Origin of the sequence: Micromonospora craniellae (genome assembly GCF_014764405.1) — a bacterium.
Lineage (GTDB): Bacteria > Actinomycetota > Actinomycetes > Mycobacteriales > Micromonosporaceae > Micromonospora > Micromonospora craniellae.
Genome location: NZ_CP061725.1, coordinates 4,934,210 through 4,991,880 on the forward strand (window position 1 = coordinate 4,934,210; position 57,671 = coordinate 4,991,880).

37 protein-coding genes and 3 pseudogenes (2 of these 40 running past the window's edge) are annotated in these 57,671 nt (G+C 66.5%); 30 read left to right on the plus strand and 10 right to left on the minus strand.

Translation table 11 applies throughout. From position 1 onward, the window contains the following. The 3 genes in view from tnpC (ID554_RS22495) to ID554_RS22505 are tightly spaced (at most 33 nt apart) and all read left to right on the plus strand, a layout consistent with a single transcriptional unit that may run on beyond the window. Positions 1–158 carry the 3' end of an IS66 family transposase gene (gene tnpC / locus ID554_RS22495; RefSeq protein ID WP_191088556.1) on the plus strand. Its footprint begins 1,291 nt before the window's first position, so only the last 158 of its 1,449 coding nucleotides appear in the window; its start codon lies off the left edge, out of view; its stop codon occupies positions 156–158. A 25-nt stretch (positions 159–183) separates the two neighbouring features. Continuing rightward, positions 184–903 carry a hypothetical protein gene (locus ID554_RS22500; RefSeq protein WP_117231449.1) on the plus strand — a complete coding sequence of 240 codons (720 nt, stop codon included), beginning with the start codon at positions 184–186 and terminating at the stop codon, positions 901–903. Positions 904–936: 33 nt separating this feature from the next. Beyond that, entirely contained in the window at positions 937–2,184 is a 1,248-nt protein-coding gene (locus ID554_RS22505) for an IS4 family transposase (protein ID WP_191088605.1), read from the plus strand. Between the two features lie 861 nt (positions 2,185–3,045). Here the strand turns inward: ID554_RS22505 and ID554_RS22510 are convergent. Continuing rightward, on the minus strand, positions 3,046–3,870 hold the full coding sequence (locus ID554_RS22510) for a transposase family protein (RefSeq protein ID WP_191088867.1): 825 nt from the start codon (positions 3,868–3,870) through the stop codon (positions 3,046–3,048). 757 nt (positions 3,871–4,627) lie between these two features. On the opposite strand from ID554_RS22510, the gene ltrA (ID554_RS22515) reads away from it, so the two are divergent. Beyond that, positions 4,628–5,878 (plus strand): group II intron reverse transcriptase/maturase, encoded by a 1,251-nt coding sequence (ltrA, locus tag ID554_RS22515; RefSeq protein ID WP_223884174.1) that lies wholly within the window; start codon positions 4,628–4,630, stop codon positions 5,876–5,878. 157 nt (positions 5,879–6,035) lie between these two features. On the opposite strand, the gene ID554_RS22520 is transcribed toward ltrA (ID554_RS22515), so the two are convergent. Beyond that, entirely contained in the window at positions 6,036–6,515 is a 480-nt protein-coding gene (locus ID554_RS22520; protein WP_117231203.1) for a GNAT family N-acetyltransferase, read from the minus strand. Then, positions 6,512–9,619: an orotidine 5'-phosphate decarboxylase / HUMPS family protein gene (locus ID554_RS22525; protein WP_223884195.1), complete on the minus strand. Its 3,108-nt coding sequence runs from the start codon at positions 9,617–9,619 to the stop codon at positions 6,512–6,514. The genes ID554_RS22520 and ID554_RS22525 overlap by 4 nt, the downstream gene beginning before the upstream one ends. Before the next feature lie 277 nt (positions 9,620–9,896). Between ID554_RS22525 and ID554_RS22530 the strand changes: the two genes are divergently transcribed. The 7 genes from ID554_RS22530 to ID554_RS22560 all read left to right on the plus strand — a co-directional run bounded on the left by ID554_RS22530 (position 9,897) and on the right by ID554_RS22560 (position 15,467). Next, a complete protein-coding gene (locus ID554_RS22530; protein ID WP_223884196.1) occupies positions 9,897–10,247 on the plus strand; it encodes a hypothetical protein in 351 nt (116 codons plus the stop codon). Positions 10,248–10,439: 192 nt separating this feature from the next. Further along, the gene (locus tag ID554_RS22535; RefSeq protein WP_117231204.1) at positions 10,440–11,465 is read left to right on the plus strand and encodes an acetamidase/formamidase family protein; all 1,026 of its coding nucleotides are present in this window, start codon (positions 10,440–10,442) and stop codon (positions 11,463–11,465) included. Next, on the plus strand, positions 11,455–12,315 hold the full coding sequence (locus ID554_RS22540; RefSeq protein ID WP_223884197.1) for an SAM-dependent methyltransferase: 861 nt from the start codon (positions 11,455–11,457) through the stop codon (positions 12,313–12,315). The genes ID554_RS22535 and ID554_RS22540 overlap by 11 nt, the downstream gene beginning before the upstream one ends. Then, a complete protein-coding gene (locus ID554_RS22545; protein ID WP_117231205.1) occupies positions 12,312–12,992 on the plus strand; it encodes a GOLPH3/VPS74 family protein in 681 nt (226 codons plus the stop codon). Before ID554_RS22540 ends, ID554_RS22545 begins: the two co-directional genes overlap by 4 nt. A gap of 101 nt (positions 12,993–13,093) precedes the next feature. Next, a complete protein-coding gene (locus tag ID554_RS22550; RefSeq protein WP_223884198.1) occupies positions 13,094–13,960 on the plus strand; it encodes a class I SAM-dependent methyltransferase in 867 nt (288 codons plus the stop codon). Beyond that, complete coding sequence (locus ID554_RS22555) at positions 13,957–14,898, plus strand: hypothetical protein (RefSeq protein ID WP_147333626.1); 942 nt, start codon at positions 13,957–13,959, stop codon at positions 14,896–14,898. Before ID554_RS22550 ends, ID554_RS22555 begins: the two co-directional genes overlap by 4 nt. Next, positions 14,895–15,467: a hypothetical protein gene (locus ID554_RS22560; protein ID WP_223884199.1), complete on the plus strand. Its 573-nt coding sequence runs from the start codon at positions 14,895–14,897 to the stop codon at positions 15,465–15,467. Before ID554_RS22555 ends, ID554_RS22560 begins: the two co-directional genes overlap by 4 nt. A gap of 175 nt (positions 15,468–15,642) precedes the next feature. On the opposite strand, the pseudogene ID554_RS33185 reads toward ID554_RS22560, so the two are convergent. The 3 genes and pseudogenes from ID554_RS33185 to ID554_RS22575 all read right to left on the minus strand — a co-directional run. Further along, a pseudogene (locus ID554_RS33185) lies at positions 15,643–15,762 on the minus strand (IS5/IS1182 family transposase); the annotation flags it as partial. A 111-nt stretch (positions 15,763–15,873) separates the two neighbouring features. Beyond that, positions 15,874–17,337 (minus strand): group II intron reverse transcriptase/maturase, encoded by a 1,464-nt coding sequence (ltrA, locus tag ID554_RS22570; RefSeq protein WP_199489335.1) that lies wholly within the window; start codon positions 17,335–17,337, stop codon positions 15,874–15,876. Between the two features lie 521 nt (positions 17,338–17,858). Further along, positions 17,859–18,470: an IS5 family transposase gene (locus ID554_RS22575; RefSeq protein ID WP_223884200.1), complete on the minus strand. Its 612-nt coding sequence runs from the start codon at positions 18,468–18,470 to the stop codon at positions 17,859–17,861. 247 nt (positions 18,471–18,717) lie between these two features. On the opposite strand from ID554_RS22575, the gene ID554_RS22580 reads away from it, so the two are divergent. Next, positions 18,718–20,049 (plus strand): IS110 family RNA-guided transposase, encoded by a 1,332-nt coding sequence (locus tag ID554_RS22580; RefSeq protein ID WP_117230875.1) that lies wholly within the window; start codon positions 18,718–18,720, stop codon positions 20,047–20,049. A 338-nt stretch (positions 20,050–20,387) separates the two neighbouring features. After that, positions 20,388–21,719, plus strand: a complete 1,332-nt coding sequence (locus ID554_RS22585) for an IS110 family RNA-guided transposase (RefSeq protein ID WP_117230875.1) — start codon at positions 20,388–20,390, stop codon at positions 21,717–21,719. 91 nt (positions 21,720–21,810) lie between these two features. Here the strand turns inward: ID554_RS22585 and ID554_RS22590 are convergent, their stop codons facing one another. Beyond that, positions 21,811–21,921 (minus strand): transposase, encoded by a 111-nt coding sequence (locus tag ID554_RS22590; RefSeq protein WP_199489298.1) that lies wholly within the window; start codon positions 21,919–21,921, stop codon positions 21,811–21,813. A gap of 74 nt (positions 21,922–21,995) precedes the next feature. Here ID554_RS22590 and ID554_RS22595 point away from each other — a divergent pair, with 74 nt between their 5' ends. After that, positions 21,996–23,219, plus strand: a complete 1,224-nt coding sequence (locus tag ID554_RS22595) for an NUDIX domain-containing protein (protein ID WP_158573852.1) — start codon at positions 21,996–21,998, stop codon at positions 23,217–23,219. Positions 23,220–23,228: 9 nt separating this feature from the next. Continuing rightward, entirely contained in the window at positions 23,229–23,909 is a 681-nt protein-coding gene (locus ID554_RS22600) for a DEAD/DEAH box helicase family protein (RefSeq protein WP_147333592.1), read from the plus strand. Between the two features lie 56 nt (positions 23,910–23,965). On the opposite strand, the pseudogene ID554_RS22605 reads toward ID554_RS22600, so the two are convergent. After that, positions 23,966–24,455: pseudogene (locus ID554_RS22605) on the minus strand (type I restriction enzyme endonuclease domain-containing protein); the annotation flags it as partial. A gap of 167 nt (positions 24,456–24,622) precedes the next feature. Here ID554_RS22605 and ID554_RS22610 point away from each other — a divergent pair. From ID554_RS22610 to ID554_RS22645, 8 genes and pseudogenes are all read left to right on the plus strand, one after another. Further along, a complete protein-coding gene (locus ID554_RS22610; protein ID WP_117230877.1) occupies positions 24,623–25,765 on the plus strand; it encodes a serine/threonine-protein kinase in 1,143 nt (380 codons plus the stop codon). Positions 25,766–25,811: 46 nt separating this feature from the next. Beyond that, positions 25,812–28,766 (plus strand): DEAD/DEAH box helicase, encoded by a 2,955-nt coding sequence (locus tag ID554_RS22615; RefSeq protein WP_223884202.1) that lies wholly within the window; start codon positions 25,812–25,814, stop codon positions 28,764–28,766. After that, positions 28,763–34,273: a hypothetical protein gene (locus ID554_RS22620; protein WP_117230878.1), complete on the plus strand. Its 5,511-nt coding sequence runs from the start codon at positions 28,763–28,765 to the stop codon at positions 34,271–34,273. The genes ID554_RS22615 and ID554_RS22620 overlap by 4 nt, the downstream gene beginning before the upstream one ends. Next, positions 34,270–41,013, plus strand: a complete 6,744-nt coding sequence (locus ID554_RS22625) for a DEAD/DEAH box helicase (RefSeq protein WP_117230879.1) — start codon at positions 34,270–34,272, stop codon at positions 41,011–41,013. The genes ID554_RS22620 and ID554_RS22625 overlap by 4 nt, the downstream gene beginning before the upstream one ends. Next, entirely contained in the window at positions 41,010–43,286 is a 2,277-nt protein-coding gene (locus ID554_RS22630) for a UvrD-helicase domain-containing protein (protein WP_117230880.1), read from the plus strand. The genes ID554_RS22625 and ID554_RS22630 overlap by 4 nt, the downstream gene beginning before the upstream one ends. A gap of 104 nt (positions 43,287–43,390) precedes the next feature. Beyond that, entirely contained in the window at positions 43,391–44,113 is a 723-nt protein-coding gene (locus ID554_RS22635; protein ID WP_263407301.1) for an IS5 family transposase, read from the plus strand. A gap of 64 nt (positions 44,114–44,177) precedes the next feature. After that, entirely contained in the window at positions 44,178–45,887 is a 1,710-nt protein-coding gene (locus tag ID554_RS22640; protein WP_223884689.1) for an IS1182 family transposase, read from the plus strand. A 21-nt stretch (positions 45,888–45,908) separates the two neighbouring features. Then, positions 45,909–46,148 (plus strand): annotated as a pseudogene (locus ID554_RS22645) (IS5 family transposase); the annotation flags it as partial. Between the two features lie 436 nt (positions 46,149–46,584). Here the strand turns inward: ID554_RS22645 and ID554_RS22650 are convergent. After that, the gene (locus ID554_RS22650) at positions 46,585–48,012 is read right to left on the minus strand and encodes an IS1380 family transposase (protein WP_199489339.1); all 1,428 of its coding nucleotides are present in this window, start codon (positions 48,010–48,012) and stop codon (positions 46,585–46,587) included. Between the two features lie 127 nt (positions 48,013–48,139). On the opposite strand from ID554_RS22650, the gene ID554_RS22655 reads away from it, so the two are divergent. The 6 genes from ID554_RS22655 to ID554_RS22680 all read left to right on the plus strand — a co-directional run bounded on the left by ID554_RS22655 (position 48,140) and on the right by ID554_RS22680 (position 55,139). Then, entirely contained in the window at positions 48,140–48,985 is an 846-nt protein-coding gene (locus tag ID554_RS22655) for an AAA domain-containing protein (RefSeq protein ID WP_117231443.1), read from the plus strand. Between the two features lie 38 nt (positions 48,986–49,023). Next, complete coding sequence (locus tag ID554_RS22660) at positions 49,024–50,271, plus strand: IS4 family transposase (protein ID WP_191088608.1); 1,248 nt, start codon at positions 49,024–49,026, stop codon at positions 50,269–50,271. A 206-nt stretch (positions 50,272–50,477) separates the two neighbouring features. Then, complete coding sequence (locus ID554_RS22665; RefSeq protein WP_117231436.1) at positions 50,478–51,704, plus strand: AAA domain-containing protein; 1,227 nt, start codon at positions 50,478–50,480, stop codon at positions 51,702–51,704. Further along, the gene (gene tnpC, locus ID554_RS22670) at positions 51,599–53,017 is read left to right on the plus strand and encodes an IS66 family transposase (RefSeq protein WP_191088609.1); all 1,419 of its coding nucleotides are present in this window, start codon (positions 51,599–51,601) and stop codon (positions 53,015–53,017) included. The genes ID554_RS22665 and tnpC (ID554_RS22670) overlap by 106 nt, the downstream gene beginning before the upstream one ends. 190 nt (positions 53,018–53,207) lie before the next feature. Continuing rightward, positions 53,208–53,438, plus strand: a complete 231-nt coding sequence (locus ID554_RS33190) for an AAA domain-containing protein (RefSeq protein ID WP_396888561.1) — start codon at positions 53,208–53,210, stop codon at positions 53,436–53,438. 90 nt (positions 53,439–53,528) lie between these two features. Beyond that, a complete protein-coding gene (locus ID554_RS22680; protein ID WP_117231399.1) occupies positions 53,529–55,139 on the plus strand; it encodes a hypothetical protein in 1,611 nt (536 codons plus the stop codon). A 125-nt stretch (positions 55,140–55,264) separates the two neighbouring features. Here ID554_RS22680 and ID554_RS22685 read toward each other — a convergent pair whose 3' ends face one another. Next, entirely contained in the window at positions 55,265–56,692 is a 1,428-nt protein-coding gene (locus tag ID554_RS22685) for an IS1380 family transposase (protein ID WP_199489339.1), read from the minus strand. 705 nt (positions 56,693–57,397) lie between these two features. On the opposite strand from ID554_RS22685, the gene gltX reads away from it, so the two are divergent. After that, on the plus strand, positions 57,398–57,671 hold the 5' portion of the coding sequence (gene gltX, locus ID554_RS22690) for a glutamate--tRNA ligase (RefSeq protein ID WP_396888562.1). The gene runs 1,139 nt beyond the window's last position; 274 of the gene's 1,413 nt are visible here — the first part of the coding sequence; the start codon lies at positions 57,398–57,400; its stop codon lies beyond the right edge, outside the window.

The following is a 57,671-nucleotide window of genomic DNA, read 5'->3' on the forward strand; positions in this document are numbered from 1 at the left end:
GGATCAAGGTCTCCGGAAGCATGCGCACCATGACCGGCGCCGAACACTTCGCCGCCATCCGCAGCTACACCGCCACCGCCATCCGCCAAGGCAACAACATGCTCGACGCCCTGATCCAAGCCGTCACCGGAAACCCCTGGATCCCCGCCACCACCTGAGCAAATCGGCGTACACGCATACCCGATGTTCCAGCACCTATCCAGTTACACCACGCTGACGTACAAAGGTGAGCCCTACCCGCTCCTCGACGCCGAATTGCGCGTCAGGGGTCACAGCAACGCGGGCCCTATCGCTTTTGACGTGACAACGCCCAATTGGAGTGCCCCATACGAAGCCATCTTCACCACCGACGGCATAACGTACCATCCGCTCGCCTCGGAAGTTCACGTTGTAGCACCCCGCAGCGAACACCTGCTCAGCCATCTCCTAGCCGATAAAGGGCTCAAGTTCTACTTCGAAGACGAGACAACCATCGAGCACGGCGGCTTTCTGCTTCGCCCTCCCCGTAACACACCACCGTTCCGCACAGAAAAGCTCGTTGTCATGGATTGGATCGGAACGGATATCAAGAAGGAATCGCAGGGCCCGGCTCGTGACCCCGATTCCATTCAGTACAGAGTAATGCGGCAAGTGTGCGAGGAGCGCGATTGGGACGTCGTCATCGATGACGACGGCTCAGGGGAAGCCGCGGACATTGTCGGTCTCGCAGTCGATGACGAGGGCCTGCTCGTGCGGCTCATTCACTGCAAGTACTCGTCCGAGGCATTTCCTGGCGGCCGTGTCGCTGATCTCTATGAGGTATGCGGCCAAGCGCACAAGTCTGTCCAGTGGAAACGAGCCCCTCACCTCATAGACCAATGCCGTTCAGTTAAGGCATCAGTGCTGGTCAGCGCGGTGAGCTGACTAGGGGTCGGCGGGCCGGTACCGTGCCGTGGCGTGACGTCGTCTGGGGTGGAGTCGCTGCGGCCGCAGGGCCGGTTGACCGATCACATCGGGCTCGGGGTGGTGTCGGCCCGGTTCAACCGGGATCTGCTGGAAGAGGTACTCAACCGCAGCGGGCGGCGTGAGAAGCGGGTCCGGCGGCTGCCGGCGCACGTGATGATCCGTTACGTGATCGCGATGGGGTTGTTCTGCGCCGAGTCTTCTGACGAGGTGATGCGCCGGCTGGTGGGTAACCTGCGCAGACTTGGTTCCTGGGACGATGACTGGCAGGTCCCGACGGCGTCGGCGATCACCCAGGCACGTCAGCGGCTGGGCGCCGAGCCGGTGAAGATGTTGTTCGACAGGGCGTGCGTGCCCTTGGCTGGACCGGGCACCAAGGGCGCCTGGCTGGCCCGGCGCCGGCTGATGGCGATCGACGCGACCACCCTCGACGTGGCCGACACCCCGGCCAACGTGGAACGCTTCGACCGGATGGGGTCGGGGCCGAAGGCGTCGGCGTACCCGAAGCTGCACATCGCGGCGTTGGCCGAGTGCGGCAGCCACGCGATCGTCGGGGCGGTACTCGGGTCGTGCCGCACCGGGGAACGTACCCTGATCAAGGATCTGGCCGGGCGGGTCGGGCCGGGCATGCTGGTCCTGGCCGACGCGGGCCTGTACTCCTTCGACCTGTTCAACTCCTTCGCCGCCACCGGCGCGGACCTTGCCTGGCGAGTCGGCGCGAGCGTGTCCATCGGGCATCTGCGGTGGCTCGCGGACGGCTCCTACCAGGCACTGATCTTCAAGGCGGGGTTGTCCGCGCAACGCCGGGCCAGGCTGGTCGAGCAGGCCCGGACCGGCCAGGAGATCCCGGCCGATCTCGCCCGCCTCGTCAGGGTGGTCGAGTACACCGTCCCGGACCGCAACCCCGACGGCGAACTCATCGTGGTGGTCACCACCCTCACCGACCACCACGAGGTCCCCGCGATGGAACTGGCGGGTGCCTACCAGCAGCGCTGGGAAGAAGAGTCCACTCTGAACGAGATCAAGACGGACCTGCGCGGCCGCGGCGAAGTCCTCCGATCGAAGGTCCCTGACCTGGCCGAACAGCAGATGTGGGGACTACTGCTGGCCCACTACGCCATCCGCGCACTGCTGCTGGAAGCCGCCGACCCGGCCGGCTACGACCCCGACCGCATGTCGTTCGTCAAAGGCCTACGCGTCGTACGCCGCCAGGTCACCGACCAGGCGGCCATTACCCCCTGAGCACCTTTCCACCGCCCTCGACGATGCCCTCACCGAGATCCGCCACCAGCCGAACCCGCCCCGACGCGACCGCAGCTGCCCCCGCGTCATCAAACGCGCCCGCCACAACTCCTACCGCGTCAAACGACCCACCGACCGGACCACCCGCCACGACGGGCCCGCCATACCCAGGCTGGCCTGCCCAGACGCCTTAACTTAATGGCATTGCCTCATAGACCACCTCATACGCCGCGAACGGAATCGTCAAGCTAGGCATGGACGGAGCGGATTTCATGTCGGCAACGACATGGCTCTGCGCTCGTTACAGCACCGCGCCCGTCTCCTGCGCGTCCGACTGGAAATCTCGATTGCCCAGCCTGGGCTCTCGGCATCAAAGGTCAGTAACGCCCAGCTTCAACTGCTCGCGTGCACCGAGGTCTACGTCCACGAGACCGCGCTAGCCAGATTCAACGTCTTTTGCAGCCCATAGCTGCGACAAGAGCGCCCGTCTGCTAACAGCAGGCTGACCAGTAGGTCCGGCCTCCTTCATAAACGAAGGAGCCCGTCAGCCGCAGTGCTCAAAGTCGAGGCTAGTGCTGCCGCGCACGCCGTCGCCAGCACCCCTTGGACGGTTACTGCGCCGCCGGAATGTGGTGGTGCTCGGCGGGTCATTGGCCCTCGCCCTATTGAAAGCGGTACGGCGCAGCTGGATGTAAGGAGGCACCGCCACCAGCGCCACCGCTGAATCAGGTCGTATTTGAGAGCGTAATCGAGCCGGCGCGCAAGCCAACTGGCGCCGGAATGCGGTCCGAATTGGCCAATTAGTGTGGGCCGTAGATCGCGCTGGTGGGCCAGGCGATACGGAACCTCACTGAAGTTATCTCAACAAGATTCGGATAGGTATTTGTATTCGAAGTGGGTCAGGTGTAATGCGGCGGCGACGATGTCGCCGATTCGGCGTGGGCTGATGTTCGTGTGGCGGAGCGTCTTCCAGCGTCCGATCAGGATGGCGAAGCCGCGTTCGCCTTGCCATCGCAGGCCGCGGAGCAGTCGGTTGTAGGCGCGGTTGTCGGGCGCGAGGCGGCTGCCGTCGGTGGGCTGCTTGATCGGGGTCTTGATGCCGTGGCCTGTGCTTTCGTAGCCGGAGTCGGCCAGGGCGGGCAGGTCGAGTTCGGCGGCGGACCAGTTCAGGGCGGCGGTGACGCCGAGTTCGCGGGCGCAGCTGGTGTCATGCAGATGCCCGGGCATCGCCGCCGATGTCCAGATCGGTAGCCCGTCCGGGCGCATGACGGCTTGGATGTTCGCGCCGAAGTCGCGGTGCTTTCCCGAATACCAGGCGTCGATGGTCTCGCCCTTGACGGACAGGGTGGTCTCGGTGAGCCGGTCGCAGTCGAACAGTTTGCCGTCGAGGATCACGTGGGACCAGCCGTCGGCGGCGGCCCGACGCAGAGCGGTGTGCAGGTCGGTCGCCTGGGCGGCGAGTACGGCTACGCCCTCGTCGCGGTAGCGGTAGGCGGTGGCCCGGGAGATCCCGAATCCGGCGGCCAGCAGGGTCAGGTCCTCGGCTTTGCGGAACCAGATGAGCACGAGAAGTGCCTGGTGGAAGCAGGTCAGGGCGCGGGTGTCACGCCGGGTTCCGCGGGCTCGGCGTTCGGCGGCCAGCAGCCGGCCGAGGTACTGCACGAGTTCCCTGGGGACATCGATCATGGCACGATAGGCGATCACGCGGAGTCCTCATGGTGTAGGTGATCTTGTGGTGAGAACTACCTACCGAGGACTCCGCGTCCTCTTCCAGCACCGTCCGATCTCAACAGTTTCGCCCGTGTCGCACCAATCAACACATTCGCGTCGCTGAGATCAGCTCTTGTGAACACGAACGTGGAAAGCGAGGCAAAGATTGATGACGGTCTCGTGGACTGCGGTGCTGTATGGGAGATGGAGGTTGTTTGGCCCTCCGGAGCCGGCTTGCGGAAGCAGGCTTCAAACCACCACGAGGGGCGTTGGCTGAAGACCGTCGTCCTGAGCGTCGTTGGAAAAGGCGTGACTGTGATCGCGTCAGGTATGGACCGGGAAGATGAGCGATGAACGTCGAGTTCTCTGCCGTTGACGTGTCGAAACTCAGTCAGACGACATCAGAACCGAGGCCGGAGGTGAGTCTCGGGATGAGCCTGGGGGATATCCGCTTACTGCCCAGGTGGTGTCCGGCATATAGGCAGCATGAGCCCGGTCCAGGCTCTCATACGGAACGTGTGAAGGCGGACCCCGACACTGTCCGTCGGTTTACCGGCGGCGAGAGGGAGGACTCCAAGCGGAGGAGACCGCGAGGAGCAGAGTACCGATGCGGGGCCGCTGGCGGACTCGCCCGTAGTAGCTGTGAACCGCCTGCGTATCGCAGTGGGTCGGGGAGCGAAGGGGCGGGGTCGTTCAGGCTGGTTTGTGCGGTCAACCGTGAGGGAGGAACCGCGTGAGTCAGCCAGGGTTGACAGGCAAGTCGCACGATATCCCAAAGCGGCTGATCTGGGCCGCGTGGTTGAAGGTGAAAGGTAATGGCGGAGCGGCCGGGGCCGACGGAGTGACGATCGAACAGTTCGAAACGAGGTTGGCTGACAACCTCTACCGGCTGTGGAACCGTATGTCGTCGGGCAGCTATTTCCCCGGCCCGGTCCGGGCGGTGGAGATCCCGAAGAAGGGTGGGGTCAGGATTCTGGGCATTCCCAGCGTGGTTGACCGGGTGGCGCAGACCGCGGCGGTGCTGGTGCTGGAGCCGGAGGTGGAGAAAGTGTTCCACGACGACTCCTACGGATATCGTCCCGGCCGGTCACCGGTGGACGCGGTGCGGGCGTGCCGGCAGCGGTGCTTCGAGAGGGACTGGGTCGTCGATCTGGACGTCAAGGCCTTCTTCGACTCGGTGCCGTGGGATTTGATGCTTAAGGCGGTGGCGCGGCATACGACCCAGTCGTGGGTCATGTTGTATGTGGAGCGCTGGCTCAAGGCGCCGATGCTGATGCCCGACGGAACTTTGGCTCATCGGGAAAAGGGAACCCCGCAGGGCGGGCCGATCTCTCCGTTGATCGCTAACGTCTTCCTGCACTACGGCTTCGATACCTGGATGGTCCGGGAGTTTCCCCGGATCGGGTTCGAGCGGTTCGCGGACGATGTGGTGGTCCATTGCGTGACCGAAAGTCAGGCACAGTATGTGCGCCGGGCGATCGGTCGTCGGTTTGCGGATATCGGGTTGCAGTTGCATCCTGATAAGACGCGCATTGTGTACTGCAAGGACGACCGCCGCCGGCTGAACTATGAGCTGGTGACGTTCGCGTTCTGCGGGTACGCGTTTCGTCCCCGTAAGGCCTGGGACAAGATACGGCAACGTCGGCGAACAGGGTTCCTGCCGGCGGTGGCCCCGGGGAAGCTGACCGATATGAGCCGCAAGGTAGCGTCCTGGCGGTTACATCGACACACGACCTGGAACCTGAACGATCTCGCGGAAGAAGTGAACCCAGCCCTACGTGGTTGGCTGAACTACTTCACCGCGTTCTATCCGAGCGCGGTCATCCCGATCGGCAAGCGCGTCGACCGTCATCTGATGCGCTGGGCAAGGTGGAAGTACAAGCGACTCAAACCCAGCCAAGCCCGTACGCGTGCATGGTTACAAGAGGTCCGAAAACGAAAACCCGGCCTGTTCGCGCACTGGACGCTGCGGTACACGACCTGACAACCGAACGGCACGAGCCGGATGAGTCGAGAGGTTCACGTCCGGATCTGTGGGGGACGGCGGGTGAGACTCCCGCCGTCTACCCGGCACTGAACGACGGTCCCGCCGAGCATCCAGCGCGCGGAGTGGTCCGATAACCCCGTGAACGACACTCAGATCATGTTTCGATCCCGCGCTCGTACACCGCGCGGTGTTTTCCGGGGCCCTTGTAGTCGTGGATCACCGATACTCCGTGCTCGACGGCGTCGCCGGGAACGTTGGTGAAGCCCAGGGCGAGCCAGGCCCGGTGCGCGGCCTGGTTGTCGGGTTCCGAGGTGAGGAAGAGGCGCTGGCATCCCCAGAGAGAGCCCTGGCGGTGGACGTCTTCGATGAGCGCTCGTGTGATTCCCGCACGTCGGTGGCTCGGGTGGGTCATTACGTCCTGGAGGTAGATCTCGGACGGGTCGATCTGGCTTCGGAAGGCGATCACGCTGCCGACGACCTGCCCGTCGACGATGGCGACCGGGCAGGTGTTCGCGAACAGTGTGGCGTATAGCCAGTAGTCCGATGGGCCCCGCAGCCTGATGTACGGCTCTCCGAGCGCCAACAGCTTCTCGAGGTCGGGAATCCGGTCGACCGTGAGCGGGGTGATGATCATCGGTGTTGCCCTTCGGTGAGCTTGATCGATGCGGTGAGGTCACGTGCGGCGGTGGTCGGGTCCAGGGAGTCGGTGACTCCGCGGCCGATGACGAGGATGTCCCATGAGTGTCGCCGGCTGGCTTCGACGTCGGTGGGTTCGAAGCCGCCGGATACCGCGATCGGTAGCTTCGTCCACGACCTGATGAGTTGTGCCTGGTCGAGGGGGTGGAAGCCGGCCACGCCCAGGTCGATGTTCGTGGTGATGGCGAAGCCGTCGATGCCAGTGCGTTCCATGTCCTGGACCCAACCCTGAGTCAGCCGCCCCTCGGGCACGTCGATGACGACGGGGACCGCGAGGCGATTGCTCGCTTCGACGGCTGCGGACACACTGGCGGTGCTGGCGGGTCCGATGAGGAGTACGACGTCGGCTCCGGCCTCGGCAGCGAGAACGACCTGGTCGCGCCCCCAGTCTGCGGACATCATCTCGGCCACGACCCACATGCCAGGAGCTTGTTGCTTGATGGCGCTGATGGCCTGGATACCGACGCTCTTGATGAGGGGATCGCCGATCTCGATGAACTGCACACCGGCGGTGGCGGCGGCCTGCGCGACGCGGATGGCGTAGTCGACGTCGCGGACATCGAGTGCGACTTGGAGTGCGCGTCCGTCTCGGAGCCGGCGGAAGGCTTCCTTGCTGATACCTACCGTCGTGTTCGTGCCCGCGCCCTGTCCGCCGAGCAGGCTGGCTTCGGCCCGAACGAGCCAGTCGGTCGAGGCGACGCCCTCGCTGACCAAGGCGGTTTGAACGTCTGCGGGTAGCCGTAGGGCGCCGGTGCGGAGCTCTCGGAGCAGGCCGAACAAGGCACCGCGAGCTGAGTCGTCTTGAAGCGGTCGTCTGCCGGATTTGAGCAGGAGGCGCTGAGCGGCGACTCGGACGTTCCGCGGGCCGCTTCGCCACGCGTCCTTCTTCCTGATCACCAGGTCGGCGGCCGAGTGGTCGTGCCCGGCACGGGCAGCAAGCCCTTGAAGGAGGCGCTCGCGGACGTGCCAGTTCCGGTCTTCGAGGAGAGTGGCGACCAGGTGCTCCGTGCCGGGCGCGGTGGAGCGGCCGACGGCGTCGGCGACGGCGGCGCGGACCTTGTAGTCGCGGTCCGTAACCAACACTTCCAGGATCGTGGTCATCGTGTGTGGTGGGATGGCGCGGCCGGCTTGGATCCCTTCGGCGACGGCTGCGCGGGCTCGCCAGTCGGGGTGGGCGAGGAGCGCCTTCAGCTCCTGGGACCGGCCGTCGTCGGTGGCGACGAAAACGTACAAGTGTCGGGCGAGGAACACCGCGTCTTCTACCGTGTCGAGTTGCGCGAGTCGGACGAAGTCGTGGATGGCCGCGATGGGTAGCTGCGTTTCGACGCACGCCACGATGTCGTCCCAGACTGCCGGGCCGAAGCGGCGCAGTACCCGCAGCATCCATCGCGGATACTCCGCGCCGAGGGCTGTGGTGGCTGCGCTGGCGTGCAGGAGGGCCCTGGCAAGTGGCAGGCCGTTGTCGTGCAGGCACCGGGAGGCGCAGACACGCAGCACCTCTGCCGTGGCGAAGGCCGGGGTATCGCCGGTGAGCTCGAGCATCAACGGCAGCGTTTCGGTGATGCTGACCGACGGTGACTGGGCGACGGCGGCCAGCAGCTCCGGCGACGTGGCATCCAAGCCCTGAAGGGCGAATTCCAGGACGCCTCGCAGGTCGGCTGATGTGCTGGTGCGAGCGGCTAGGTCGTTGAGGAGCTCGATGGTGGTGGTCGAGCGGCCGTGGGCCTCGATGAGCTGGGCGAGCCACCGCGCGAAAAGGTACTCACGAATGACGTCGTGATGGAACGCCAGAGCACCGGTCGGTCCGGATCGTACGAGCCCCGCGACCGATGACGCGGTGAGGTGATCGTCATGTACCGGACCGGCATCGAGCGCCGGGTGCAGGGGGTGGGGCCAGGCCGCGGCGAGCTGCCGTCGAGCGAGAGCCGTCAGGTCCGCGGTAGTGCGTTCGACATCAAGTCCCGCCGCTTTCAAGATCGAGGCGACGCAGAATTCCACGAGACGGTAGGCGTTGGTGTGCCCGAGTGGCTCGGTCGACTTGGCGGCACGGATGAGGCTCATGTACAGCGGCAGGCGGACCAAGTTGCGAATCTTCGCCGGCAGCGCGTCGAACGAAGGCTCGCTCTCGGACCGCTGGGCGTTCCATACCTGCCGGGCGGTGCCAGCGTCCCATCGCTCCAGCCGCAGCGATCCGCCGACGCCGCGGTCCTGACCGGGCATGACCGCCGCCGCCAGAACGGGGTAGGGCGCGAGCTCGATCTCCGGCGGCGTGCGCAGTACGAGGAGGAATCTCAGGTTCACTGACAGCACCTGCCGCAGCGTGCCGTCGAGTTGGCGGCAGACCTTGTCCACGACGGCGCGGGGCTGTGGACTGTCGATGACGACGAACAGCGGCCTGGACAGGCTCTGGCTCTCATCTTCCAGGGTCAGCAGGGGGTCCTCCCCGGCCGGCAGGGAGCCGTAGCGGAGGATCTCGCGCGCCAGGTCGATGTCCTCAGTCCATGAGTCCACCGTCAGCAGCTGTACATCGACTCCGGAAGCCTGTGCCGCCAGATGGCGGGTGAAGCTGGTCTTGCCACCGCCAGGCGGGCCGGTGAGCAGGTAGACGCGGGCGGTCGAGGCGAGAAAGTCCGCGACCAGACGCTGGACGTCAGCCGGCGGCACGTAGACGAGGTCGTCGGGCTGCTGGCCACCGAGCGCGGCGAGAATGGCGGTGGTCCGTTCACTGGAACGGGCACCGAGGTCCTGTCTTGTCTGCTGAGAGCCGTCGGCGGCAGCCCGCGATTGGCTTGGCACGGCAGCGGCTGACGCCTTGAGGACCTGGGTGAATCGCTGCTTGACCTCGGTCGGCGATCGCGCGAGGTCGACGTCGAGCATCTGCTGGGTCTCGTAGCGCATCCGGCTCGTGGCACCGCGCTTCTCCCAGTTGGAGACGGCCGCTGGATTGACCCCCAGGTGTTCGGCGAAACCGCGCACGCTCATCCGTAGCGCCAGGCGAAATGCCTTGGCCTCGCGGCCGGTCCACCGCCGTACCGTCTCCACTGGTATCCCCCAGGGCCGTGCACTCAGCGTCATTGTCGCAGTCGGCAGCGTAGTAGACCACGGCCGGCACAGACGAGCTGAAACTAGGACAACACTAGGACGTTCACGCGTCGTCAGGGCCGGATCGGACCCGCAGGCTGGTTGCACAGACAACCACGGCGGTGGATCGGCGATCCGGACCCACGCCACCGCTGTGACCAGCCCTCGCATTACGGGCAGCGCTGATGGGTGGAGGTGCATGTGGCCATTGACGTGCGCAGCAACAACGTGCACGCCCGTGCTGGGCGTGCTGGCTCCGGCTCCGGAGGTGAGCGGACGGCGGCTGGGCCTGCCCACCTCGACGGCGTACACCCTCGATGGTCTGCTGTGCTGCCGCAGTTGCGGCATCTCCCTGCAGCCCGGCGTGATGCTCGGTCGGCGTGCCTACCGTGGGCCCTGCGGTTGCCGGTTGACGGCCGTGGACGCCGAGGACATCGAGCAGCTCGTCCTGAAAGCGGTGGCCGGGTCGGCACCGGGCCTGGTGGCGGACGCCTCGCCTGAGGAACTCAGGCGAATCTTCCGCCGTTTGTTCGTCACCGTCCGGGTCGGCGGCTGCGCGCAGGACCTGTCCATCACCTGGCGCACCTGACGCCGAACCAGTAGCTCTCCACGCGCTGGTCCATCAATCCACAGCGGGCAACCAGAGGAACTCCGATCAACGCCGGAGTCGATGACGGAAGGAACGTAACGGCATGAGCACCAGGCAGACAGCGCCTCCGCCGGGAATCGACGTGGCGAGGGTCCCTTCGCGGTCCGGGCTGATGAAGGAACGGGAGGCAGCATGACCAACGTCGTGACCTACCGGCCGGCCCCCGGGGAGTTGCGCTACACCTTCGGTGGTCACCCGGCGGTACTGGAGATCGAGCCGGGCAGCCTGCTGGTCACCAGCACCGAGGACTGCTACGGCGGTGCCGTACGCACGGTGGATGATCTGCCGTCGCAGGTGTGTCTTGCGTTCAACCCGGTCACCGGCCCCTTCCACGTGGTCGGCGCGGAACCGGGGGACACTCTCGCGCTGCATTTCGCGGCCATCACCCCGGCCCGCGACTGGGGCGTGTCCGCCACCTTCCCGCACTTCGGGGCGCTGACCGGCACCCGCAGCACGGCCACGCTGCACCCGCCGTTGGAGGAGCGGGTGTGGCGCTACACCATCGACACCGCCGCCGACACCGTGACCTTCCACGCCCGCCGCTCCGACCACAGCATCGTCATGCCACTCGAACCGATGCTCGGCACCGTCGGCGTGGCTCCGGCCGGCGGCGAAGCCCGCTCCACCCTCGTGCCCGACGCGCACGGCGGGAACCTCGACACTCCGGAGATCCACCTCGGCGCCACCGTCTACCTCGGCGTCAATGTCCCCGGCGGGCTCTTCGCCCTCGGTGACGGCCACGCCCGTCAGGGGCAGGGCGAGGCGTGTGGCGTCGCGGTGGAGACCGCCATGAACGTCACCGTCGCCGTCGACCTGATCAAGGGCGTGCCGACCCTGTGGCCGCGTATCGAGACCGACTATCGGATCATCTCGATCGGCGCGGCCCGCCCGCTGGAGGACGCGTACCGGATCAGCCAGCACGACCTGGTGACCTGGACCGCGCAGCTGACCGGCCTGGAGATCCTCGACGCCTACCAGGTCGTCTCGCAGGCCGGTCGAGCTGCGCCCGGCAACGTCTGCGACCCGCTGTACACCATGCACGCCGCCCTCAACAAAGCCGTCCTGGCCGGCGCGAACCCGTACGACGGAGTGCATCAGCGGTTGCGTCGCATCGCCGAGGCCCAGATCAAGCAATCAGGAAAAGAGCATGGGAACTGAGGCGTTGAGCTGGGCGCCCGCCGAGCTCGACCTGACTCGTCCGAATGCCGCCCGCATGTACGACTACTTCCTCGGCGGCAGCCACAACTTCGCTGCTGACCGCCGGGCTGCGGACGCCGTCCTCGCCGTCGCGCCGCATGTCGCCGACGCGGCCCGCGCCAACCGCGCGTTTCTCCGCCGTGCCGTCCATTACGCGCTCCAGCAGGGCATTCACCAGTTCCTCGACCTCGGATCGGGGATTCCGACCGTGGGCAACGTGCACGACATCGCCCACCACGTCAACGCCGATGCTCGGGTGCTGTACGTCGATGTCGAGCCGGTAGCCGTCGCGCACGCCAGGGCGCTGCTCGGTGACCACCCGTTCGTCGACGTCATTCAGGCCGACATCTGTTTCCCGGACTTCATCCTCCAAAATCCCGCGACACAGCGGCTGATCGACCTCACCCGCCCCGTGGCCGTCCTGTTCGTATCGGTCCTGCACTTCATCCCGGGCGACGTCGACGCCATCGTGGAACCATTCCGGGCCGCGATGAGCCCTGGCAGCGCCCTCGTCATCTCCCATGCTGCCTCCGGCACGACCACCGCCGAGACCGAGGAGGTGCAGCGGCTATACCAGCGCACACCCACCCCACTTCAACTGCGCTCCGCCGCCGACATCGAGGCACTGTTCGGCGACTTCACCATGCTGCCCGCCAACCGATCTACCGTACGAGCCAGCGGCACAGCACTCGTTCCTGTCGCCCAGTGGCGCCCTGATGCTGACGACCAGGTGGCAGGCAGTCCCGCGTCCGCCAGCCCTTTCCTCGTCCGCTTCCTCGGAAGCGTCGGTATCAAAGGAGCCGGCCGATGACCATTCCTCGACTGCCGCTGCCCCTGCACGACGAACTGTTTCTGCTCGGCCACGACGACGACAACGGTCAGCCGTACATCCACCGGCAGGCGCTGGCGCTCGGCCTGGCCGGAGCGGTCCTGATCGACCTCTTCCTGGCCGGGCGGATCGTCCTTGGTCCGAACGATGACTCCTGCCCGGCTCGCGAACAGTTGCTACGCCTGCGCAGCTACCAGCCGGTGGGCGATCTGATTGCCGACAGCGCCATCGGCTACATCCGTCACGGGCGAGCGACCCCACCGGTGAGGGAGTTCCTCGTCGGCTTCGCGGACGACCTGTACGAGCGCGCTCGAGCGGGCCTCGTCGCCGCCGGGATCCTGCGGCAGACCACCCGCCGCCGCCTGGGCGGCCTCGTCCATACCGATACCTACCTCCTGACGGACAGCAGGTGGTCGATCGTGGCCCGGACCCGCCTGCGATACGTGGCGGAGGGCCGGGAGCAGCCCGACAGCCACACCGGCGCTCTGGCCGGTCTGGTCGCCGCGCTGGGCCTGACTACCTACCTCCACCTCGATGAGGACGTCGGTGCCCTGACGGCGTACCTGGCGGCCGTCGCTCGCGAGCACCACCGATCGGTACAGGTGATCACCGCTGCCGTCGATGCGGCAGCCGGTGACCTCGCCACCATCTACCGCTAGCTGTAGGAGATCCCGGGATGACCACACCACTCCGCAAGGCTGTTCCAGACATCGACCAGACCCGCTCGAACCCTCAACGGGGTAGAGAGGAGGACTCAGCCGTGTCGAGAGCTGCCACGTTCCCGAACGGCCCCGCAGCCGGCAGGAAACGCGAGCCAAAGGGCAGGGATCTTGTTTCGCGCTACGACGAGGCCGGCTACGGCGACATGATCCGAGCGCTCAACACGGTGCACTACGCGGGAGAGACGACCTTCTACGGCACGGCTTCGCTCCGTCCATGCGAGGAGGCGCTGTTCTGCCGGTACGGGCACGGAAGCCGAATTCTGGATGTCGGGTGCGGTGCGGGCCGGGTAACGCGAGGCGTCACCACTTTGGGCGGCAACATCACAGGTGTCGACGTCAACGGGGCGGCCCTGGACGCGGCACGCGCATCGACCCCGCTGGCGACGTACGTCGAGGCCAGCATGGCGGATCTCCCGTTCCCGGACGGGAACTTCGACCAGGTGTGGTGCCTACGGTTCTCGTTCAACGCCCTGCCGACCGTCGCCGAGCGGCAGGTGGCTCTCCGCGAGTTCTGGCGCGTGTGCGCACCGGGCGGGAAGGTTGTCATCGAGGCGTTCAACTGGTACTTCCCGGGGCGGTTCGGCCTGCTGCGGTGGGCCAACCGGCTGGACGCGGCAGCACGGCATCTGAAGTGGCTCGGCCAAGGGCGGCGCGGCTCGTTGCCGCTGCCGCCGCGCGACATCATCTACCTGGCCAACAAGGCCACCGGGGCGGCACCCGGCTACGCGCGCCTCACCACTGTGGAGGAGCTTCGCCACCTGGCGGGCGACGCCGGGCTCGCCCGGCACATGCAGGTGACCGACGAAGCGGGACTCATCGCCGGAAGCCTGTCGCCGGTTCGCAACCGTCACCGCGGCTACTCGACCTGGCTGCTGCTGAGCAAACCCGCCGAGGACATGCCGTGAGGATTCTGGAGTTCGGTGACCAGCGCCTTCACCTCGATGCGACAGCGGTGCGCCAACCGCACCTGCAGCGATTCGTAGACCGGGTCAGCATCGATACCGCACCGGCGCCCGTTCGGCATCAGATGCGCATCGTCGAGGGGGAGGAGGCGGAGCTGCTGGTCGATGAGCAGACGGGCAGCATGTCACTCGTTGTCCCCAGCATGACGACGGTGTCCCCAACGGTTCTGGAGATTGCGATCCTGCAGGCCGGGGCGCGGTGCCTGGCCCTGCTGGGCACCACCGACCGGTTTGTGCTGCTGCACGGCAGCGCCGTGACCGCCACCGACGGCGGTGGGGCCGTCGCGGTCCTCGACGGCGGGGTCGGGCAGGGCAAGACGTCGCTGGCGTTGGGCCTGGCGAAGGCCGGCTGCGCCCTGCTCGTCGATGAGTTCACCTTCGTCACCTGTGACCGCGATGAGATCCTCGTCGCCCCGGCACCACGGTTGCCCTGGCACGTACGCGGCGACATGGCTCCCTACCTTGCACCTGAACATCCCGGTCGCCGTCTCCTCTTCCCAGACCAGCTGGCACCCGTCGGTACGGCCAAGACCGCGGCGAGCCTGGCGCTCATCGTGGTGCCGGACAGCGGGATCCCCGCCGGCAAGCTGGAACAGATCGACCCCGCCCAGACCGGTGCCCTGCTGACCAGCGCGGTCACCGACCACGTCGCCAAACTGATCGACCCCAGACTCGATCACGTCAGCATCTTCAGCAAACCGAGCCAGGTCCGGTACGCCTCCGGACACTCGCTACTGAACAGCCGAGCACAACTGTGCACGCCACATCGCACAGTGCTCGACAGGTTGTCCCGGATACCGACCTTTCGGGTCGGCATCGGGTCGCCGGCCGATCTCGCCGCCAGCGTTGAGGCCGTCACACACGTCGTGGAGTCGCTGTGACAGCCCCGACCGCGCGGCCTGGGCTGATCCTGCTGGCCGGCACCAGCGAGAGCGGCAAGTCGACCGCCGGCACCTACCTGGCGCAGCGCGGCGCACAGCGGATCAAGATCCGTACGATCCTGCTGGCATTGACCTCGGGCACAGAGGTGCGGCACGAGGGAGTCTGTACCCGTGAAGGCTTCGACACGGAGGAGTTCCTGTCGATCGTTTACGAGCGCGTCCGCACTGCGGCGGCCGACGTGGCCGTGGTGGAGAGCTTCATCGACGCTGAACTCGCCCACGCGACGAAGGCGTCCTGGCCTGGTCCCGCGGCCATCGTCTTCATCACGGCAGCCGAGCCGTTACGCGTGAACCGCCTGGCGGCGGCCATCAGCATCGATCACACTGCGGCCCACGCTCTCATCAAGGCCAAAGATGCTCGGAAGCGAGTGAACGAGCAACTGCCCAGATGGCGGCAGATCACCGACCATTGGATCGACAATCGCCACGACCTCGCCCACTTCACGGCGACGCTGGACGACGTCTACGCCGCGACCTGCCATTCCATCACGAGAACGGATCACTCATGACACGGCTGTACTCCTCCGCTGGCGCGATCGTTGTCTGCGCGGACCTGAACCGTCCGCAGATGCTGCTGTTAGAGACCGTCGGGTAACCAGGTGACTACGTGGCGATAAGTCGTTCAGCGTTGATACGTCGGGCGGCTTCGCGTTCGGTAGTGTTGCTCCACCGGACCGCCTGCCCGGCCAGACGTATCGTCATGAGTCGAATCATCGCTACCTTGATCATGGCCTCAGAGTTGACGGTCAACCGCTCGTAGTCCCGGGCCAGACGCCGATTACGTACCAGCCAGCCGAACGTCCGAACGTGTTGGGTCGGGCCCGGGCGCGGTGCCTGGATTGCTCCAGGTCCGTTTCCCGGACCCGCCCGCCGAACCCGGCGTGCGACTCTCACCGCACCGGGCTCTCCACGAGGTCATGCCGTTGGGGGTGGGCTTGTCGGTGTGGGCTGCCAGGGGTTCGGGATCTTGGTGCCGCGATAGCGGTATCGGGTCACGGGGACCTTCGCCATCTTGAACAACTCGACCCCGTCGAAGGCGATGGGCTGCCACCCTTGCGGGGTGCGCAGCCATCGCTGGATGGCTCTCCAGGTCATGCGGTTGCGGCGCATCACCCAGTTGATCACTCGCCACCAGATGAAGTTCTGCAGGTGGGAGAAGGTGTGCTTGGCGACCGCGTGCTTGAAGTAGTTGGCCCATCCACGCTGGATGTAGTTGATCTTGACCAGCGTCTCCCGGTAGCTCAGGTGCGACAACCGGCGGGTCAGTGACTTGATCTTCCGTTTCAGCGCCTGGACCGGCTTGTCGGCGATGAACGTGTATACATGCCACTTGTCCGTTCCTCGTTTCCGCTTCCAGACGATGCGGAAGCCGAGGAAGTCGACCCCGTCGGCAAGGTGGGTGATCCTGGTCTTGGACTCAGATAGGCGCAGGCCCATCGTCGCCAGAACGGTACTCACCTGGTCGCGCAGGTCCTCGACGTGTTCCTGGTTGCCATGGACCAGGACGAGGAAGTCGTCGGCGTAGCGGACCAACTGCCACGTCGCCAGTCCTTTGGCGCGTCGTTGCCTGCGCTGCTGGCCGGTGCCCGCTGCCGCCCATTGCTCGACGAAGAACTCGTCGAGAACCGACAACGCGATGTTGGCCAGCAGTGGTGAGAGGATCCCTCCTTGGGGTGTGCCGGACGTGGTCTCGTTCCGCTCGCCGAGCTCAGTCATGATCCCGGCCTTGAGGAACGCCTTCACCAGCGCGAGCACTCGCTTGTCCTTCACCCGCGCTCGCACCCGACCCATCAAGGCCGGGTGGTCGATACGGTCGAAGCACGCCTCGATGTCCGCGTCCAGCACCCACCGGTAACCGGCGGTGGCCAGATGATGGATCTCGGCGATCGCGTCGTGCGCGCGCCGGTTCGGCCGGAACCCATACGAACAAGGCTGGAAATCCGCCTCGAAGATGGGCTCCAGGACCAGCTTCAGCGCTGCCTGGACCACACGGTCCGTGATGGTCGGTATCCCCAGCCGGCGTAGTTTCCCGCCGGTCTTGGGAATCATCTTCTCCCGTACTGGTAGTGGCCGGAACGTGCCGGTCTTCAGCAGGGAACGGACATGGTCCAGGAACACTTCGGGCCCGGCCATGCTCACGTGGACAGCGGTGACGCCGTCCACTCCGGCAGTGCGGGCTCCGGCATTCCCGGCGACCCGTTGCAACGCCACGACCAGCGTGGCGGGGTCGCTGACGAAGTTGTAGACATCGTCAAACCGGCGACCGTGGTCGGCCGCCGCCCAACGGTGCAGTTTGATCTGCATTCCCCGTACCCGCGTCCATGCCTCTTCCGGGGTCGGCCACGTGACGGCGGTATCCACCACCGTGTCTTCGGGCATTGCAGTACCTCCCTTGCGATCTCGCTGCCGCCCTTCCCCATGTGACCGGCTCTCCCGGCCTCGGAGTACTACGGCGGCTCCGCCCTCTCCCGACCCGATCGGCCGACGGTGAACCCAACCCGAGGCGTCGTCTCTGGCTGAGACGGCCCCGGGCAAAGCCGGGAAAGTTCCCGTGTTCACTGACTGATCGCTCGACGAAGGAGGCACCCGGCTATACCCCCGCGGCATCGCCACGGCTACCCCGCAGCACTTCACCGTGGCCTCCCGGACCGCCGAACGTCAGCAGCCGCAGGAGTTCCCCGTCCCGAGAGAAGAGGACCAGGACGCACCGCACCCAGCCCACATCCGCCAGGTTCGAGCTGGTAGGGATCGTTAGGAGGCTTCAGACACCGGTTCCTCGCGTATACCTCTCCGTCTCGCTTGCCGGACCCGCGCCATCTGGCAGTACTGGTTACGTCCCGGCGTTGTCGGGGCCGCTTGCCACCCTCCCCGGCACCTCCCGGATCAGGCTGCCCCCAGCTTCACCACCCTGCTGCGACAGGACGGCGGCGAAGGTCTCTCACCTCCACTCGATCAATCAGCGCCTCACGGCGCACCCTCTCCACCACCCACCTACGCGGCAGGACCTTGAAGCCCTTGACATCGTCGGTGCGCTTGACGATCTCCAGCAGGATTCCGAGCTTGTCCTTTGCCCAGCTCAACAGGCTGGAGTCGATGCTGTTGGCGTAGCCGCCGTCGGCCCACACCAGCGCGACGGTGGCGAATGCCTCGGCCAGTCGTTGCAGGATCCGCCGGCCTCCAGGACGGTCGTTGACGGAGGCGGAGGTGACCATCACCACCAGGATCAACCCCATCGTGTCGACAACCAGATGCCGCTTACGGCCTGTCGTCTTCTTGCCCATATCGAACCCACGGCATTCGCCACCCTCGCTGGATTTGATCGACTGGGCGTCCAACACCGCCGCGGTCGGCTCCGGCCCACGACCCGCCGCCACCCGTACCTGCCGGCGAAGCTCGTCGTGGATCGCATCCCACGTCCCGTTTCTACGCCAAGCGGTGAACCAGCGATGCGCCGCATCCGGCGGCGCCAGATCACGCGGCATCATTCGCCACGCACAGCCCGACCGCAGCACGTAGAAGTCACCCGGTCGGTTCCCGCACGCCTCGCAGGCGTGAAAATGGTGCGCTGGTCACCCGTCGACGCCGCGCGATCTTGGTCTTTGAAGGCCGTGTAGAAGTCTGGCGCCGGGGCCCCGACCTTGACGGGTCACGCACTGTTGCTTCGAGCACGCCGGTCAGATTTTCGGTTCCCGACCGAGGCCCCCGGGTGACCAGCCCTGGTGTTCCAGTCGATCACGGGGTGAGGGGAGGACATAGCGGATGCGTGATGTGCCCGAGGAGATCCCGGACGCCGACAGTGAGCAGGTCCTGGCGCGGGTATGTGCGATCGATGTGGCCAAGGAGTTCGGGACAGTCTGCACCCGACTGCCCAGCCCCGCCGGACGACGCAGCAGCCGGGTCTGGCAGGTCGCCGCGACGACCAACGCGGTGACCGACCTCGCCGCCCAACTTGTCGCCGCCGAGGTGCAGAAGGTCACCGTGGAGAGCACGTCGGATTACTGGCGGATCTGGTTCTACCTGCTGGAGGCCGCCGGCCTGGACGTGCAGTTGGTCAATGCCCGGGACGTGAAGAACGTGCCGGGCCGGCCAAAGACCGACAAGCTCGACGCGGTGTGGTTGGCCAAGCTCACCGAGAAGGGCTTGCTGCGGCCTTCCTTCGTGCCGCCGGCATCGATCCGGGCCTTGCGTGACTACACCCGTATGCGGGTCGATCTCATCCGTGACCGGACCCGCAATCTGCAGCGGATGGAGAAACTCCTCGAAGACGCGCTGATCAAGGTCACTACCGTGGCATCCAGCCTACGGACGCTGTCGACACGGGACATGATCGAGGCGCTCATCCGCGGTGAGCATGACCCGAACACACTGGCTGAACTGGCTCGTGGCCGCATGCGCGGTAAGCGCACGGCGCTGATCGAAGCACTGACCGGACGGTTCAAGGAGCACCACGGTGAACTGGCCCGCATCCTGCTCGACCAGATCGACCGTCTCGACACGCAGATCGCGCACCTGAGCGACCGCATCGCCGCTGTGCTGGCCGAGATCGATCCACCACGACCATCCGGTGACGCCATACCGACCCAAGATGAGATCACCGTGAGCACTGCCTGGCAGCGGCTCTGCGAGATCCCGGGCATCAGCACAGAATCCGCCCAGATGATCATCGCCGAGATCGGCCTCGACATGAGCCGCTTCGCTACCCCGGCGCACCTGGTGTCGTGGGCACGGCTCTGCCCACGGACCATCCAGTCCGGAACCAGCCTCAGCGCCGGCAAAGCGGGCAAGGGCAACCCCTACCTCAAAGGAACGCTCGGCATGGCCGCTGCCGCCGCAGCCCGCGGCGGTGACACCTTCCTCGCTCAACGCTACCGACGCCTGGTGAAACGCCGCGGCAAGAGCAAAGCCCTCGTCGCCATCGCCCGATCCATGCTTGTCATCGTCTGGCATCTGCTGGCCAGCCCCGACGCCCGATTCCACGACCTCGGTGCCGACTTCCACGAACGACGTGTCGACACCACCCGCAAGACCGCCAGCCTCGTACGACAACTCGAAGCCCTCGGACTCACCGTGACCCTGCAACCCACCGCCTGACCAACCCGCCCTACCCCACACCGGCCGGCCGCCCCGACCACCGGGCAGCTCCGTGCACCCGAAACCCGCCGTGGTCCAGGTTATTTACCGGTCAGAAGTCACCCGGTCGGTTCCCGCACGCCTCGCAGGCGTGAAAATGGTGCGCTGGTCACCCGTCGACGCCGCGCGATCTTGGTCTTTGAAGGCCGTGTAGAAGTCTGGCGCCGGGGCCCCGACCTTGACGGGTCACGCACTGTTGCTTCGAGCACGCCGGTCAGATTTTCGGTTCCCGACCGAGGCCCCCGGGTGACCAGCCCTGGTGTTCCAGTCGATCACGGGGTGAGGGGAGGACATAGCGGATGCGTGATGTGCCCGAGGAGATCCCGGACGCCGACAGTGAGCAGGTCCTGGCGCGGGTATGTGCGATCGATGTGGCCAAGGAGTTCGGGACAGTCTGCACCCGACTGCCCAGCCCCGCCGGACGACGCAGCAGCCGGGTCTGGCAGGTCGCCGCGACGACCAACGCGGTGACCGACCTCGCCGCCCAACTTGTCGCCGCCGAGGTGCAGAAGGTCACCGTGGAGAGCACGTCGGATTACTGGCGGATCTGGTTCTACCTGCTGGAGGCCGCCGGCCTGGACGTGCAGTTGGTCAATGCCCGGGACGTGAAGAACGTGCCGGGCCGGCCAAAGACCGACAAGCTCGACGCGGTGTGGTTGGCCAAGCTCACCGAGAAGGGCTTGCTGCGGCCTTCCTTCGTGCCGCCGGCATCGATCCGGGCCTTGCGTGACTACACCCGTATGCGGGTCGATCTCATCCGTGACCGGACCCGCAATCTGCAGCGGATGGAGAAACTCCTCGAAGACGCGCTGATCAAGGTCACTACCGTGGCATCCAGCCTACGGACGCTGTCGACACGGGACATGATCGAGGCGCTCATCCGCGGTGAGCATGACCCGAACACACTGGCTGAACTGGCTCGTGGCCGCATGCGCGGTAAGCGCACGGCGCTGATCGAAGCACTGACCGGACGGTTCAAGGAGCACCACGGTGAACTGGCCCGCATCCTGCTCGACCAGATCGACCGTCTCGACACGCAGATCGCGCACCTGAGCGACCGCATCGCCGCTGTGCTGGCCGAGATCGATCCACCACGACCATCCGGTGACGCCATACCGACCCAAGATGAGATCACCGTGAGCACTGCCTGGCAGCGGCTCTGCGAGATCCCGGGCATCAGCACAGAATCCGCCCAGATGATCATCGCCGAGATCGGCCTCGACATGAGCCGCTTCGCTACCCCGGCGCACCTGGTGTCGTGGGCACGGCTCTGCCCACGGACCATCCAGTCCGGAACCAGCCTCAGCGCCGGCAAAGCGGGCAAGGGCAACCCCTACCTCAAAGGAACGCTCGGCATGGCCGCTGCCGCCGCAGCCCGCGGCGGTGACACCTTCCTCGCTCAACGCTACCGACGCCTGGTGAAACGCCGCGGCAAGAGCAAAGCCCTCGTCGCCATCGCCCGATCCATGCTTGTCATCGTCTGGCATCTGCTGGCCAGCCCCGACGCCCGATTCCACGACCTCGGTGCCGACTTCCACGAACGACGTGTCGACACCACCCGCAAGACCGCCAGCCTCGTACGACAACTCGAAGCCCTCGGACTCACCGTGACCCTGCAACCCACCGCCTGACCAACCCGCCCTACCCCACACCGGCCGGCCGCCCCGACCACCGGGCAGCTCCGTGCACCCGAAACCCGCCGTGGTCCAGGTTATTTACCGGTCAGATCGAGTCGAGGATCAGCCGGTCGTCCCACTTACGGGGCCGGCCGCCTCTACGCAGGTCACGCACCGGCATGAGAGGGGCCAGGATCGCCCACATCGCGTCGGTCAAGCTCGACGGATAGCATGAGCGGGCGTCATCCCCGCCAAGGTCTACGTTGCACACACAACCCGATCATGGCGGGGATGACCTATTTGTCGAGCGTCCCGCATCGACGTGTCTCGCCGTCACACAACGCCCCGAGCCGGTTACCCGACGGTCTCTTAGAGCAGATCCGTACCACCGGTGAGCGCCAGGTAGTCGCCCCGAAAGGGCGCATCGAGCCGGGCGAGTCGCCGCTGATCGCCGCCGCCCGGGAAGTATCGGAAGAGGCCGGGCTGCACGACATGCGCTACGTCGCCTTCCTCGGACAGGAGGCATACCGCTTCACCGACCACGATGGCACGCCAGCGCGGAAGACCGTCGACTGGTTCCTCGTCGCGGCCACCGACACGACTGCCACCGCACGGCAGGCCGAAGGGTTTGTCGCCGCACAATGGCACGACCTGCCCGACGCGCTGACCGCCGCGAGCCACGCCAGCTTCCATAAGTACGTCCGACGGGCCGACGAGATCATCGCCTGGCGCCGCAGCGGCCCGCTCGACTACAGCGACACCCTCAGCCAAGCGGTATGGGGCTTCAGCCGCCAGGCCAACGCCCTGCTGGCCAAGCATCCCGGTGCTGGTGCCGCCCTATGCGGCTCTGGCGCACGCGGAGACTTCATCGAAGGCTGGAGCGACCTCGACCTCATCGCCTGGGGACTCGAATCCGCGTCCCCGGCCGCCGTCGCCCTGCGCCAGTTCGCGGACGAGGTCAGCCACCAAACCGGCATCCGCATCTCACTGCACCTCGCCCGCTCCGACGGAGACGGTGCCGATGGGCTCGAGCGGCTGCACGCCATGAAGCTGCACGCCGTCCTGCGTCGAACCCACATCGACGTCCCGATCGTGGCCGGCACTCGCGCAGCGTCGCTGCCGGAAGTGCCCCACACCGCCAACCTGGCCGCCGATATCGGTCATCTACGCGACTTCGCCTACCTGCGCCAGGCGGCGACACCCGCCGACATCGACCGCATCGATCGCGCCCGCCGTACCCTGGCAGTGCTGTCCAGCGCTGCCCGCCAAACCGCCCTCACCGTTGACGCACATGGATTGCTCCGCTTGCCCGACGTCGTGGCCACCCTCGACCAGCACTGGCCCGGCACTGAGGCTGCGCGGCTCCTCGACGACTACGACGCTTACCGCCGCACCGGTGCGGCCAACCTCATCCGAGCCGAGCAGCTCGCCAGTCAGGTGCCTCCAGCGTTGGAGGAACTGCACCATCTCGCAGCCGCCCGCGACAGTCGACGCACCACGATCCAGGCCACCTGAGCAGCGACAATGATCGTCTTCATCGACGGCCCCGACGGCAGCGGCAAGTCCACCCTCATCGCCAACCTCGGCCGGGCCCTGGTTGCACACGGGCGAACCGTCACGCACGCACCGCCGCTGTGGACCTACCTGAACGAGTTGTCCGCACCGGAGGACTTCGGCCCCTGGGTGCGGACAACCCCGGGCGTCCAGATCGCCCATGCACTACTCGAAGCCAAGACACGCCGAATCGAATCGCTGATCACGACAGCCGGAACCCGCGGCGCTCGCGACGTTGTGCTCGTTGACCGTGGCCCCAAGACGGTGATCTGCTCGGCGCTGGCCCACCAAAAGACCGGCATACCCTCGCCGGACGACCCTCGGCTGCGATCTCCATCCACCGGCCAGCACCGCGCGCGACTCGAACAGCATGTACGTCACCTCGTAGCCGTCGAAGCGTGCATGTCGATAGAGCTCCGGCCGCCGGAGCAGCCAGCAGGGCTGGATCTGATCCTCACCCGGCTGTCGCAGCGTGAAGAATTGCCGCCTTCCTATGTCCGCTACCTCAAGGCGCTGGTAGCCGGGATGGCTACCTCCTCCTACACAGTCCTGCCACTGCTACCACTCGACGCCACGGCGGGCATCGCGGTCAACACCGAGGCGGGCCTCACGCCCGTGCTCGGCCGATTGGCCGCACCGTCGGATGCATAGGCTGGATAACCGAAGCAGACGCACGTAGCGCCGATTCCGTCACCGCTGGGCGGCCGGGCCTGTCCTCCCGGGGCCCACTCGTTGGCGAAGGTTTCCATCTGGCGGATGACCAGGTCGACGGCGGCCCGCTCGTGGTCGGGCGGGTGGTCGTAGCGGGCCAGTAGGCGGCGGATGTGGCTGCGGAGCTTGGCGCGTACCGGTTCGCGGGAGAACCAGTCCACCGTGATCGACGACTGGATCGACTTGACCAGCTCTCGGGCGATCTCCGCGAGGGTGCCGACGCCCATGAGCTCGGTGGCCGCGCCGTTCTGCGCGACGGCGTCGTAGAAGGCCAGCTCGGCGTGGTTGAGCGGAGGGTCGAACTGCTGGCCGCGCCGGGCGTCCGCAGACACCAGCTCGACGATCAGCTGCGCGCTGGTCAGCTGCTGGCGCATGTAGCCGGTTCATCAGGTCTTTTGAGCTGAGCGGAGAAGCGTTCGGCCGAACCACGTCGTGCTTGGTGACCTCACGCATCGTCCGCTCCATCAGCCGGCGCAGCGACGAGGCTATGGCGACGTCAAGGGACTGAAGAGGTGTGAATGCCAGCTTTTTAGCCCCAGCGACGTCGCTGATTTGGCCATGGAGCGCGTCGCGGCTCGCGCTCAGTGTGCCGTTTCGGCACACTGACCGGAGTAGATCTGGCTGCACGATGGGTGGAAGGCGCAGAATGTCGAATGAGTGAGCTACCGTCTCACATCGGCCGATACGCGTGCAGTCGAAAGCTCGGCAGCGGTGGGATGGGTGAGGTGTTCCTCGCATACTCGCCGGCGGGTTCGCCTGTGGCGGTGAAGGTCATCCGAAGCGATCGGCTGGATCCCGTCACCCGCGCCCGGTTCGAACGGGAGGCCGCCGTCGCCCGGACGGTGATCGGCACGAATCGCATTGCCCGGTTCCTGGAAGCGGACCCTTACGCGGACCGTCCCTGGCTGGCGATGGAGTACGTCCCGGGCTACACCCTGCAGGAGTACGTACGCGAGCACGAGGTGCTGCCCGTAGCTCTGGTGGCAAGCCTTGGCGCGCTCGTCGCGGAAGGGCTGGAGGCGGTGCACGGCGCCGGCCTGCTGCACCGGGACCTGAAGCCGCAGAACGTGATACTTGGCGCAGACGGCCCGGTGATCATCGACTTTGGCCTGGCAGCGTTCGTCGATGCCTCGTCATCGCACGACTCGCTGTCGACCAGCGGGATGATCATTGGCTCGGTGCGTTGCATGCCGCCCGAGCAGGCCGGCGGGAACCCGCGGGTCACCGCGGCGGCCGACGTCTACGCGCTGGGGACAGTTCTTCTATTCGCGGCGGCCGAGCACTATCCGTACGACGGGCCGTCGTGGCAGGCCATCATCTGGCAGATCACGAACCCTGAGATCGAGCCGGATCTAACTGGGGTCCCCGCCCGCCTGCTCCCACTCCTGCGGAGGATGCTCGCCTTCGAGGCCGAGGAACGTCCGACGATTCCCGATGTGGCTGCTGCCTGTGCCGAACTGCTGGCGGACGCCTCCATCAGTCCAGCCGACGCGCGGTTGGCGCTCATTGCCAGGACCGCAGGCCGAAATCCGAGTCTGCGGGAGGGCCAAGTGCCGCCGCCGTCGATCGAGGCAAGGCTCGACGAGTTGAGTACTGGGGGCGACTCGGATGCGGCCGGGCCGCTTGATGTGCCGCCGGCAACTCCCAAGCCTGTGGAAGCGGAGGAGCCAGAGATCGCGGAGCCCGAGGCCCCTGAGCCGCCGGTTCGGCTTCGGGAACGTCCGGCGCGACGGCCGGCGTCCAGCCGAGTGGCGGCGGAGTTGCGAGCCGCCTACGCGGCTAAACCGACCCTGTAGCAGGGTGTAGGGCGGTCGAACAGCAGAACGAGGAGCGGGGCAAAGGGTGAATATCGAGGCCGAGACCGCAACCGGCGAGGGCAAGGTGTCGGCCGGCTTTCCGCCGGGGTCGCAGGTACTCGTTCGTGACGAGCAGTGGCTGATACGCAAGAGCACGTTCACCAGGCGCGACAGGTGGATGATCGAGGTCACTGGGGTGTCGCCGTTCGTCCGCGGCGAGGAAGCCATCTTCTATCAGAGCCTCGACGACATCCGAATCCTCGATCCGCGCGAGACCAAGCTGGTGGCGGACGACTCGGCGAACCACCGGCGGGCCCGGCTGTTCCTGGAGGCGGTATTCCGCAAGACTGCGCTGCCGCAGACCGAGCACGGGCTCGCGCTCGCAGACGGGTTCCTGATGCATCCGCAGGTGCACCAACTGCGGCCGGCTGAGCTGGCGCTGTCGATGAAGAACCCGCAGCCTCGGATCCTGATCGCGGACGTGGTGGGCCTGGGCAAGACCCTGGAGATCGGGATCTTGCTGGCTGAACTGATCCGACGCGGTCGCGGCGAGCGGATCCTCGTGGTGACGCCGCAGCACATCCTGGAGCAGTTCCAGCGGGAGATGTGGACGCGGTTTGCCATCCCGCTTGTCCGATTGGACTCGACCGGCATCCAGCGGGTGCAGCGGGAGATTCCGGCGGGACGTAACCCGTTCGCGTACTTCAAGCGGGCGATCATCTCGGTGGACACGCTGAAGAGCGCCGTCTACGCCCATCATCTGGAGCAGACTGACTGGGACGCCGTCGTCATCGACGAGTCGCACAACCTGGTCAACCGGGGCACCCAGAACAACGAGCTGGCCCGGTTGCTCGCTCGCAAGACCGACGCGCTGATCCTCGCGTCAGCCACGCCGCACAACGGCCGGGCGGAGTCGTTCGCCGAGCTCATTCACATGCTGGACGAGGCCGCGATCGCCGATCCGAGCAACTACGATGTCGACCAGCTTGAGCATCTCTACATTCGCCGGACGAAGACCTCGCCTGAGGTACGCGACTCGCTGACCGGTTCCTGGCCGGATCGCGGGCCGTCGACGCCAGTGCACGTTCAGGCCAGCGCGGCAGAGACCGCAGTCTTTGCGGAACTGATCGAACGATGGATCCCGGCCGAGGGCGGTACTTCGGTCAGCACCCATCAGCTGGTGCCGTATCAGCTTCTCAAGTCGTTCCTCTCCTCGCACCGGGCGTTGCGAGCGACGATCCGGACGCGGTTGAAGACGATCGGCACGTCCTTGGCCGAGAAGCCGGGCGATCAGGCGCGGCTTGCGGAGCGGGCAGCGCTCCTGACGCTGCAGGAACTGACTGCGCACATCCAGGACGACGACGCGTCGAAGTTGACGGCCCTGGTGGCGCAGTTGCGTGAACTCGGCGTCGGACCGGGGTCGGACACCCGGGTCGTGGTCTTCTCGGAACGCATCCCGACGCTCACGTGGCTGGCCGAGACCGTTCCCGCCGTGCTCGGCTTCCCAGCTACCGCCGAGGTTGCCGATCGCAAACCCTGGTCGGCTTTCGGTGGCGCCGTACAGGTCATGCACGGCGAATCGACCTCGGACGAGGAGCAACAGCGCATCGTCGAAGCGTTCGGACTGCGTGACGCCCCGGTCCGGTTGCTGTTCACCGGAGACATCGCCTCCGAGGGCGTCAACCTCCACCAGCAGTGCCACATCCTGATCCACTACGACCTGCCGTGGTCACTGATCCGCATCGAGCAGCGCAACGGCCGCATCGACCGGTACGGGCAGAAACACTCACCGCAGTTCCGGGCCCTGGTGCTCACCAGCGACCTGCCGTGGCGCACCGATCCGGAGTCTGGCGCGCCACGCACCCTGGACGACCGGCTGGTCGGCGAGAAGCTGCTGGCAAGGGAAGCCGAAGCCCACAAGATCGAGGGCTCTGCGGAGGCGGTGACCGGCCTGTACCGGGCGTCGGAGGAAGAGGATCGCCTGATCAGGGACCTGGTCGCTGGCCGTACCGTCGAGCAGTCGATCAAGAAGTCCCGCGCCGGCCGGACCGGATTCCTAGCCAAGCTCGTCGGCCAGGTCGGCGCTGTCCCGGAACGCAAGGAAATCCGCAGAGCGGAGGTCGTGACACTCTTCTCCTCGACGGCGGACTACTTCGACGAGGGTCTCCGGCAGATCTGCCGGCCCAATCCCGAGGACCAACTGTCGCTCTACCGCGACGACAACGGCACCATTGCGTTCGAGCCGCCAGCGGACCTGCTGTACCGACTGCGGTCGCTGCCCCGTTCGTATCTGAAGGAGCAGCAGATCCTGCCCGGCCCGGACTCGCCCGGCCGGCTGCGCATCACCTTCTCGAAGGATCTCGCCGACAGCCGGCTCACGGCCGCACGGGAGAGTTCGCACTCGCAATGGCCGACGGTCTCCTACGTGACCGACGTCCATCCGGTGCTGGACTGGCTCACCGACAAGGTGCTCGTCGAGGTCGGTCGGCACGAGGCACCAGTCCTGACCGCGAGTGTGACCGAGCCGGTCTTCCTCGTCCAAGGCATCGCATCGAACCGGCTCGGCCGGCCGACCATCGTCAAGTGGATGGCGGTTACCGGGCTTCCCGATGCTCCCGAGACCCGGGAGCTGACTCCAGAACTGCTGGCCGAATACGGTCTCGGTCCGCGGATGCCGGCCCGCGCGGTACCAAGTGACTTGGACGGACTGACGAAGTTGGTATCAGACGCGATCGAGGAAGCTCGCCGCTACTTCAGCGAGATCGAGGGCAGCTACCGCGATGGCGTCAAGGAGGCGCTGGCGCCGTACCGCAAGAAGGTCAGCACATGGAAACAGGAGGCGCTGTTCGCCGGGCCGCGACTGGATCACCGGCAGGTCGACAGCACCGCCGACCGCCTGATTCAGCTGGTGGCATCGCTGGAATCGGTCGGGGCACCGATGTTGCGCCTCTTAGCAGTGCTGGAACCGCTCGCCGACGGGGTGAAGGGGACACAGGGATGAGCCGCGACTACGACTCACTCACCAACCGGGGCGAGTACCTCTCCGCGCACTACCTGGCCGAGGACCTGGACACCGACCTGCGGAAAGGGATCTTCGCGGTATGGACCGGGCGCGAAGGCGACGAGAACGACCCCCGTCGTACGCCGCGCGAGCTGATCCGTGGTCTGCGCGGCAGCTATCTCGGCGAGGACGGCCGGCGCTACTTCGCTGCTGCGGCTGAGGCCGACGGCGACGGCCCGATCCGTCTAGCCACCTACGACAACCCGGAGTGGCGCAAACGCCTGACCGAGTGGCACCAGGAGGTACTGCGAGCCCTCGGCTTCGACCCTGCACCGCTCGAACTCGTCGCGCATCGGGCCGGCCGCGACCATACCGTCACCGTCGCGCTGCACACCGACGAGATCATTGCGATCGACTGCGGCTGGACAGGCAACGCCGACGCGGCCCTCGACCCGAACGGTGCCGGGCGCCTGCTGCATCCCCTGCACGTCAGCGGATCAGAAAAGTACGAGAGCGGCACCGCGCTCGCGTCGTGGCTGTTCCAGAGCGAGATCGGCGGTCCCGGCGGCACCCACCCGCGTTTCGTCCTGCTGCTGCACGGCGGCGTGATCATCCTCGCCGACCGCGGCACCTGGGCCGAGGGGCGCTATCTCGCCGCGAACCTCGACACGGCGTTGGAACGCTACGACCGGACCCAGACCGGCGAACTGTCGACCATCGCCGCCCTGTTCAGCCGCGACATGCTGCGCCCCGGCGACAACGATCCGACCCGTCGTATCGACGTACTGCTGAAGAACTCCAGCACCAACGCCGTCGGCGTCTCCAAGGAACTGCGGCACGGCCTGCAACGCTCCGTCGAAATCCTCGCCAACGAGGTTCTGCTCCGCATGGCGGAGCCGGGCAACAACGTACGCCCGGAGGACATCGAGAGCCCGAAGCTGCCGTTCGCCCGGGAGCTGACCCGCGAGTGCCTGCGATACCTCTACCGGATCCTCTTCCTGCTCTACGCCGAGGCCCGGCCCGAGCTGGGCATCCTGCCGACCGACGACGGCAGCTACGAGAGCGGCTACTCGATGGCCCGGCTGCGGGAGCTGTGCGCCCTCGACGAGGAGCTCGTCGAGGAGGAGTCGAGAAACGGCTTCCATCTGTACGCGTCCCTCGATCTGTTGTTCAACAAGGTCAACTTCGGGCACCGGCAGTACGGCACCGAACCCGACGACGACCTCCCCGGCGATGACGAGGCGACCCGCAAGGAGAAGGCCGAACGCCGCAGCGAGGATCACGGACTGCGGTTCGAAGCGCTGCGCAGCACCCTGCTCGAACCGGGCGCCATCCGGCTGATCGGCACCCGCACCCTCGACCCGCGTAGCGACGAGGACGAAGATCCGCGCTGGCTCGACCTACGGCCCCGGAACGCCGCCTTGCACCAGGTGCTGCGCCTGCTCACCATGAAACAGGGCAAGAAGGGCGAGCGCGGCGGCTTCGTCTCCTACCGTAACCTCGGCATCAACCAGCTCGGTGCCGTCTACGAGGGCTTGATGTCCTACACCGGCATCATCGCCGACGAGGAACTCTGCGAGGTCGCCCGCGAAGGAAACCCAGACGAGGGCTCGTGGCTGGTGCCCGCCCACCGCCAGCAGGACTACCCCGACGAGACGCTGGTCCGCTACAACGAGGCCGATGCCCGGCACGGCCTGCGCGGCGTCAAGAAGTACGCAAAGGGCTCGTTCGTCTACCGACTATCCGGCCGTGAGCGGGAGACCTCCGCCTCGTACTACACGCCGGAGTCACTGACCAAGGTCACGGTTGAGCTGGCGCTCAAGGAGCTGCTCGACCAGGAACGCGACGCTGGCGGCAACCCGATCAAGACCCGGGCGGCGGCGTTGCTGTCGTACCGGCTCTGCGAACCAGCGCTCGGCTCCGGCGCGTTCCTCAACGAGGCGATCAACCAGGTCGCCGAGGAATACCTGCGGCGCCGGCAGGACGAACTGGGACGGTCCATCCCGTCCGGGCAGGTGCTCACCGAGAAACAGCGGGTCAAGGCCTACATCGCTCTACACAACGCGTACGGCGTCGACCTCAACCCGACCGGCGTCGAGCTGGCCGAGGTCTCGCTGTGGCTCAACACCATGCACCCGGGCATGCTCGCGCCTTGGTTCGGCCTGCATCTGCGGCGCGGGAACTCGCTCATCGGCGCCCGGCGCGCGATCTACGCTGCCGACGACGTCTGCTCCACCGCCAAGGAGTGGCTCAAGGCCAAGGGAACCCTGGCTCCGACTCCGCTGCCGATGCGCGATGAGTACGGCAACCTTCAGCCGCTGCCGGCCGACGCTGTGCACCAGTTTCTCCTGCCCACGCCGGGCTGGGCCGCTGTCGCGGGCAACACCGAGGCGAAACAGCTTTCTACCGACCAGAACAAGAAGCTCGCGGACTGGAAGAAGGGCATCCTCCAGCGGCCGACGCGGAACACCTCGCATCTCAAGGCGGACGGCACCCCGAAGCTGGTGGCCCGTACCCAGCAGCCGCAGCAGGAGAAGCCGTCCCAGTTCACCCGGCTCCGGGACGCCGCCCGACGAGTCGAGTTTCTCTGGGCCGCGGTCGTCAAGCGGATGGACATGTCCGAGCAGAACATCGCCCGGCGGATCCTGATCTGGGGAGCTGGGGCGGACGAACCCGAGTACGGCTTCCTGCATCAGCAAGAGCGATCAACACCCAAGGAGGACGTGCTCAGGGACCTCTTCGAGGCAGTCGACACCCCGTACTGGCGGCTGAAGCTGGTCATGGACGCCTGGTGTGCCCTCTGGTTCTGGCCGTCCGACCAGGCCGGGCTGCTCGACGGCACCGACGAGGAGTACGAGGTCAGTGGCCGCATCACACACGACAGCCTGGCCAGGCTGATCGACACCACGGTTCCCGGCACCCAGCCACCAGCCGAACTGCCGCAGCAGGCGACATCTACTGCGGTTGCGCCCTCGGCGCCAGCTGCCCGGCGCATGATCTCGCGGTCGATGACGCTCTTCCCCATGGACGGCGACCAGACGACGCTTGACGAACTTGGTTGGGGTCTGGAGCCCGAGCCAGCACCCGTAACGCAGCAGCCCCAAAAGAAGGCCGCGAAGGCCCCGAAGTCCTCGGCACCGGCACTCCGCCGAGTCATCCCCCTGAAGAACCTCGACGACTGGCTCGACTTCCTCGAAGCAGTCCTCGGCACCGCCGACGTCCCGCAAAACAGTTTCCTCGACGCGTACGACACGCTCGACAAGCTGAAGGATTTCGAGAAGTCCCTGTCCGGATTCTTCAACATGGACACCAAGCCGCCGGAAGACCGGTTCCCGTGGCTGCGGGTCGTCCGCGACATCGCCGACCGGCAGGGCTTCCTGCACTGGGAGTTGGAGTTCGCACTCATCTTCGCCGAACGAGGCGGCTTCGATCTCCAGGTCGGCAACCCGCCCTGGGTTCGGCCACGCTGGGACTTCGACGCGGTGATGGCCGAGTACGAGCCCTGGTTCGAACTCGCCGACCGGCCATCCGAGTCCGACAAGGAACGCCGTCGCCGCGATCTACTCACGAAGCCGCACATCAAGGCATTCGTCCTTGACGAACTGACCAACAACAGCGCGGCGGTGGCGCTTCTCGGGGCACCCCAGGTGTATCCGCTGCTGGCTGGTACCCAACCGGATCTCTACCGTGCCTTCATGTGCCAGATTTGGGCGCACATGTCGCGTCGAGGGACCGCTGGCATGCTGCACCCGGACACCCACTTCGCTGGCGAGAAGGAAGGGCCACTGCGAGCCGTCGCGTATCACCGGCTCCGCATCCACGGCGACTTTGTCAACTCGGGTCAGCGGTTTTTCCCGCGTCCGGTCGGCGACACGGCCCACTTCGGCATTCATGTGTACGGCCGCGAGAGAGAGATCAGCTTCGCCCATCTCTCGTGGTTGGTGTCGGCCGACGCCCTGCGGCTCTCCGGCGACCACGACGGTTCCGGGGACGTTCCGGGCATCCGTTTCATGAATCGCGAGTTCGATGAGCGACCTCACCGGAGCCGGGTCGTGACCGTGAACGAGGAGGTTCTTGGCGTCTGGCGGAAACTGCTCGACGAGGAGCATCGACCAATCAGCCAGGCGCGTCTGCTGTTTCCGGTAAGCACCGCCGAGGCATCCGCTATCGAAGCGTTGGCCATCTACCCCCTCAGGATTGGATCGCTCGAACCGCAGATTTCGCGAGGCTTCGACGAGGCTGGCGCCAAGAAGACGAGGCTGATCGACTACAACAGGCCGGATCCGAACACGGGACGAGAGCATCAGCCGAAAAGTTGGGACGAAATCGTCTTGAAGGGAACCCAACTGAGCATCGCTACGCCGGTGTTCAAGCGGCACGATGCGAACAGCAACGATCCCTACGGCGCCGATCTCGTCAGCTTGCCGACCGATTTCGTGCCGGACACCGCATACGTCGTGGTTCCCGGTCGCAAGGACGCATTCCGGGACGCTCATGACCGGTGGATCGATCACGTCGAGCTTGCGCGGCTCCGCTCCGACACCGAGGATCTCGGCGACGCACGGGCGCTGATCGCCGAGTTGGAGAATATCCCCGAGTCGGACGTCGACCCGGAAAAGATCGACGCCATCCTGATCCAGAGGTCACGCCGACCCTACGTCGACTTCTACCGGCTCGCCTGGCGCCGTCAGATCGCCCCGAACACCGAACGCGCCCTCTATGCAGCCATCATCCCGCCCGGGCCTGCTCACATCGACGCGATGCATACCCTGACGATGCCGAACAACCGGCTCAACGTCCTGGCGGCGGGCTTCTGGGCGTCACTTCCTCTCGACTATCTGCTGAGGGCGACCGGTCGGGGAGACCTGCGGGTGGCGGGTTCCAAGGCCATGCCGGCACCTGATGAAGATCATCCTTTTGTAGGTGCGCTCCTTCTTCGAACGCTTCGGCTCAACTGTTTGACCTCGGCTTACCGGGATCTGTGGGCCGAGTTGTACAACCCGAGGTGGGCAGCCAGCGAGACCTGGGCACAGGACTGGGCTGGGGCACAACCGCTGGGCGGTGTCGGCCCGGAGTGGACCTCGGAAACGCCGCTGCGGAGCGAACGGGACCGGCGAGCAGCGCTGGTCGAGATCGATGCCCTTGTGGCCGTCTGGCTTGGCATTAGCGCCGAGGCACTGGTTGCTGCCTACCGTGGTCGCTTCCCCGTTCTGCAGAAGTACGAGGCCGTGACCTGGTTTGACGCGGATGGGTGGAAGCTCGCCGGCAATGCCCGGACGATCGGCCAACGACAGACGAAGGCGAGCTGGGCGCAGTTCGAGGCGTACCAGAACGACAAGTCCGGTCCGAAGACCGTGGCGCCTCCGGAGGGCTTCACGCCGCCGTTCTATAAGGCGGACCGGGTGGCTGAGATGACAGCAGCGCACGCGGTGTTCCAGGCTCGGCTGGATGCCGCGATCGCTCGCGGTGAGTGGGATCCGGTCGCGCGGAAGGCAGCGAATCAGTGAGGCCGACCCTGGAGGCGCGTGGGCTGAAGGAGAGCCTGCTGCAGTACCTGTCGACCACCTACGCGCTGGCCGACGAGGGTGCCCGGGAGGCGCTGCACCGATTCCTCGGTAACGAGACGTCGGGGATGTTCCGTGGGCCGTTCCTGCGGATCAGGACTCCGTTCACCACTGCGACGCCTGGTTGGGAGCAGCATCTGGAGTGGCGGCGGGAGGGCTGGACGCCGTACGCCCATCAGGCTCGGGCTTTCGCCCGGTTGAGCTCGGCGAATGGTCACGTGCCGGAGCCGACGCTGGTCACCACGGGCACAGGCTCCGGTAAGACGGAGTCGTTCCTCTATCCGATCCTCGATCACTGTCGCCGGGAGCGGACGGCCGGGCGGTCCGGAGTGAAGGCGTTGCTGCTGTACCCGATGAATGCGCTCGCCACCGACCAGGCGCAGCGGATCAACGAGCTGCTTCTCGGGCATCGCGACGAGCTGGGCACCCTGACTGCCGGTCTCTACATCGGTGACCGGGCCGCGATCCAGTACCAACGGGTCTACACCCGGCGGCAGGACATGCAGCTGACCCCGCCAGACATCCTGATCACCAACTACAAGATGCTCGACCTGCTCCTTCAGCGGGTCGACGACGCGCCGCTGTGGCAGGACGCGGACCTTCGCTACGTGGTGGTGGACGAGTTCCACACCTACGACGGCGCGCAGGGTACCGACGTCGCGATGCTGCTGCGCCGGCTCGCATCCGTCGTGGGCGCTAGCGAGGAGGGCCGCCCGCTAGGCCCGATCTGCCCGGTGGCCACCTCGGCGACGCTCGCCTCGGCGTCCGACGAGCGCGCCACCGAGGATCTGCAAAAGGTGGCGACAGCGGTGTTCGGCACCCCGTTCACCGCTGAGGCGGTCGTCGGTGAGGATCGCCTCACCATCGACGATTTCATCCCACTGCGCGATATCGGGGAGCTACCGGACGAGGACGTGATCCTGCCGACCCCGACGCCGGACGAGCTGCTCGCTCTGCCGGACCCAACCAGCGGCGACGATGCGCTCCTGCTGCTGGCGAATGCTGTGACCGGTATCGACGATCTGGATCAGATCGAGCTCGGAAGGCGACTCAAACGGCACCTATTCACCAAGGCGCTACTCATCGCTCTTGAGGGCGATGTGAAGAGTGGCCCGGACGTGCTGCGGCTGATGTGGCGTGCCGGCGCGCAGAGTTGGTCGTCGGCGATCACTCGGCAGCCGGAGAAGGCCGCCGCGGCGCTGGCCAGGTTCGTGGCGCTGCTCTCGTACGCCCGTGATCCTCAGTCTCCGCCCGGCGAGCTCCGGCCGTTCGTGCATGTCGAGGTGCACCAGTGGGCTCGGGCGGTGACCCGGCTGCTGCGTGGGGTGTTGCCGTGGCCGAAGGCGGAGTTCCGGTGGGACGTCGCCGGGACCCGCGATCCCGGCACCGATCAGGGCGTGGTGACGGTACCCGTGACGACCGCGACCGCCGGACAGGCCGCGAACCTGTTCCTGCCGGCGGTCTACTGCCGGGAGTGTGGTCGCTCCGGCTGGGCGGTCTTCTCGCCGGAGAGCGACGACTGGGACGTCCAGTTCGACAGCTACAAGATCCGCCGGGCCTCGACGGGGCAGGACAAGGTCCGGATCCGCTACCTGATCGCGGCCACCGACCGGGAGGCCGCCGAGGGCGCCGGCCGCAACACGATGCGCGACGCCGGCCAGCGTGTCGGAGCACAGTCGGCGGCACAGGGCCCTGGTGGGACGCTGATGGTGCTGGACGCCGTCCGACAGCGGCTGCGGCTACCGGACCCGGGCTCCGACTACAACGACGAAGGGCAACCCGCACTGACCGCACGAGACTCGACGTTCCTACTGGTCAACCTTGGTTCGACGGCCAACACGGCCGCGGCGGAGGACTGGTGCCCGGCGTGCGGTGAGCGCAACGCCATCCGCTTCCTCGGCACCGGTGCGGCAGCGCTGGCCGCGGCGGCCATCACGCAGCTGTTTACCGCTGGCGAGCTGGACAAGGAGGCGTTCGAGGACAAGACCCTCATGTTCAACGACTCGGTTCAGGACGCGGCGCATCGGGCCGGGTTCGTGGCGAACCGGTCGTACACCTTCTCGCTGCGGGCGTTGCTCGCCGCGCACCTGCGCCAGGAGTCCGCCACCGCTCTGAACGATTTGATCGCCGACGTGGTGTCTGCGACGACCGATCCGCAGACCCTCGCTGCGGTCGTACCTCCGGATCTGCATGGCCTGCTCGGTGTCGACCGCCTGCTGTCCGGCCGTGGGCGTGGTGGCGATATCGCAACCTGGCAGTTGATCGGGCAGCGGCTGGCGTTCGAGACGCTCATGGAGTTCGGGTTCCGCTCCCGCAACGGCCGCACGCTGGAGCTCACCCGCACCGCGGCGGCGCACATCCACCTCGCCGATCCGGCCGCCGTCACGGCGATGGTCAAGGAGATCCACCTCGATCTGGGCCGGGATGGCCTGCCGATCATGGAGGCCGACGACGCCACCTACCTGGGTTTCGTCCGGGTATTTCTGGAACGGCTTCGCAGCCGCGGCGCTGTCTCGCACAAGTGGCTGAGCAAGTACATCGACGAGGCCGGGACGAGCCGGTACTTCATCTGGGGACAGCGTCCGCAGGGCATGCGAGCGTTCCCGAACCGGGTCGCGGCGCCGAAGTTCCTGCTCGCGGCGCCCAAGAACGGCAGTGACTTCGACGTGGCCTCCGGCCGGCTGTCCTGGTACGAGCGGTGGGCGGGACGCACTCTCGGGCTGGCACGGGAGGTCATCCCGGAGTTCTGGTACCGGCTGCTGCCCAAGCTGACATCGGCTGGGCTGCTGTCCGTTCGTACCCCGAATGATTCCTCCGCCCGCATCTACGGCCTGCAGCCGGGCAACATCGAAGCCCTGCTGCTGGACGACAGCCAGGTGCGGGAGGCTTTCGTACGTTGCCCGGTCTGTTTCTGGGAGCAGACGGTGCATCCGTCACTGCTCGACCAGTGGCACGGCCAGCGGTGCCCGGCCTATCGGTGCCGCACCGGCCGCCTGATTGCCGGCAACCGGCCGATGGAACTCGGGCGCCACCAGCGTGACCGTGACTACACCCAGGACTACTACCGCCGGCTCTACCGGCAGGCGGGCACCTATCAGGTTAACACCGCCGAACACACCGGCATGCTCACCCGCCAGCAGCGGGAACGGGTCGAGCAGGCGTTCAAGCAGGGCCGCAAGCCCGACGAGACGGGCGTAGTGGCGTTCAAGAACCCGAATGTCCTGTCCTGCACGCCGACGCTGGAGATGGGTATCGACATCGGGGACCTCTCCGCTGTGGTACTCGCCGCGCTGCCCCGTCGCCCGGCCGGCTACGCCCAACAGACCGGACGTGCCGGGCGTCGCACCGGCAACGCCTTCCTTCTGACCATCGCCGACCGCTCCCGACGTGACCTGTACTTCCTGGATCAGCCGAAGGAACTCATCGCCGGGACGATCGTGCCGCCGGGCTGTTACCTGTCCGCGGTGGAGATCCTGCGCCGGCAGTACCTCGCCCACCTTCTCGACCTGGCCGCGGTCGGCCGTCTCGCCCGTCCCGACGGCGTCGTTCTTCGGGCGCTGCCGGACCGGGTGAACGCGCTGTTCGGACCGTCCGGGTATCTGGTTGACCTGATCGAGGTCGCCGTCACCCAGGCTGCCGAACTCGTGGCGGGGTTTCTCCGGCTGTTTCCCCGCGACGACGGCGCCGACCTGTTGCCACGCGGTGTCACAGAAGATGCACGTAACGATCTTATCGAGTACGCGTCACACGGCCTGCGGGCTGCGCTGGAGGAAGCCGAGCGGGAATGGCGACGCCAGGACGAAGGCTTGCGGGCACGGATCCGGACAATCAGCGAGGCCTACGACGAGCTGCACGACTCCGACCCAGACGAGGCGGATGAGAAGGCGATGCTGGATGCCGAGCGGCGTGCGCTCGGCAAACGGCTGATGGACCTCGGGAACACCACGGCGCAGGGCGCTTTGTGTGATCTGGGCCTGCTGCCCAACTACGCCCTGGTCGACACGGTCACCACACTCAACGCCACGCTGTACGGGCCGGACGGTGTGAGCCCGAAGGACGGCAAGACGCCCCGGTACAAGTCGAAACCGGTGAGCTACCAGCGGCCCCGCCGATACGCCCTGGAGGAGTTCGCCCCCGGCAACACCTTCTACGTCAACGGCTACCGCCACCAGATCACCGGCATCGACATCATCACATCTGGCCGGCCCGAGTGGCATCACTGGCGCGTCTGCCCGGGTTGCGGGTACATCCGCACGGAAGACGCCGTGCACGACCGGTCTGCCTGCCCCCGCTGCGACAGCACCTACATCGCCGACGACGGCTGCCTTTTCCAGATCGTCGAGCCGTCGACCGTGACTTCGCGTGACCTGCGGGAAGACGCCCGTATCCGGGACGACAAGGACGAACGCGACCGTCGCTTCTACACCGTCATCGACGCGGTCGACTTCCCCGACGACGAGATTGCCCCCGGTTCGTGGCGGCACACGCACCAGACGTTCGGCGTCGACTACTGCCGGCGCGCGATGATCCGGCGCATCAACGTCGGGCCGGCCCGCTATGACGCGCCGCCGCGGGACGACTTCGCCGGCCACACCGTACGGCTTAATCCGTTCCACGTCTGCACAGGATGTGGGGCAACGAGCGCGGACGGCCAGCCGGTCTTCAATCTCGAATCGGACGCACTCACCTCCTCCCAGGCGCGCAACCCGCAGCTGAAGAATCATCGCCCATGGTGCCCGCTGCGCCGGGGCAAGCCAGACAACATCACGCAGGAGAAGGTCCTGCTCGCCCACCAGTTGCGGACAGAGGCGCTGCGCATCCTCCTACCGGCCGCGGCTGCCGACGTCGACACCCGGGTGCACTCCTTCCGTGCCGCGCTGCGGATGGGCGTGGACCTGCACTTCGGCGGTGACCCGCAGCACCTGGACACCACCGTCGCCTCCATGCCGGACCAGGCGAGCGGGGAACGCCGCTGGTTCCTGGTCCTCTACGACCGGCTTCCGGGAGGCACCGGTTATCTGGACCGGCTCACCAAGGCCGAAGACTTCCAGAAGGTGCTCTTGAAGGCACACACCGCGCTGCTCGACTGCAAGTGCAAGGACGAGCAGCGCCGGGCCTGCCATCGCTGCCTGCACCGGTATACCCCCGAACCGCAGCAGGACCTTGTCTCCCGCAGCACCGCGCTCCGGATGATCAGCTCGCTGCTCTTCGACGAAGGCGGGTGGGAGACCGAACCGGTCGCCAGCACCCGGAAGATCGGCCTGGATGGCCAACTTGAATCCGACCTTGAACAGCGCTTCCTCGACCTGCTGCGCGGCTGGGTGTCGGTTACCGACGACGTATCGCTCAACGAGGACGGCCACGCCAGCGGGCACCTGCGCTTTGCCCGTGGTACTGACCTCGTCCACTGGCGGATGACTGCCCAGCAGCAGCTGCGCCGGACCAGGACCGACTTCACATTCAACCGGGTAGACGGTCCTAGCCAGAGTGTCACCGTCTACCTGGAGGGCTTCCGGTTCCACGCCACCCCTGAGCACAACCGCATCGCGTCGGACGCCCGGCAGCGGACCGGCCTACGCGCCGAGGGCCACCGTGTCTTCCAGGTCACCTGGTCCGACATCGAGCTCTTCGAGCAGCGGCCGACCTCCACCCGGCCGGTCTGGCCGCCGTACTCAGGTACGGCGCAGGAGCAGGCCAAAGACGCTTACGAGGAGTTCGACGGCAACCGGGCCCAGCTGACCGGCATGATTTACACCAATCCAGTGAACTCTCTGATCGCCTACCTGCGAGACCCTGACGAGCAGCGGTGGGCGTCAGCGGCGGGCGCGATGGTGACCGGACTGCTGGCTGAGCCAGGAACCGCTCTACTAACGGCGACGACCGATCGCCGGGAGCTGGCCCGGACGCTCCGTGCCGAACTCAACGGGCTCACTGCTGGCCAACCCGAACAGCCCCCGCCTGCCAGGGACCCCGACGCTACGCTGCACGCTTTCCGGGCCCACGATCAGTGCGGGCTACCGATCATCGTCACCCTCGACGCCAAGGACCCGGACCACCCGCGCTGGACGGCGCTCGCGACTCTCGACGACCGTGACGCCGCACTCACCGGCGATGGCCACTGGCGGCGCTGGCGCTCGTGGCTCTACTGGACGAACCTCACCCAGTTCCTCGCGTACGACGGCGGTGACGGGGTCCAACTCGCCTACAGCACCGCCGCCGAATTCGACCTCGACACCCTCGTCGTCTGCGGTGGCGTCGGCGAACTCGACTCGCTGAACGGCCCGCCGCCGCCGAAGCCGACGATCAGCGTCGATAAACCCGCTGCGGCGACGTCCGGACCGCGGGACCAGCAGTGGGACGACGAGATCCTGGAGATCCTCGATGATGAGCCGGAACACGGCGGTGACCTCGGTGTTCTCGCCCGCAGGCTGGCCGACCGGGGCAAACGCGCCCCCGTGTTCGGCTACGAACTCGGCGCCGGCCGCTGGCAGGTCGACTTTGCCTGGCTCCTGCCAAACTTCAAGATCGCAGTAGTGGCCCTGCACGGTGATGACACCGACGCACGGCGCCGGAACGAGGCATACGCCGAGGAAGGCTGGACGATGCGAACCGCGGCCGAGTGGCTCCAACACCTCGACGCACTCGAAGACCTGCTGCCCGACATGGAAGACTCCGAGTCATGACCGCGCGACTCAGCCTGCACTACAAGGCCGAGGAAGAGCTCTACAAGCTCGACCGGACGGTCAAGGGACTGTTCTACGACTTCTGCCACCGGTTTCGGAAGAACCCAGATCAGCCCGGCCTGGATCTGAAGAAGCTCAAGGGCGACTCCCGCATCCACCGCGCCAAGATCAACCAGTCGTACCGGGCACTGCTCATTCCGGTCGAGACCAACGAGCGTGGCCGCCAGCACTGGCTGATCATCGCGGTCCGGCATCGCAAGGACGTGTACGACGAACTCCAGGTAGCGGTCAACCGCGTCACCGGAGAGCTGGAGTTCGTCGACCTCGCCGTGATGGGCGACAGCTCCCTGCAGCGTGCCGGGATCACGCTCACCCCGGCCGAGCCCGATGATGTACCGCCAAGGCCGGCTCCCATTCCAGAGCCCGATCAGGTTCCAGACCGGCCGCCCCTACTCGGCGTCTACACGGCCGGCCAACTCCGCGACCTCGGCGTTGCCGAGCAGCTCATCGACCTGGCCTTGGCTGTCACTACTGAAGAGGAACTCGACCGACTCGTCTCGGGTGCACCGCTGCTGTCCAAGGACGTGCTCTACGGACTCGCGGCAGGGATGAGCATCGACTCAGTGCTCGAAGAGGTGACCCGCCCGGTAAAACTGCCAGCTGAGCCGGACCTCGCCGACATCTCCACCGCGGTCAGCCGAACCAATGTTTCGTCGATCGACGACGACGTGCAGGCTGCCCTGGACGAGGGCAGTTTCCGTAGCTGGAAGCACTACCTGCACCCGACCCAGGCCAAAACCGCTCGGCGTGAATACACCGGTCCGGCCCGCGTCTCCGGCGGTCCGGGCACCGGCAAGACCGTCGTCGCGCTACACCGGGTCAAGTATCTCGTCGAGCAGCTGACCGGCGATGGCGTGCAGATTCTGCTTACCACCTTCACCGCCAACCTCGCCGCCGACCTGCGGCTCCGCCTCACCTCCCTGATCAGCGAACCGGAGCTGCTGGCGAGGGTTGACGTTATGCACATCGATCAGCTCGCCGCCCGCGTCATCGGTGAGAACACCGACCAGCGCAACCGGCGCAAGCGCATCAGCGATCAGGCAGCCATGATCGAGATGCGGCAGCTCCTCCTCGAACTCGACGAACAGCGCTGGGAGGCCGACTTTCTCCTCGACGAATGGGAGCAGGTCATTCTCGGCCAGGCGCTGACAAGCCGGTCGGACTACTTCAGCGCCCGGCGAGGCGGGCGTGGCCGCGCACTCACCCGCCCGGAACGCAGCCAGATCTGGAAGCTCATCGAGCAGTTCGCCGCCCGTCTGGACAAGCTCGGCGCCGAGACCTGGGGCCAAGCCGCCGAACGCGCCGCCCGCTTCGAGATCGACCGTGCCGCCGCAGCGGAGCGGTACCAAGGCTCGCATCCGACGGCTGACGGCAGCTCCGGCTCTCGGCCTTTCGTGTGCCGGTACCGGCACGTCGTAGTCGACGAAGCCCAGGACCTGCGCGCCGCTCACTGGAAGATGTTGCGCGCCATGGTTGAGCCGGGCGCGAATGACCTCTTCATTGCCGGCGACACCCACCAGCGGATCTATGACCACCAGGTCTCTTTGGGAGCCCTGGGCATCAACATCCGGGGCCGCTCACGTCGGTTGACACTCAGCTACCGCACCACCCGCGAGATCCTGGAACACGCCCTCCGGATCGCCGAGGGCAACAAGACCGTCTACGACGATCTCGACGACGGCGTCGACAACCTCTCCGGATACCGGTCCGTCCTGCATGGCCCCACACCGACCTTCATCGGATATCAGAATTGGCCGGATGAACTGGCCGGCGTCGGCACCCTGCTACAGGGATGGCACGACGAACTCTCGACCGACAACGATGGCGCCCGCCAAGACCCGGCCGGCCACGTCGCGGTCGCTGTCGCGGATCACGAACAGCTGACCCAGGTCATCGAGTACCTGGAGACACGGGGTGGCCTGACCTGCGCCGAACTCACCAAGGACGGGCCGCGCGGCGACGGAGAGATTCACGTGGGGACGATGCACCGGTTCAAGGGTCTTGAGTATCAGCGGCTGGCAATCATCGGGGTGCGCAAGGGTGCGATTCCACGTCCCTACATCGAGCGTCACCGCCGGTCCGACCCGCAGCGGTACGAGATCGAGCAACGCAAGGCCCGGTCGCTGCTGTTCGTCGCCGCGACCCGTGCCCGAGACGTACTAGCCATCACTTGGCACGGTGCACCCAGCCCACTGTTAAGGCGTGTTTCGTAAGTCCCATGGGCCGGCAGAAGTCACGGCGTGGCGGTGATCGATAACTGAAGAGGTCTCCGGTATCTGGTTCTGCGACCAAGCAAGAACTTCGTACCGGAGACCTCGTGCCCAGCGTAGCGGTGACGAGGCGGCATGACCTGACCGACGGGCAGTGGGCTGTTCTGGCTCCGTTGCTGCCTGCCGCGCCGACGACTGGTCGTCCGCCGAAGTGGGAGAAACGGCAGCTCATCGACGGGATTCGGTGGCGGATCCGGATCGGCGCCCCGTGGCGGGACGTCCCGGCCGAGTACGCGCCCTGGCCCACCGTCTACGGCCTGTTCCGCCGGTGGCAGCGCGACGGGACCTGGGACAAGATCCTGTCCGCGTTGCAAGCCGCCGGCGATGCGACCGGCCGCATCGGCTGGACGGTGAGTGTGGACTCGATGACCAGCCGCGCCCACCAGCATGCCGCCGGCGCCCGTACCGACGGGCATCTGCAGAAGGAACCACCCGGCGGGGTGCACGACGAACCGGCCGATCACGCCCTGGGCCGATCACGGGGCGGTCTGACCACGAAGACGCACCTGGCCTGCGAGCAGGGACAGAAGGTGCTCTCCCTGATCGTGACGGCAGGGCATCGTGGTGACAGCCCGCAGTTCATCCCCGTCCTGCGCCGCATCCGCGTGACCCGACTCGGCGTCGGCCGGCCCCGCACCTGCCCCGACCTGGTCCTGGCCGACAAGGCCTACACCAGCCGCGGCAACCGCCGATACCTGCGCTCACGCGACTCTGCTGCCGAATTCGTGACACGCCGTTGGGATCGTTCTGACTGGCGGGTTGCGGGGTGATGATCTCTGTTCGTGGCCGTGTTCCTTCCGTCGGTGGCTGCGGGGATGGGGTGTACGGGTGTCGATGCGGCCGCGGTCGTGGGTTCAGGTTCCGGATCAGACGGTGCTGGTGGCTCGGGCAGCTTTCCCGAACGGCAGCGTGGCGATGTCCGCCCGTGATCATGTGGGTGAAGTGTTCACCGACGAGCAGTTCGCTGCCGCGTTCGGGGTTCGGGGCGCTCCGGCCGAGTCGCCGGGCGCGTTGGCGTTGGTGACCGCCTTGCAGTACACGGAGAACCTGACCGATCGGCAGGCCGCGCAGATGCTCGCCCGGGCCATCGACTGGAAGTACGCTCTCGGCCTGGAGTTGACCGATCCTGGCTTCGACGCCAGCGTGTTGAGCAAGTTCCGCACCCGGCTGGTCGAGCACGGCCTGGAAGAACAGGTCTTCACCCGGATGCTGGCCGTGCTGACCGGCAAGGGCCTGATCGCCGCGGGCGGCAGGCAGCGCACCGACTCCACCCACGTGATCAGCGCGGTGCGTGACCTCAACCGCTTGGAGTTGGCCGGCGAGTCGGTACGGGCCTGCCTGGAGGCGTTATCGGTGGCCGCGCCGGGCTGGCTGCCCACGGTGATCGATGTCGGCGAGTGGGCGTATCGATACGGGCCGCGCATCGATTCCTGGCGGCTACCCGCCTCGCAGGCCAAGCGGGACCGGCTCACCCAGGTCTACGGCGCCGACGCCGTCGCCCTGCTGCGCGCGGTGTTCGCTGCCGAAGCTCCGGTCTGGCTGGCCGAGCTGCCCGCAGTGCAGACCCTGCGCACCGTGCTGGTGCAGAACTACCTGATCACCACCGACGGCCGAGGGCGGGAGGTGATCCGGCGGCGGGAGGCGGACACGGACGGTCTCCCGCCCGCCAGAGCGCGGATCACTTCTCCGTACGACCTCGACACCCGCTGGGCCGCCAAGGGCGATGACCTGTTCTGGAACGGCTACAAGGTCCACCTGAGCGAAACCTGCGACACCGACGCCGTCACGAACACCACTGCGCCCGGCGGCCACCGGCCCGCCCCGAACCTGATCGTCAACGTGGCCACCACCGCGGCCACCGTCCCCGACGTGAAGACCACCACCGCCATCCACCAGCAACTACACAGCCACAACCTGCTGCCCGCCGAGCACTACCTGGACTCCGGCTACCCCTCTGCCGAGACCATCACCACCGCACAGGCCTTCGGCGTCACCCTGGTCACCCCCGCCCTGCTTGACCAGTCCGCCCAGGCCCGCGCCGGCACCGGCTACGACAAGACCGCCTTCACCATCGATTTCGACACCCGCCAGGTCACCTGCCCCCAAGGACACACCAGCAGCTCCTGGAGCCCGGCCACCCAACGCGGCGCCGAGGTCATCGTGGTCGGATTCACCCGCACCACCTGCCGCCCCTGCCCCGCCCGAGCCCTATGCACCACCGCGAAACGCGGCAGCCGCATGCTCACCTTCTACCCCCGCGACCTGCACCACGCCCTCAGCACAGCCCGCACCCAGCAGACCAGCCAGGACTGGGCCGACAAGTACAAGCTCCGTGCCGGCGTCGAAGCCACCATCAACCAGACCCTCGACATCACCGGCATCCGCCACGCCCGCTACCGCGGCCTCGCGAAAACCCGCCTCCAACACGTGTTCTCCGCGATCGCCCTCAACCTCGCCCGCCTGCACACCTGGTGGACCGAACACCCCCTACCAACAGCCCGAATCAGCCACCTCCAACGCCTCGACCACGCCCTAGCCGCCTGAACAGAATTCGGCAGCAGAGTCTCACGCGGGATCAAAGCCTGCATCCCCCGCAAGAAGGATCAGGACGCCCACCGCAAAGCCAAAGGATCCAAGGGTGGCCGCCCACCCGCCTTCGATCGACAGCTCTACCGGCTGCGCCACGCCGTCGAGAACAGCATCAACCGGCTCAAACGCCACCGCGGCGTCGCCACCCGATACGACAAGCTGGCAGTCCGCTTCCAAGCCGTCCTCACCATCACGATCATCACCGAATGGCTCTGACCGGCTTATGAAACACGCCTTAGATCCAGTGGTCAATAGCTGAGACAGTTTCTCCCGCGCGCAGTGCGTACTTCCCGTTACCAAATGAGCCTGCCGCTATGCCGCTGAGCTCTGTTCGGCGCACTCCCAGCCCGAGCCTTCGCTCGAGGGCCCGGACCTCGACGGGATCCACGGACGGACGTCCGCCGATGTCCAGCCGCATCTGGACATCAGTCCGTCGCCGCCACCGCCGGACGACGTCGCTCGCGCCGAGATCGGTCGCCGTCGCGACGTCAGCCTCGATCCGTCAGAGGGTCTTGCTCCCTGCCTGACCGTTTCGGCTTGACCGTTTTGTCCACCCGGTTTGGGTGTGATATCGCCACGTGTCGCTGTGGAAGCGCGAGTTCTCCGGGCCCTCGGTCACGGTCTTTCTACTGGTAGGTACAGGGGTCCAGGGTCAGGTTGTCAGTGGTAGCAGGGTGAGGCGCTGCCAGCAGAGGGTGAACGCGTCGGCCCACGGCCAGGTCTCGGGGATGGACAGGACACGCCGGCGGGCGTGGGCGGCCAGTTTCGCGGGCAGGTGCAGCAGCCGGTAACGCAGTGTTGCGGGTTCGGCGTGGGCGAGGTCGTCCTGGTCGTGCAGGCCGAGCAACCGGGTCCAGGAAGTGATGTCCGCGGCGATGTTGGCGGCGAGGACCCAGCCGCGGTTGACGGTCCAGGCCTTCGACGGCAGGTTCCGCAGGCCCATGGCCTTGTTCGTGCGCACCTTGTCTTCCACTCCTGCGTGCGAACGATGCAAAGCGTCGATCCATTGCGGCTGGTGCGAGCCCGGCACCCCGGCGATCCGGCTGATGTTGGTGGCGACGATCGCGTACCGCCAGCCGGTCCGCTTCTCCAGCGCGGTGAGATTCTTCGCGTGCCGGGCCGACGGCTTCGTGCGCCGCACGAGCAGCCGTAGCCGGCCGTTCCAGTTCTCCAGGCGCTGGTTGAGGCCGGTCAGTTCCGCGACATGCGCGGTGTCGACGGCCGTGCCGTCCTGGGCGAGGCCGTCGGTCCACGCTTCAGCAGGCAGTTGCTCGATCGCGATCTCGTCGGCGTCGGTGATCGTCCAGCCGACGGTGAACTTCACGCTGCGCCACAGCCGGTTCATCGCCTCGATGTGCTCGAGCAGGTCGTGGGTGGCACCGGCCCCATCGACCCTGATCAGAATCTTGCGCCGGTAGGCGACCGGCAACTGAGCGATCGCCTCACCGAGAACCCGGATGTGATCGGCGACCGTATTCGAGCCGGCACTGCCGGGCCGCAGCAGCATGGCCAGGCATTCCGCGGTGTTCGCACACCACGCACCGAGCGGATGGAACCCGAAACCCTTCTTGAACGTGGCCGCCGCACCCTGCTTCGGTGAGTGAGCGGTGATCAGGGTGGCGTCCAGATCGATGACCACCCACCCGGACAGCAGCTTGCCCGCCACCGTCAGCCACGGGAACCCTTGCGGGCGGCGGGCGAGCAGGGCCCATACGTGAGCGCGGACCTTCGCCCGCGCTTTGCCGATCCGTTTCAGCGCGGTCTCGTCGAGACCGGCCAACGCTCGCCGGACGGTTGGCTCCGACGGCCGATCACCGAAGACCAATCCCTGATGGGCGAGGACCGCGATGTCGGACATGCTCGTGGCGCCGAGCACGATCGCGACCGCGAGTGAGACCAGGACCGTGCCGCGATCCCACCACCCAGGGCCCTTGCCGCGCGGTAGCACCTTGTTCAAACCGCTGGTCAGACCGGTCCGATCTGCGCATTTGCGCAGCAGGACCGCACCCGCGTGACCGACCAGACCCTTCCCGCCCGCGCCGACGACCAGCCGCTGATCCCACCCGCTACCCTTACTCACCAGAAAGGTGCACCCGCTTCTGCTGTGGACATGGACTCGACACCCAAATCCTTGCAGGTCAGGAGCACCTTTCGTTTATCGCCCTCGATCAGTCAAATCGCCTCTGACTCGGGGAGGCTGGGAGGAAGTGCTGCCCGAAATTGACAGGGGCCGCCAGCGCCGCGATGAGCACGAGCGGTTCCTGGACTTCCTGCGGTTCACGAACCAGGTGGACCTTCTGATTCGCGACGCCGAACTGTTCCGATGTCAGGTCACCGATGTAAAGGAGTTGGACGGTGTCTGCGTCGGGGTCGAGGTGCAGGAGATCGACCGGGAGAACCCGGCGTTCCGAAAGTTCCGGATGGAAGGCGGGATGGCCGAGTTCCTTGTCCGAGAGAAGCACAGCGGCAAGCAGGGCAGTAATTTGATCCATCTGGGCCCCCCGTCCTCGGAAAGCATGGAGACGCAGACCGTTTCAGGCGAGAATGATCCCCAATGGACAGTTGACGACGTCGATATACCGAGAGAGACCGCGTGGCTGATTCCCCACCAGGAACCGGCCAAGATGCCTAGGATCGGCGACGTGCACGTCCTGCGCACGAGCGGTCTGCGCGGGCAGGTGTCGCTGATCCGTCGCCGCAAGGACGCTATCGCGAAGCTGGCGACCCACTCATATCTGCTCGACAGCCTGACGGCTCCGGGGCAGGTCTTGATGAACAGCGAGATCCCGCGGCTGCCGGTGCCGCTAGGCAAGGACACGGTGGATAAGAGCAAGCTGACCCAGATCAAGACGATCCTTGGGGCCCGGCCTATCTACACCGTCCAGGGGCCACCCGGTACCGGAAAGACCCACATGGTGTCCTGGCTTTTGCGCGAGATTCTCGAGGAGGACCCGGTCGCCCAGGTGCTGATAACCGCCCAGGCACATCATGCGGTGGATGTGCTTAGGTCCAATGCCGTTCAGTTAAGGCATCAGTGCTGGTCAGCGCGGTGAGCTGACTAGGGGTCGGCGGGCCGGTACCGTGCCGTGGCGTGACGTCGTCTGGGGTGGAGTCGCTGCGGCCGCAGGGCCGGTTGACCGATCACATCGGGCTCGGGGTGGTGTCGGCCCGGTTCAACCGGGATCTGCTGGAAGAGGTACTCAACCGCAGCGGGCGGCGTGAGAAGCGGGTCCGGCGGCTGCCGGCGCACGTGATGATCCGTTACGTGATCGCGATGGGGTTGTTCTGCGCCGAGTCTTCTGACGAGGTGATGCGCCGGCTGGTGGGTAACCTGCGCAGACTTGGTTCCTGGGACGATGACTGGCAGGTCCCGACGGCGTCGGCGATCACCCAGGCACGTCAGCGGCTGGGCGCCGAGCCGGTGAAGATGTTGTTCGACAGGGCGTGCGTGCCCTTGGCTGGACCGGGCACCAAGGGCGCCTGGCTGGCCCGGCGCCGGCTGATGGCGATCGACGCGACCACCCTCGACGTGGCCGACACCCCGGCCAACGTGGAACGCTTCGACCGGATGGGGTCGGGGCCGAAGGCGTCGGCGTACCCGAAGCTGCACATCGCGGCGTTGGCCGAGTGCGGCAGCCACGCGATCGTCGGGGCGGTACTCGGGTCGTGCCGCACCGGGGAACGTACCCTGATCAAGGATCTGGCCGGGCGGGTCGGGCCGGGCATGCTGGTCCTGGCCGACGCGGGCCTGTACTCCTTCGACCTGTTCAACTCCTTCGCCGCCACCGGCGCGGACCTTGCCTGGCGAGTCGGCGCGAGCGTGTCCATCGGGCATCTGCGGTGGCTCGCGGACGGCTCCTACCAGGCACTGATCTTCAAGGCGGGGTTGTCCGCGCAACGCCGGGCCAGGCTGGTCGAGCAGGCCCGGACCGGCCAGGAGATCCCGGCCGATCTCGCCCGCCTCGTCAGGGTGGTCGAGTACACCGTCCCGGACCGCAACCCCGACGGCGAACTCATCGTGGTGGTCACCACCCTCACCGACCACCACGAGGTCCCCGCGATGGAACTGGCGGGTGCCTACCAGCAGCGCTGGGAAGAAGAGTCCACTCTGAACGAGATCAAGACGGACCTGCGCGGCCGCGGCGAAGTCCTCCGATCGAAGGTCCCTGACCTGGTCGAACAGCAGATGTGGGGACTACTGCTGGCCCACTACGCCATCCGCGCACTGCTGCTGGAAGCCGCCGACCCGGCCGGCTACGACCCCGACCGCATGTCGTTCGTCAAAGGCCTACGCGTCGTACGCCGCCAGGTCACCGACCAGGCGGCCATTACCCCCTGAGCACCTTTCCACCGCCCTCGACGATGCCCTCACCGAGATCCGCCACCAGCCGAACCCGCCCCGACGCGACCGCAGCTGCCCCCGCGTCATCAAACGCGCCCGCCACAACTCCTACCGCGTCAAACGACCCACCGACCGGACCACCCGCCACGACGGGCCCGCCATACCCAGGCTGGCCTGCCCAGACGCCTTAACTTAATGGCATTGTGCTTAGGTCCAAGGTAGACAAAATCTTCGAGGCGGTACCCGAACGGCGCCGTCCGCTGGCGATCCGGCTTCGCAGCACTTTGCGCGGGCGTAAGGACATCTCGCAAGTGACGCCGGAGAACGGGTCGGAGCAGCAGGTGACGCGCGACCTGCTGATGCAGGCGATTGAGCGGATCGAGGCGCTCGGCGTGCCGGCGGCGGGGTCGGTGCAGGCCGACTGGCTGGAGGCGTGCCACACAATGGTCGCTGACCTGGTCAGTCAGAACGCCGAGATCGCCAAGGAGTTCCGGGAACTGGTCAAGCGGAGCGCCAGCATTACGTACAGCACAACCAATGACGGCGATCTCGCCGCGCTCGGCAGCGACGTCTCCTACGACTGGGCCATCGTCGAGGAGGCCGGCAAAGTGCACGGCTTCGAGCTGGCACTGCCGATGTTCCTCGGACACCGCTGGCTACTGATTGGGGATCCGAAACAGCTGCCGCCGTACCGGATCGAAGACTACGACAAGGCAATCGCTGAGGTTGCGTCGACCGTGCAGGCGCTGGAGCAACTGCAATTGCCGAACAAGAACGTCGATCGGGACTTCATTCACGGCTGGCGGGACCGTACCGAACAGCAACAACAGGATTTTCAGCAGTACTGCACGAGGTGGCTGCGTCTCTTCGAGCGCTTGCACAAGCTGACAGCTCACCATGAGCCGGAGGGGGGACTGCTCACCGGACAGCACCGGATGCATCCAACCATCGGCGAGTTGGTGTCCGAGGTTTACTACGACGGCCAACTGGAACACTTCACCCAGGATGCGGCAACGCTGGCGCCGAAACCTCAAATTCTGCACAACCTGGTCACGCCGGTCGAACTCCGGGGCCGCGCGGTGGTCTGGCTTGACCTGCCAGCCAACGACCCACGCACTCTGGAGATCGCCACCCCCAAGTACCGAAGCGAGGCGGAGGCATACGCCCTCGACCGCTTCCTGCGTACCCTCCACTTTGGCAATTCCGAGCCGCTCGAACTTGCTGTGCTGTCCCCGTACGCTCAGCAGGTCGCCGTACGTATTCAGCTTGAGGTGAGTGGGGGGCCGGTTGTCCACTCTGGTCGATCGGCTGACATGATCATGGGGTGTCGTCCGTCCCGCAGGTCCCGCTCTCGTACGAGGATCTGGTCGCGATGCTGGTTGAGCTGCGGGAACGGGTTGATCGGTTGGAAGCCGAGAACGCTGAACTGAAACGCCGGTTGGGGATGAACTCCTCGAACTCGTCGAAGCCTCCCTCGTCGGACGGTCCGGGCCGTCCGGCCCGGCAGCCGGGTAAAGGCAGTGGGCGGCGGCGGGGCAAGCAGCCGGGAGCGCCGGGATGGACCCTCGAACTGGTCGCGGATCCGGATGAGGTCATCGAGCACCGGCCACAGCGGTGTGGCCATCCGGGTTGTGGGGCTCCGCTGGGTGATGGGCGTGAGTACGGGCGGCAGCGCCGGCAGGTGATCGAGCTGCCCGAGCGGCGGTCGGTGGTCGTTGAGCACCAACTGGTCGCGGTTGAGTGCGGCGGGTGCGGGCAGGTCAGCGAGCCGGTGGCACCCGGCGGGGTGTCCGGGCGGGTGCAGTACGGCGTCGGTGTCAAGGCCGCCGTCGTCTACGCGCGGGCCGTCCAGTTCCTGCCCTTCGCCCGGGCCGCCGCGCTGTTGGGTGATCTGCTCGGGGTGCGGGTGTCGACCGGGTTCGTGCACCAGGTGGTCGGTGAGGCGGCCCGCAGGCTCGGGCCGTTCGTGTCCCGCACGGCCGCGTTGCTGCACGTCCAGCAGGTGCTGCACGCCGATGAGACCCCGGCAAGGGTCGACGGCGGCTTCAAGTACGTGCACGTGGCCTGCACCCCTGAGCTGACCTTGTTCCACGTCGGCGGCCGCAGCAAGGCCGACATCGACGCCGGGAAGGTCCTGCCCGGGTTCACCGGCACCCTCGTGCGTGACGGCTACGCCGCCTACCGCCACCTGGCCGACGCCGATCACGCCTGGTGCGGAGCACATCTGATCCGCGATCTGCGCGGCGTGCACGAGTCCGACCCGGCCGGCCAGCAGTGGGCCGAGGTGATGGCGCAAACCCTGCTGATGGCCAAGAAGATGACCGAGCAGGCCGTCACCGCGGGCCGGGACGCACTGTCAGCCGACGAGATCAGTCACATCCGTGCCTGTTACGCCGGGGCCCTCGCTTACGGCCGCCAGCAGAACCCGCCCGATCGTGACGGCAAGCCGTCACGAGCCGGCACGCTGGTCGAACGCTTCACCGCCCACCGCGACATGATCCTACGGTTCACCGTCGATCTGGCCGTGCCCTTCACCAACAACCAGGCCGAACGCGATCTCCGCCCGGTCAAACTCCAACAGAAGATCTCCGCGACCTGGCGCACCCTGCAAGGCCTGGCCGACTTCGCCACCCTACGGTCCTACCTGTCCACCGCCACCAAACACGGCAAAGACGCCCTCGACGTGCTCGAACAACTCTTCACCACCGGACCATGGCTACCGGAACCGGCAATATCAAGCTGAATACGTACAGGTCGCCTACCTACGGCAGCGGCTCGGCACGTCAGAGTTTCGGGACGTTCTCCTTGATCGTGGTCTGGTACTCGCAGCAAATCCGCAGAATTCGCCATCGAACGGAGAGAAGCGGATACAGGACGGCTTCTTCACCGTCGACTCGTTCCAGGGAAACCAGGCCGAGGTCATCGCGATCAGTCTGGTCCGCAACAATCAGAAACAGCCCTCGGATGGCCTGGGTTTCCTCAGTCACCCCCAGCGGATGAACGTGCTCATCTCCCGGGCCGAGCGGCTGCTGATCCTGGTGGGATCCTGGGACTTCTTCCGCGCCCAAGTCGCTCACGTTTCCCGCAATCCTGATAGGTTCTCGGGCCTCCTGCACCTCGCGGTGATGACCCGACCGCTTGGAGAGCTGGTTCGACGAGGGTAAGGCGGTCCGGGTGCCGGCTGACCTCACCGATTTCCGGGCCAGGGCCGCGCAGCCACGTCAGCAGCCGGCCGCGCTTGGAGGAATCCTCGGATGACCATGATCCGCACCCTGGTGCCTCTGCAGATGTACGTGGTCACCTACGAATTGGCGTACGGCCGCCCGTACAGCAAGTTCGAGGAGCTGCTGCTGAAAGCGATCAACGAGGCGAGCGAGAGCGGCGGGCGGACCTCGCAGGAGCTCGAGCGCATCTTCCAGGTGCACCTCCGGTTGCTTACCGAGGGCCTGGTAACGCTGATTCAAGAGGGCTGGGTCGCGATGGCCCAGCGAGACAGCCAGATCCATTATCTGGTGACTGCTGAGGGCCGATCCACCGTCGCCACCGGCCGTCGGCCGATGCGGGTACGGACAGCTCACACAAAGATCGTTCGTGAGCGGCTGAGTGGTCAGATGGCCAGGGCGAACGACCTGAGCCTGGTCACCGCGAACAACCTGCGCCGGCTGCCGAGGGGCACCCCACGTCGCCAGGCACTGCAACCGAAGATCATTCGAACGAAGATCAACGGTGGAGAGGCCGAACGCCTGTTGCCTCGGTCCGACAATCAGCACGAGTGGGTCCGCTGGATCGACTCGGCTACCCGGGTGAGCCAGGATCTGCACTACCTGCCGGTTCGGGTGGATCTCGACGCCGACAAGGTCTTCGGGCTGCCCTACCAGTGGCAACACCTGCGCGACATGATCGTGCAAGAGGTACGGGATCGGATCCAGCAGTTCGAGGCCGACCAAGAGTTCCAGGCCGCGCTCGGCCAGCTCATGCAGAGCCGCCCGGAGCGAATGCCGAGCGTCGGAGGCGGCGAATCAACCGTTGATCATTGGGCGGCACCGTACGCGCAGACCGTGGTCAGTTGCGCTGACTTTACGTTGAGCGGTTCCCTGGGCCGCGGCCTCGCCGCTGACTTACTTGCTCGAGCGCAAGGAAGTGCGCTCTTGATCGCCGGTCACCTTGACCAAGCGTCCGCGGTTGCCTTGAGGGACGTAGCTATCGGGCTCAGGCGCCGCGGGGTGCACTGCGATGTGTTGTGGTCTTGCGACGCCGATCAGCAGGCTGCCGAAATCGGGCGAACGATCAGCGCCATCCGGGCCGATGATTCGCTGCCGGGCAAGTTGTCCTTCAACAGGCAACCGGCCACGACGGTGGCCGACATGATCATCACGAATACGGCGGACGGGCCGGTTGCCGCGGTTGGCGCCGGACTGTTCGGCGTGCCCGCGCAGGACGACGAACTGCGGCCGGTACTGCGAATCACGGATCCGGCGGCGGTCGCACAGCTGTCCCGGATCTGCTCCGGGTGGTGGGAGGAAGTGCCCGGTTCCGAGGCAGCGCTGCCGGTGCACCGCTGGAAGCACCTGGCCGAGCAATGGGCTGGCAACCTTGCCCGTACTCCGGCTGCCGCCCAAGTCCCGGTCGTCTGCCCGGATGATCCATCCCGGGACTGTGTGGGTAAGGCGGTCATCCTGGTGGGACCGCAGCAGGCCGCGTTCCGGGACCGGCTCACAGTCGAGCCGAGCGCACGGTATCTGCGTACAGAGCCTGACCGGCCGGTCAACGAGATAATTGCCGACCTAGCCGCGTTGGACGGCGCCGTCGGGCGGATTTTCCGGGTGTTAGCCTCGATCCGTCAGAGGGTCTTGCTCCCTGCCTGACCGTTTCGGCTTGACCGTTTTGTCCACCCGGTTTGGGTGTGATATCGCCACGTGTCGCTGTGGAAGCGCGAGTTCTCCGGGCCCTCGGTCACGGTCTTTCTACTGGTAGGTACAGGGGTCCAGGGTCAGGTTGTCAGTGGTAGCAGGGTGAGGCGCTGCCAGCAGAGGGTGAACGCGTCGGCCCACGGCCAGGTCTCGGGGATGGACAGGACACGCCGGCGGGCGTGGGCGGCCAGTTTCGCGGGCAGGTGCAGCAGCCGGTAACGCAGTGTTGCGGGTTCGGCGTGGGCGAGGTCGTCCTGGTCGTGCAGGCCGAGCAACCGGGTCCAGGAAGTGATGTCCGCGGCGATGTTGGCGGCGAGGACCCAGCCGCGGTTGACGGTCCAGGCCTTCGACGGCAGGTTCCGCAGGCCCATGGCCTTGTTCGTGCGCACCTTGTCTTCCACTCCTGCGTGCGAACGATGCAAAGCGTCGATCCATTGCGGCTGGTGCGAGCCCGGCACCCCGGCGATCCGGCTGATGTTGGTGGCGACGATCGCGTACCGCCAGCCGGTCCGCTTCTCCAGCGCGGTGAGATTCTTCGCGTGCCGGGCCGACGGCTTCGTGCGCCGCACGAGCAGCCGTAGCCGGCCGTTCCAGTTCTCCAGGCGCTGGTTGAGGCCGGTCAGTTCCGCGACATGCGCGGTGTCGACGGCCGTGCCGTCCTGGGCGAGGCCGTCGGTCCACGCTTCAGCAGGCAGTTGCTCGATCGCGATCTCGTCGGCGTCGGTGATCGTCCAGCCGACGGTGAACTTCACGCTGCGCCACAGCCGGTTCATCGCCTCGATGTGCTCGAGCAGGTCGTGGGTGGCACCGGCCCCATCGACCCTGATCAGAATCTTGCGCCGGTAGGCGACCGGCAACTGAGCGATCGCCTCACCGAGAACCCGGATGTGATCGGCGACCGTATTCGAGCCGGCACTGCCGGGCCGCAGCAGCATGGCCAGGCATTCCGCGGTGTTCGCACACCACGCACCGAGCGGATGGAACCCGAAACCCTTCTTGAACGTGGCCGCCGCACCCTGCTTCGGTGAGTGAGCGGTGATCAGGGTGGCGTCCAGATCGATGACCACCCACCCGGACAGCAGCTTGCCCGCCACCGTCAGCCACGGGAACCCTTGCGGGCGGCGGGCGAGCAGGGCCCATACGTGAGCGCGGACCTTCGCCCGCGCTTTGCCGATCCGTTTCAGCGCGGTCTCGTCGAGACCGGCCAACGCTCGCCGGACGGTTGGCTCCGACGGCCGATCACCGAAGACCAATCCCTGATGGGCGAGGACCGCGATGTCGGACATGCTCGTGGCGCCGAGCACGATCGCGACCGCGAGTGAGACCAGGACCGTGCCGCGATCCCACCACCCAGGGCCCTTGCCGCGCGGTAGCACCTTGTTCAAACCGCTGGTCAGACCGGTCCGATCTGCGCATTTGCGCAGCAGGACCGCACCCGCGTGACCGACCAGACCCTTCCCGCCCGCGCCGACGACCAGCCGCTGATCCCACCCGCTACCCTTACTCACCAGAAAGGTGCACCCGCTTCTGCTGTGGACATGGACTCGACACCCAAATCCTTGCAGGTCAGGAGCACCTTTCGTTTATCGCCCTCGATCAGTCAAATCGCCTCTGACTCGGGGAGGTTAGGCGGCGCAGACGGCTGGCGGTCTGCCCGCCGGAAGACGGCGGCCTGGTCCACCGAGGTGGTGCCGGCGGCGCCACCGACCCCGGCGCAGCGAGTCCTCGCGGTGAACGGACAATGGCTGGTCCAGAGCGGTGACCCGGACCGGTCCAGCATCTCGTTCTGCGTTGAAGGCCACGTGGGGGAGCGGGCGTGGATCCGGGCGGTAGATCCCTGATCCTGCCGTCGAGGTCCGCGATGATATGCACGTTCTTGCCAGAGCCGATAGTGCCGCAGAAGCGGATCTGCGAGCACTGCCTCGACGCCGTTGCCGACGGGCGACCTTGGCTGGGCACTCAGCGGCGTGAGCTGGACAAACTCAATGGTAGGGCGTCACCGGCGATCGTGGCGGTGTGGTTCGCATGGTGGTACCTCCGGCCCACCATAACGGCTGGCCGCCGCTGACCTGATTCTGGGCAGAGCTGACAGCATTGGTCCTGGGTCCGAAACCGGTCCTTCCTTTCCTCCTACCGCAGTTGCGTTCAGGGCCCGATGGCAGCCGGTCGTGTGGATGGATATCGGCGTTGGTGATCGTTGCGTGCCCGGTAGGCTGTGGGCCGTGAGTGGTCCTGCGGTTCGTGTTCGTTTCGCCCCTTCGCCGACTGGGATGTTCCACGTCGGCAATGCCCGTTCGTTGCTGTTCAACTGGGTGTTGGCCCGACAGTCGGGCGGGACGATGGTTCTGCGGATCGAAGACACGGACGCCGCCCGCAACCGGCCCGAATGGGTGCAGGGCATCGTCGACGCGATGGCGTGGCTGGGCGTTGGCCCAGAGGACTACGAAGGCCCGCTGTTCCAGTCCGACTACGTGCAGCATCACCGCG

Bases quoted from the DNA above. Each gene is read 5' to 3' on its own strand.
- ID554_RS22500 (WP_117231449.1), top strand. From the start codon at position 184: ATGTTCCAGCACCTATCCAGTTACACCACGCTGACGTACAAAGGTGAG.
- ID554_RS22510 (WP_191088867.1), bottom strand. From the start codon at position 3,870: ATGATCGATGTCCCCAGGGAACTCGTGCAGTACCTCGGCCGGCTGCTG.
- ID554_RS22520 (WP_117231203.1), bottom strand. From the start codon at position 6,515: ATGATCATCACCCCGCTCACGGTCGACCGGATTCCCGACCTCGAGAAG.
- ID554_RS22535 (WP_117231204.1), top strand. From the start codon at position 10,440: ATGACCAACGTCGTGACCTACCGGCCGGCCCCCGGGGAGTTGCGCTAC.
- ID554_RS22540 (WP_223884197.1), top strand. From the start codon at position 11,455: ATGGGAACTGAGGCGTTGAGCTGGGCGCCCGCCGAGCTCGACCTGACT.
- ID554_RS22545 (WP_117231205.1), top strand. From the start codon at position 12,312: ATGACCATTCCTCGACTGCCGCTGCCCCTGCACGACGAACTGTTTCTG.
- ltrA (WP_199489335.1), bottom strand. From the start codon at position 17,337: ATGCCCGAAGACACGGTGGTGGATACCGCCGTCACGTGGCCGACCCCG.
- ID554_RS22580 (WP_117230875.1), top strand. From the start codon at position 18,718: ATGCGTGATGTGCCCGAGGAGATCCCGGACGCCGACAGTGAGCAGGTC.
- ID554_RS22585 (WP_117230875.1), top strand. From the start codon at position 20,388: ATGCGTGATGTGCCCGAGGAGATCCCGGACGCCGACAGTGAGCAGGTC.
- ID554_RS22595 (WP_158573852.1), top strand. From the start codon at position 21,996: ATGACCTATTTGTCGAGCGTCCCGCATCGACGTGTCTCGCCGTCACAC.
- ID554_RS22600 (WP_147333592.1), top strand. From the start codon at position 23,229: ATGATCGTCTTCATCGACGGCCCCGACGGCAGCGGCAAGTCCACCCTC.
- ID554_RS22610 (WP_117230877.1), top strand. From the start codon at position 24,623: ATGAGTGAGCTACCGTCTCACATCGGCCGATACGCGTGCAGTCGAAAG.
- ID554_RS22620 (WP_117230878.1), top strand. From the start codon at position 28,763: ATGAGCCGCGACTACGACTCACTCACCAACCGGGGCGAGTACCTCTCC.
- ID554_RS22630 (WP_117230880.1), top strand. From the start codon at position 41,010: ATGACCGCGCGACTCAGCCTGCACTACAAGGCCGAGGAAGAGCTCTAC.
- ID554_RS22640 (WP_223884689.1), top strand. From the start codon at position 44,178: ATGCGGCCGCGGTCGTGGGTTCAGGTTCCGGATCAGACGGTGCTGGTG.
- ID554_RS22680 (WP_117231399.1), top strand. From the start codon at position 53,529: ATGACCATGATCCGCACCCTGGTGCCTCTGCAGATGTACGTGGTCACC.